This window comes from Bradyrhizobium sp. (assembly GCF_016213215.1).
Classification (GTDB): domain Bacteria; phylum Pseudomonadota; class Alphaproteobacteria; order Rhizobiales; family Xanthobacteraceae; genus Bradyrhizobium.
In genome coordinates this window covers 1-51,349 of record NZ_JACRAW010000121.1, presented here as the reverse complement: position 1 = coordinate 51,349, position 51,349 = coordinate 1, and the positions used below count along the sequence as shown (strand labels likewise).

At 63.5% G+C, this 51,349-nt stretch carries 45 protein-coding genes and 2 pseudogenes; 27 read left to right on the top strand and 20 right to left on the bottom strand.

Features of this window, described 5'->3' with window-relative positions; translation table 11 throughout:
- The 6 genes from HY852_RS20765 to HY852_RS20740 form a co-directional block, all read right to left on the bottom strand.
- Positions 1-582: ABC transporter ATP-binding protein (locus tag HY852_RS20765; RefSeq protein ID WP_291606714.1), on the bottom strand; the 582-nt coding region annotated here is incomplete at its 3' end.
- On the bottom strand, positions 579-1,757 hold the full coding sequence (locus HY852_RS20760) for a branched-chain amino acid ABC transporter permease (RefSeq protein ID WP_291606713.1): 1,179 nt from the start codon (positions 1,755-1,757) through the stop codon (positions 579-581). The genes HY852_RS20765 and HY852_RS20760, both read right to left, overlap by 4 nt.
- Positions 1,744-2,664, bottom strand: a complete 921-nt coding sequence (locus tag HY852_RS20755; RefSeq protein ID WP_291606712.1) for a branched-chain amino acid ABC transporter permease — start codon at positions 2,662-2,664, stop codon at positions 1,744-1,746. Before HY852_RS20755 ends, HY852_RS20760 begins: the two co-directional genes overlap by 14 nt.
- A 73-nt stretch (positions 2,665-2,737) precedes the next feature.
- Positions 2,738-3,907, bottom strand: a complete 1,170-nt coding sequence (locus HY852_RS20750; RefSeq protein WP_291606711.1) for a branched-chain amino acid ABC transporter substrate-binding protein — start codon at positions 3,905-3,907, stop codon at positions 2,738-2,740.
- A gap of 305 nt (positions 3,908-4,212) precedes the next feature.
- Positions 4,213-7,356, bottom strand: a complete 3,144-nt coding sequence (locus tag HY852_RS20745; RefSeq protein WP_291606710.1) for a multidrug efflux RND transporter permease subunit — start codon at positions 7,354-7,356, stop codon at positions 4,213-4,215.
- On the bottom strand, positions 7,353-8,522 hold the full coding sequence (locus HY852_RS20740; RefSeq protein ID WP_291606709.1) for an efflux RND transporter periplasmic adaptor subunit: 1,170 nt from the start codon (positions 8,520-8,522) through the stop codon (positions 7,353-7,355). The genes HY852_RS20745 and HY852_RS20740 overlap by 4 nt, the downstream gene beginning before the upstream one ends.
- 484 nt (positions 8,523-9,006) lie before the next feature.
- Between HY852_RS20740 and HY852_RS20735 the strand changes: the two genes are divergently transcribed.
- The 6 genes and pseudogenes from HY852_RS20735 to HY852_RS20710 all read left to right on the top strand — a co-directional run bounded on the left by HY852_RS20735 (position 9,007) and on the right by HY852_RS20710 (position 14,830).
- The gene (locus tag HY852_RS20735) at positions 9,007-9,246 is read left to right on the top strand and encodes a hypothetical protein (protein ID WP_291606708.1); all 240 of its coding nucleotides are present in this window, start codon (positions 9,007-9,009) and stop codon (positions 9,244-9,246) included.
- 244 nt (positions 9,247-9,490) lie between these two features.
- Positions 9,491-11,911, top strand: coding sequence for a TonB-dependent siderophore receptor (locus tag HY852_RS20730; RefSeq protein ID WP_291606707.1), 2,421 nt, complete (start codon positions 9,491-9,493; stop codon positions 11,909-11,911).
- Positions 11,912-11,913: 2 nt separating this feature from the next.
- A pseudogene (locus HY852_RS20725) lies at positions 11,914-12,603 on the top strand (Fe2+-dependent dioxygenase).
- The gene (exbB, locus tag HY852_RS20720; protein WP_291606706.1) at positions 12,600-13,541 is read left to right on the top strand and encodes a tonB-system energizer ExbB; all 942 of its coding nucleotides are present in this window, start codon (positions 12,600-12,602) and stop codon (positions 13,539-13,541) included. Before HY852_RS20725 ends, exbB begins: the two are co-directional and overlap by 4 nt.
- 3 nt (positions 13,542-13,544) lie before the next feature.
- Entirely contained in the window at positions 13,545-14,024 is a 480-nt protein-coding gene (exbD, locus tag HY852_RS20715) for a TonB system transport protein ExbD (protein WP_291606705.1), read from the top strand.
- Between the two features lie 17 nt (positions 14,025-14,041).
- Positions 14,042-14,830, top strand: a complete 789-nt coding sequence (locus tag HY852_RS20710) for a TonB family protein (RefSeq protein ID WP_291606704.1) — start codon at positions 14,042-14,044, stop codon at positions 14,828-14,830.
- Positions 14,831-14,854: 24 nt separating this feature from the next.
- Here HY852_RS20710 and HY852_RS20705 read toward each other — a convergent pair whose 3' ends face one another.
- The 7 genes and pseudogenes from HY852_RS20705 to HY852_RS20680 all read right to left on the bottom strand — a co-directional run bounded on the left by HY852_RS20705 (position 14,855) and on the right by HY852_RS20680 (position 21,122).
- Entirely contained in the window at positions 14,855-15,277 is a 423-nt protein-coding gene (locus tag HY852_RS20705) for a hypothetical protein (RefSeq protein WP_291606716.1), read from the bottom strand.
- Between the two features lie 56 nt (positions 15,278-15,333).
- Positions 15,334-16,014 (bottom strand): site-2 protease family protein, encoded by a 681-nt coding sequence (locus HY852_RS20700; RefSeq protein WP_291606703.1) that lies wholly within the window; start codon positions 16,012-16,014, stop codon positions 15,334-15,336.
- A 93-nt stretch (positions 16,015-16,107) separates the two neighbouring features.
- Positions 16,108-16,194: pseudogene (locus HY852_RS27975) on the bottom strand (GFA family protein); the annotation flags it as partial.
- A gap of 92 nt (positions 16,195-16,286) precedes the next feature.
- Positions 16,287-17,033: an SDR family NAD(P)-dependent oxidoreductase gene (locus HY852_RS20695; RefSeq protein WP_291606702.1), complete on the bottom strand. Its 747-nt coding sequence runs from the start codon at positions 17,031-17,033 to the stop codon at positions 16,287-16,289.
- Between the two features lie 135 nt (positions 17,034-17,168).
- Positions 17,169-17,903 (bottom strand): SDR family oxidoreductase, encoded by a 735-nt coding sequence (locus HY852_RS20690; RefSeq protein ID WP_291606701.1) that lies wholly within the window; start codon positions 17,901-17,903, stop codon positions 17,169-17,171.
- Between the two features lie 130 nt (positions 17,904-18,033).
- Positions 18,034-19,893 carry an IlvD/Edd family dehydratase gene (locus tag HY852_RS20685; RefSeq protein ID WP_291606700.1) on the bottom strand — a complete coding sequence of 620 codons (1,860 nt, stop codon included), beginning with the start codon at positions 19,891-19,893 and terminating at the stop codon, positions 18,034-18,036.
- A gap of 125 nt (positions 19,894-20,018) precedes the next feature.
- Entirely contained in the window at positions 20,019-21,122 is a 1,104-nt protein-coding gene (locus HY852_RS20680) for a LacI family DNA-binding transcriptional regulator (RefSeq protein ID WP_291606699.1), read from the bottom strand.
- A gap of 209 nt (positions 21,123-21,331) precedes the next feature.
- On the opposite strand from HY852_RS20680, the gene HY852_RS20675 reads away from it, so the two are divergent.
- The 11 genes from HY852_RS20675 (at position 21,332) to HY852_RS20625 (ending at position 32,062) form a co-directional block, all read left to right on the top strand.
- Complete coding sequence (locus HY852_RS20675; RefSeq protein WP_291606698.1) at positions 21,332-22,399, top strand: ABC transporter ATP-binding protein; 1,068 nt, start codon at positions 21,332-21,334, stop codon at positions 22,397-22,399.
- A 33-nt stretch (positions 22,400-22,432) separates the two neighbouring features.
- Positions 22,433-23,752, top strand: coding sequence for an ABC transporter substrate-binding protein (locus HY852_RS20670; protein ID WP_291606697.1), 1,320 nt, complete (start codon positions 22,433-22,435; stop codon positions 23,750-23,752).
- A gap of 67 nt (positions 23,753-23,819) precedes the next feature.
- On the top strand, positions 23,820-24,779 hold the full coding sequence (locus HY852_RS20665) for a carbohydrate ABC transporter permease (RefSeq protein WP_291606695.1): 960 nt from the start codon (positions 23,820-23,822) through the stop codon (positions 24,777-24,779).
- Positions 24,772-25,707, top strand: a complete 936-nt coding sequence (locus tag HY852_RS20660) for a carbohydrate ABC transporter permease (protein ID WP_291606693.1) — start codon at positions 24,772-24,774, stop codon at positions 25,705-25,707. Before HY852_RS20665 ends, HY852_RS20660 begins: the two co-directional genes overlap by 8 nt.
- Positions 25,708-25,766: 59 nt before the next feature.
- On the top strand, positions 25,767-26,753 hold the full coding sequence (denD, locus tag HY852_RS20655) for a D-erythronate dehydrogenase (protein WP_291606691.1): 987 nt from the start codon (positions 25,767-25,769) through the stop codon (positions 26,751-26,753).
- A gap of 26 nt (positions 26,754-26,779) precedes the next feature.
- Positions 26,780-27,724 carry a sugar kinase gene (locus HY852_RS20650; RefSeq protein ID WP_291606690.1) on the top strand — a complete coding sequence of 315 codons (945 nt, stop codon included), beginning with the start codon at positions 26,780-26,782 and terminating at the stop codon, positions 27,722-27,724.
- The gene (gene eda, locus HY852_RS20645; protein ID WP_291606688.1) at positions 27,721-28,371 is read left to right on the top strand and encodes a bifunctional 4-hydroxy-2-oxoglutarate aldolase/2-dehydro-3-deoxy-phosphogluconate aldolase; all 651 of its coding nucleotides are present in this window, start codon (positions 27,721-27,723) and stop codon (positions 28,369-28,371) included. The genes HY852_RS20650 and eda overlap by 4 nt, the downstream gene beginning before the upstream one ends.
- A 55-nt stretch (positions 28,372-28,426) precedes the next feature.
- Entirely contained in the window at positions 28,427-29,596 is a 1,170-nt protein-coding gene (locus HY852_RS20640; RefSeq protein ID WP_291606686.1) for an acetyl-CoA acetyltransferase, read from the top strand.
- Positions 29,597-29,680: 84 nt separating this feature from the next.
- On the top strand, positions 29,681-30,817 hold the full coding sequence (locus HY852_RS20635) for a thiolase family protein (protein ID WP_291606684.1): 1,137 nt from the start codon (positions 29,681-29,683) through the stop codon (positions 30,815-30,817).
- On the top strand, positions 30,814-31,185 hold the full coding sequence (locus HY852_RS20630) for an OB-fold domain-containing protein (protein ID WP_291606682.1): 372 nt from the start codon (positions 30,814-30,816) through the stop codon (positions 31,183-31,185). Before HY852_RS20635 ends, HY852_RS20630 begins: the two co-directional genes overlap by 4 nt.
- Positions 31,186-31,534: 349 nt before the next feature.
- Complete coding sequence (locus HY852_RS20625) at positions 31,535-32,062, top strand: carboxymuconolactone decarboxylase family protein (protein WP_291606680.1); 528 nt, start codon at positions 31,535-31,537, stop codon at positions 32,060-32,062.
- 6 nt (positions 32,063-32,068) lie between these two features.
- On the opposite strand, the gene HY852_RS20620 is transcribed toward HY852_RS20625, so the two are convergent.
- The 3 genes from HY852_RS20620 to HY852_RS20610 form a co-directional block, all read right to left on the bottom strand.
- Positions 32,069-34,144, bottom strand: coding sequence for a TRAP transporter permease (locus HY852_RS20620; protein WP_291606678.1), 2,076 nt, complete (start codon positions 34,142-34,144; stop codon positions 32,069-32,071).
- A 46-nt stretch (positions 34,145-34,190) separates the two neighbouring features.
- A complete protein-coding gene (locus HY852_RS20615) occupies positions 34,191-35,357 on the bottom strand; it encodes a TAXI family TRAP transporter solute-binding subunit (protein WP_291606676.1) in 1,167 nt (388 codons plus the stop codon).
- A gap of 166 nt (positions 35,358-35,523) precedes the next feature.
- A complete protein-coding gene (locus HY852_RS20610) occupies positions 35,524-35,745 on the bottom strand; it encodes an acetyl-CoA carboxylase biotin carboxyl carrier protein subunit (RefSeq protein ID WP_291606674.1) in 222 nt (73 codons plus the stop codon).
- A gap of 90 nt (positions 35,746-35,835) precedes the next feature.
- Here HY852_RS20610 and HY852_RS20605 point away from each other — a divergent pair, with 90 nt between their 5' ends.
- A complete protein-coding gene (locus tag HY852_RS20605) occupies positions 35,836-36,810 on the top strand; it encodes an IclR family transcriptional regulator (protein ID WP_291606672.1) in 975 nt (324 codons plus the stop codon).
- Entirely contained in the window at positions 36,740-38,299 is a 1,560-nt protein-coding gene (locus tag HY852_RS20600) for an acyl-CoA carboxylase subunit beta (RefSeq protein ID WP_291606670.1), read from the top strand. Before HY852_RS20605 ends, HY852_RS20600 begins: the two co-directional genes overlap by 71 nt.
- Positions 38,300-38,403: 104 nt before the next feature.
- Here the strand turns inward: HY852_RS20600 and HY852_RS20595 are convergent, their stop codons facing one another.
- The 3 genes from HY852_RS20595 to HY852_RS20585 all read right to left on the bottom strand — a co-directional run bounded on the left by HY852_RS20595 (position 38,404) and on the right by HY852_RS20585 (position 41,874).
- A complete protein-coding gene (locus HY852_RS20595; protein ID WP_291606669.1) occupies positions 38,404-39,687 on the bottom strand; it encodes an MFS transporter in 1,284 nt (427 codons plus the stop codon).
- Between the two features lie 36 nt (positions 39,688-39,723).
- Positions 39,724-40,920, bottom strand: a complete 1,197-nt coding sequence (locus HY852_RS20590) for an acetyl-CoA C-acyltransferase (protein ID WP_291606668.1) — start codon at positions 40,918-40,920, stop codon at positions 39,724-39,726.
- Positions 40,921-41,103: 183 nt separating this feature from the next.
- A complete protein-coding gene (locus HY852_RS20585; protein ID WP_291606666.1) occupies positions 41,104-41,874 on the bottom strand; it encodes an enoyl-CoA hydratase in 771 nt (256 codons plus the stop codon).
- A 165-nt stretch (positions 41,875-42,039) separates the two neighbouring features.
- On the opposite strand from HY852_RS20585, the gene HY852_RS20580 reads away from it, so the two are divergent.
- Positions 42,040-42,555, top strand: a complete 516-nt coding sequence (locus tag HY852_RS20580) for a PaaI family thioesterase (protein ID WP_291606715.1) — start codon at positions 42,040-42,042, stop codon at positions 42,553-42,555.
- 62 nt (positions 42,556-42,617) lie between these two features.
- Positions 42,618-43,247, top strand: a complete 630-nt coding sequence (locus tag HY852_RS20575) for a TetR/AcrR family transcriptional regulator (protein WP_291606664.1) — start codon at positions 42,618-42,620, stop codon at positions 43,245-43,247.
- Here the strand turns inward: HY852_RS20575 and HY852_RS20570 are convergent.
- Positions 43,244-44,173, bottom strand: a complete 930-nt coding sequence (locus tag HY852_RS20570) for a LysR family transcriptional regulator (protein ID WP_291606662.1) — start codon at positions 44,171-44,173, stop codon at positions 43,244-43,246. The genes HY852_RS20575 and HY852_RS20570 overlap by 4 nt on opposite strands.
- Positions 44,174-44,272: 99 nt before the next feature.
- Between HY852_RS20570 and HY852_RS20565 the strand changes: the two genes are divergently transcribed.
- The 6 genes from HY852_RS20565 to HY852_RS20540 all read left to right on the top strand — a co-directional run bounded on the left by HY852_RS20565 (position 44,273) and on the right by HY852_RS20540 (position 51,245).
- Positions 44,273-45,769 (top strand): CoA-acylating methylmalonate-semialdehyde dehydrogenase, encoded by a 1,497-nt coding sequence (locus HY852_RS20565; RefSeq protein WP_291606659.1) that lies wholly within the window; start codon positions 44,273-44,275, stop codon positions 45,767-45,769.
- 83 nt (positions 45,770-45,852) lie between these two features.
- A complete protein-coding gene (locus HY852_RS20560) occupies positions 45,853-46,998 on the top strand; it encodes an isobutyryl-CoA dehydrogenase (protein WP_291606658.1) in 1,146 nt (381 codons plus the stop codon).
- On the top strand, positions 46,995-48,080 hold the full coding sequence (locus HY852_RS20555; RefSeq protein WP_291606656.1) for an enoyl-CoA hydratase/isomerase family protein: 1,086 nt from the start codon (positions 46,995-46,997) through the stop codon (positions 48,078-48,080). The genes HY852_RS20560 and HY852_RS20555 overlap by 4 nt, the downstream gene beginning before the upstream one ends.
- A gap of 21 nt (positions 48,081-48,101) precedes the next feature.
- Complete coding sequence (gene mmsB / locus HY852_RS20550; protein ID WP_291606654.1) at positions 48,102-48,989, top strand: 3-hydroxyisobutyrate dehydrogenase; 888 nt, start codon at positions 48,102-48,104, stop codon at positions 48,987-48,989.
- A 51-nt stretch (positions 48,990-49,040) separates the two neighbouring features.
- Entirely contained in the window at positions 49,041-50,765 is a 1,725-nt protein-coding gene (locus HY852_RS20545) for an AMP-binding protein (RefSeq protein WP_291606652.1), read from the top strand.
- Positions 50,766-50,768: 3 nt separating this feature from the next.
- On the top strand, positions 50,769-51,245 hold the full coding sequence (locus HY852_RS20540) for a MaoC family dehydratase (RefSeq protein WP_291606650.1): 477 nt from the start codon (positions 50,769-50,771) through the stop codon (positions 51,243-51,245).
- The last annotated feature ends 104 nt before the right edge of the window (positions 51,246-51,349 follow it).

Below are 51,349 nucleotides of genomic sequence, written 5' to 3'. Positions count from 1 at the left end.
CATCAGCTGCGCCGTCTCCTCGTGGGTCATGGGCGGGGAGGGCTCGTCGAGGAGGAGGAGCTTTGGCGTGCTGATCAGCGCGCGGCAAATCTCGATGCGCCGACGGTCGATCATCGGCAGGCCCGCGACGGGCTCGAACATGCGGTCGGCGAGTTCCGGCTCGAACACCTCCACCAGCGCACGGGCCGCGGCATAGTTTTGCTCGAACTCCCTCTTGAAGGCGCTGCGCCGTATCAGGTTGAACCAAAGGCCCTGGTTCAGGCGCATATGGTTGCCGATCATGATGTTGTCGAAGATCGACAACGGCAGCGACAAGCGGGAGCGTTGGAACGTGCGCGAAATGCCGGCGCGGTATACCGCGCGCGACGCCGCGTTGGTGATGTCGACACCATCGAAGGCAATGGCGCCCGCGTCGGCGCCATAGATGCCCGTGACAACGTTGAAGAACGTTGTCTTGCCCGAGCCGTTGGGGCCGATAAGGCCGAGGATCTCGTTGGGTTCGACGCTGAGGTCGAGGCCGGCGAGCGCCACGACGCCGCCGAAGCGCCGGACCAGGCCGCGGGCTTGCAGCAGCGCCGTCATGGCCGCCATCCCGGGAAATAGCGCCGCACCGGCCGCGGCAGCAGGCCTTCGGGGCGGAACAGCAGCACGCAGATAACCATCACCGCATAGAGCAGGAAGCGGTACTCCTGAATGGTCTGCAGCTTTTCCGGCACCACGATGACGATGAACGTCGCCACGATGAGGCCCCAGGGGTTTCCGATTCCACCGAGCAACAGGATCGAGACGAGAATGAGCGAGTCGGCGAACGTGTAATTGTTGGGGCCGACGAAGCCGCCGACCGTGCCGAATAGTGCCCCGGCAATGCCGATGAGGATATTGCCGATCAGGAAGGCGGTGATCTTCCAGCGCGTGATGTCGAGACCGAAGCAGGCGGCCGCGGTCTCGTCCAGCCGCAACGCATCGAGATTGAGGCCGATCCACGATCGCTCCAGCCGGCGCACCAGCACGAAAGCGACGGCCAACAGCGCCAGGCTGAGCACGAAATAGCTCATGTAGAAGGACAGCGTGATCCCGCCGATCTCGACATTGTCGTTCAATGACCAGCCGAACAAGGTCATGCCCTTGACCGGCATACCCTGCGGCCCGCCGAGAACGTCGTTGACCTCGAGGAAAGTCTTGAAAAGCAGCGCAAACGCGATGGTGATGAGCGCGGCATAGTGGCCGCGCGTGCGCAGGACCGGCAACAGGAGAACCGAGCCGATCAGCGCCGCCAGCGCGCCGCCGATGAGCGGCACCAGCAGATGTGGCACCGCCGTCGTGTTCAGCACCGCCGAGGTGTAGGCGCCGATGCCGAAGAACGAAGCGCCGGCGAAATTGAGCACGCCGGCATAGCCAAACTGGATGTTCAGGCCGAGCGTCGCCACCGTCGTGAGGAGCACGGTGACGACCAGCAAGAGAACAAAATGGTCTTCGTGGAACCACGCGGCCATTGCCAGGAGGGCGACGATCGCGAGCAGGCCCATCCGGTCCTCGTGCTCGGAGAATGCCCGGCTGACGCCGCCGAAGATTCCGAACCATCCGCCTGCCAAAACGGCCGCGATGCCGGCGACAAGCAGGGATATGATGACCGACTGCTTCTCGGCCCCCAGCAGGGCGATCAGGTAGACGGTTGCAACGCCGATGCTCGCGATCGCCGGCCATGAGCTCGGTCGCGCGGTGCCGTCCCGCTTTGCCGGGGTCTCAGACCCGCTCACTGATCTTCTCCCGGATCAGGCCGGTCGGCCGCCACGCCATGATGGCAATGACGACGGCGAAGGCGAACACGTCCTTGTAGGCACTCGCGAAAGGCATCAGCACCGTGCCGACGGTTTGCAGGCCGGCGAATAGGAAACCGCCAAGAACGGCGCCATAGACGCTGCCCAGCCCGCCAATGATGGCGGCGGCAAAACCGACCACGCCAAGATAGAGGCCGATGCCGAAATTGATCTCGTTGTAATAGAGACCGTTCATCACGCCGGCGAATGCGGCAAGACCCGAGCCGATCGCGAAGGTGATCAGCACTATTGCCGTGAAATTGATGCCCATCGTGCGCGCGGTTTCCTCGTCCTGCGCGACGGCGCGGATGGCAAGGCCTAGCCGGGTGCGGTTAAGCAGAAACTGCAGACCGACGATCGTCAACACGCCCGCCGAAAGCATCAGGACGTTGTCGAGCCGCAGGTTGAACGCGCCGAGATCGATCGAGCTGCGCGGCAGCAGGGCGGGGAAGGGCTTCGGGTTGGCGCCCTGGGGATAGAACAGGCGGACGCATTCGCGCAGCACGGTACCAAGCATCAAGGTGATGAGCAGCGTATTGAGCGCCGGTGCCGAGCGCAGCGGCATCACCAGGTAGCGCGCGATCAACATGCCGAGAGCGGCCATGGCCATGACAGCGACCGCCAGAATAATGACGAGCGCTAGCCAGTTCGAATTCAGGCCAGCCGAAGTGAGCCCGACATAGGTGGCCAGGGCGGTAAAGGCGCCCACCGTGAGCACGTCGCCATGCGAGAACTTGATAACGTCGAGCACGCCGAAAAACAGCGTGAAACCGACGGCCACCAGGGCATACATCATGCCGAGCATCAGCCCGTTCATGACGTATTGCGCGAACAGACCCGCGTTCATGTCCTCACGTCTTGATCTTCATTGAGATGAAGCAAAGGAGGCCGCCCGTGTTGCGGGCGGCCCCGACGCGGCGCTACTTCTGTCCGGGCAGCTTGCGCTTGCCGGCGGCATACTCACTTTCGTCCCACTCGACGAACTTTCCGTCCTGAATCACGAATTTCGTGATCACCGGGACCATGTTCTGGCCGTGGTCGTCGAACGTGATCTTGCCGACGATGGAGTCGCGATCTTTAACGTTGGCAAGTTCGGCGATGACCTTCTTGCGGTCGGGGCCGACCTTCTCGATCGTGTCGATCAGCATGTCCATCGCGGCATAGGCGAAAGCACCGTAAGCTTCCGGCGGATTGTCGTATTTCTGGGCATTGTAGTTCTCCATGAAGAACTTGCCGCCCGGCAGCTTGTTGGTGGGCGCGCCTTCGCGGAAGGCAAGCGTACCTTCGGCGAGCGGCCCCAGGCCCTGGATGAAGGCGTCGGATACGATGCCGGAAGTGCCGTCGAACACGGCATTGAGACCGAGCTTGTCCATCTGCGAGCGAATGCGCACGCCGATCGGCGTCAGGCCACCGAAGTAGATCACCTCAGGATTGAGCGCCTTGATCTGAGTGAGTTCCGCGGTGAAGTCCTGTTGATCGGCAGTGACGCCAAACGTGCCTACGATCTTGGCCTTGCCGCCCCTCTCGATCGCTTTCGCGAAATATTCGTTGTGCCCCTTGCCATAGTCGGTGGTGTCGTGGATCACCGCGATGGTCTTGAAGCCGAGCTTGTGGATCAGCTCGGCATTGGCATCGTTCTGGTTGATCATCGTGCCGTTGACGCGATGAATTTCGGCATACTTGTTGCGGTAGGTGATGTCGGGGAGCACCGCGCCCCACACGATCACCGGAAAGCCGAACTTGTGGTAGGTGTCGACCGCAGCTATCGCCGCGGCCGAGCAATAGTGCGTCGCGCCCGCGATGATCTCCTTGTCGGCAGCCATCTTGGTCGCGACCTGCACCGCCACGTTGGGCTTGCACTCGTCGTCGAGCACGATCATTTCGTAGTCGTATTTCGTCTTGGCGTCGGCATTGCGGAGCTTCACGGCCAACTCGGCCGAGTTGCGGCCGCCGATGCCGTTGACGGATACGCCGCCGGTCAGTGGTCCGATGTAACCGACCTTGACCTTGTCCTTGGCCTCGGCGACCGCCGCGGCCAGCGTGATAACCAGCGTCGCGATAACCGCGCCGGCCAACTTGCCCGATTTCATCATCTTGGCTCCTTCAGGTGCTCTCGGCCGCCTTTATGCTCACCGTTGGGCCCGCAGCCAAGGCCTATTTGGTCTTGGCTGCGGAGATCCACCCGCCCGCAAGCTGCGAGGCAGGTCAGCCAAATCGGTGCGGTGCGACGGAGTGGAAAAGTTCATAGACATTTCAATCGCTTATGAGTGAGGTTGCCAGTGGGCCGCCATTCGTCCTCATCCCTGTAGAACCGAGGGCGCCTCTTTCCGACGCGCGGCCGCCGCACCCCACATGTCGAGCATTGTCGCGTCAGCCGGCGCGCTGCGTGCGAAGCCTATTCGGCGGCTTCCTGGACCCGGTGCTCCGCGGCCTCATGTTCCTCCGCGGTGGCGGAGCGGCCCCAGCCCGACAGCCAGTTCGAGAGCCTGTCGAGATAGAGGTAGACCACGGGCGTCGTGAACAGGGTCAGCGCCTGGCTGACGATGAGCCCGCCGACCATGGCGTAGCCGAGCGGCTGGCGGATTTCCGAACCGGTGCCGGTGCCGAGCATCAGCGGCACGCCGCCGAGCAGCGCCGCCATCGTGGTCATCATGATGGGTCGGAAGCGCAGGACGGCGGCCTGGCGGATCGATTCCTCCGGCGACTTGTGCTCGTCGCGTTCGGCCACGATGGCGAAGTCGACCATCATGATGCCGTTCTTCTTCACGATGCCGATCAGAAGGATGATGCCGATCAGCGCGATCAGGCTGAAGTCGTAGCCGAACGCCATCAGGATCGCGAGCGCGCCGACGCCGGCCGACGGCAGGGTCGAAAGGATCGTGATCGGGTGGATGTAGCTCTCGTAGAGAATGCCGAGGATCAGGTACACCACGACCAGCGCGGCAAGGATCAGGAGCGGCACGGTGCCGAGCGACTGCTGGAAGGCCTGCGCCGTGCCTTGGAAGCTTGAGTTGAGCGTCGCCGGGGCGCCGAGCTCGGCCATCGCTTTCTGCACGGCGTCGGTAGCCTGCCCGAGCGCCACGCCCTGGGCGAGATTGAAGCTGATCGTGATCGCCGGGAATTGGCCCTGGTGGCTGATCGAGAGGGGACGAACCGGGTCGGTGGTCCAGCTCGCAAAGGTCGACAGCGGCACCTGCTCGCCCGTTGTCGGGGACCTCAGGTAGATCTTGTTCAGAGTGTCGAGATTGCCCTGAAGCTCGGGCAGGATCTCCAGGATCACGCGATAGGTGTTGAGTTGCGTGAAAAACTGGGTGACCTGGCGCTGGCCGAAGGCGTCATAGAGCGTGTCGTCGATCAGTTGCGGCTGAATGCCGTAGCGCGCAGCGGTGTCGCGGTTGATCGTGACCTGCAGCGTCGTGCCTTGCGTCTGCTGGTCGGTGGCGACGTCGCGCAGTTGGGGCAAGGTCCGCATCTTGGCCAGGATCTTCGGAGCCCATTCGTTGAGCTCGGCGAGATTGGCGTCCTGCAGCGTGAACTCGAACTGGGTGCGCGTCGGGCGACCGCCCAGCCTGACGTCCTGGGCCGCCTGCATGTAGAGGCGGGCGCCTTCCACCTTCTCGAGCTTGGGACGGAGGCGGGCGATGATCTCCTGTGCGGAAGCCGAGCGTTCGTGGCGGGGTTTGAGCGTGATGAACAAGCTGCCGTTATTGCCGGCCCTGCCGCTGCCGCCGATCGCCATGGCGACAGTGGCGACGTCGGGGTCGGCCTGCACGATCTTCCCGAGTTCCTGCTGCCGCTGGACCATCTCGGCAAAGGAGATGTCCTGGGAGGCTTCCGACGTGGCCGTGATCAGGCCATTGTCCTGCTGCGGGAAGAAGCCCTTGGGAATGAGGACGAACAGGTAGACCGACAGGCCGAGAGTCGCGAAAAAGATCATCAGCGTCGTCAGGCGCCAGCGCAAGGCGAGATCCAGTGCACGTTCGTAGCCCTGCAGCAGCCGTTCGAAACCGCGTTCGCTCCACTGGTAGAGCTTGCCGTGCTTGACCTCGCCGTGGCCACGCAGGAACCGTGACGCCATCATCGGCGTCAGGGTGAGCGACACGACCATCGACACAAAGATGGTCATGGCCAGCGTGACCGCGAATTCGCGGAACAAGCGGCCGATGATGCCCCCCATCAGCAATAGCGGGATCAGCACCGCCACCAGCGAAATGCTGATCGACACGATTGTGAAGCCGATCTCCTTGGCGCCCTTGTAGGCGGCGGCGAGCGGCGATTCGCCTTTCTCGACGTAGCGGGTGATGTTTTCCAACATGACGATGGCGTCGTCGACCACGAACCCGACCGCGATCGTCAGTGCCATCAGGGACAGGTTGTCGAGCGTATAGCCGAACACCCACATCAGGGCGCAGGCGCCGAGCAGCGCCAGGGGCACGGTGACGGTCGGAATGACCGTCGCCCAGAAGCTGCGCAGGAAGATGAAGATCACCATGACCACCAGGAAGATGGTCAGGAGCAGCGTGAACTGCACGTCTTCGACCGCTGAGCGGATGGTCTGGGTCCGGTCGCTCATCAGCTCGATCTTGATCGCCTGCGGAATCGCGGCCACAAGGCGCGGCAACAGAGACTTGATCCTGTCGACGGTCTCAATGACGTTTGCGCCGGGCTGCTTGAACACGACCAGAAACACGCCGCGCTTGCCATTGGCCCACGCGGCCTGCTTGGCGTCTTCGGGTCCGGTGACCGCCCGGCCGATGTCGCGGATCCTCAAGGGGCCGCCGTTGCGGTAGGCGATGATGACGTCGTTCCAGTCCTTCGACTGCGTGAGCTGGTCGTTGGCGTAGATCGTATAGGCGCGTCGCTCGCCGTCGATGCTGCCCTTGGGGCTGTCGACGGTGGTGATCGCAATCTGGCTGCGCACGTCCTCCAGTGACAGGCCTTTTGCGACGAGCTTCGCAGGGTCGATCTGGATGCGGATCGATGGCTTCTGCTGGCCGCCGATAAAGACCTGGGCGACGCCGGAGATCTGGCTGATCTGCTGGGCGAGCTGCGTGTCGGCGGTGTCGCTGACGGTGGTCAGCGGCAGGGTATCTGAGGTTGCGGACAGGATGAGGATAGGCGAGTCCGCCGGGTTTACCTTCCGATAGGTCGGCGGGGAGGGAAGGTTCTTCGGCAGCTGGCCACTGGCGGCGTTGATGGCCGCCTGGACGTCGTTCGCCGCGCCATCGATGCTGCGTTTGAGATCGAACTGGATCGTCACGGACGCGGTGCCCAGATAGCTCGTCGACGTCATCTGGGCGATGCCGGGAATTTGCGCGAACTGCCTTTCCAGCGGCTGCGCCACCGAGGAGGCCATCGTCTCAGGGCTTGCGCCCGGCAGGTTCGCGGTGATCTGAATGGTCGGGAAGTCTACCTGCGGCAGAGGCGCGACGGGCAGCAGGGGGTAGGCCACAAGACCGACAAAGAGGATTCCGGCCATCAGCAGTGATGTGCCGATGGGATAGCGGATGAAGGGTGCCGAAATCCCGCCGCCGTTCATTCCTGCCGGACCTTGCTCTGTCCCGGATCGGAACTAGCCACGGCTGTGGTGACAAGGCTGCCGGGCTGCACCTTGAACTGTCCGCCCGTGATTACCTGCTGTCCTGGCGTCAGGCCCTCATCGACCACAGAACGTCCGTCGATGGAATAGCCGACCTTGACCCAGCGCAGCTCGGCTTTGTTGTCCTGGTTTACGGTATAGGCGTAGAGGCCGTTAGTGGAGTGTTGGATTGCGTCGTCCGGAACCACCGTGGCGTCCTTGAGCGTTCTGACCCGAAGACGCGTCGAGACCGACTGCCCGGGCCAGAGCGCGTGGTTCTTGTTCTCGAACACCGCCTTCAGCCGGATTGTCCCGCTGGTCGAGTCGACCTGGTTGTTGATCACCGCCAGCTTGCCCTCCGCGAGCGTCTTCTTGCCGTCAGTGGTCATGGCAAGGACGGTCAGGGGCCCGGCCTTCTGTCCCTGGTTGATGTAGGGCAGCTGTTCTTCGGGGGCGGTGAAAATCACCGCAATCGGCTCGATCTGGGCGATAGTGACGATCGGAGTCTGGCTGGAAGCGTTGACGATGTTGCCGATGTCGACCTGACGCAGACCGGCTACTCCCGTAATCGGCGCCTTGACCTGCGTGTAGTCGAGCTGCGTCTGGGCGTTCGCAATCGCGGCCTCGTCGGCCGCGATCTGCGCGGTCAGCTGCGCGACGGTTGATCGCTGGGTATCGGTCCGCTGCCGGGTCGCGAATTCGCCGAGCCTGGTGTAGCGCTGCAAATCCAGATCGGCGTTGGCGAGATTGGCTTCGTCCTGGGCCCTCTTGGCCTTGGCCTGGTCAAGCACCGCCTGATAGGGGCGGGGATCGATTTGGGCCAAAAGGTCGCCCTGCTTGACGATCTGCCCCTCGGTGAAGGCGATCTTCTCAATCTGTCCGTCGACGCGGGTTCGTACCTGGACGGTGTTGAAGCCCTGAACGGTGCCAAGGCCGGTCAGGTAGACGTCGAAATCCTGCTTCTGGACCGGGGCCACGCTGACGGGAATAGCGGCGCGCGCCGGCGCTTTCTGCGCTATCTGGCTTTTTGTGCCCTCAGATCCGCGGAATCGCTGCCAGCCGAAATAGCCCGCCAGCGCCACGGCCGCGATTAGGAAAACCCACAGGATCGGCCGTGACTTCTTCATGTCGGCTCGTACGTTTCGGCTATCTGCCCGGAAAATCCATAATTCCGCAGACCGAAATCGAGGGTCTTTGGAGAAGTTCCACCGCGAGAATAATACGCGTGCACCTAATGTGCAAACACACCATACGTTGACTTTCCTAAACAATTGGAAAGCTTTACGCCAAGCTTAGGCGGTTGCTCCTCGGGATGGAAACGGCAGTCGTACAGCTCGGAAAGCGCGCGCCAGATCCCGCGGCACTGTTTCGGTCGTGGTGGCAGGAAAGGCTATCAAAGGTTGAGGCGCGGGTGTACCCGAGCTGCAACCGATCTCTCCGGTCCGGCTCCTCAATCGTCTCGTCGAGCATGGCTTGCTCATGCAGAAGGAGCGCGCCGCCCACCAGCTCAACGCAGCTTGCGAACGTTTCTAAAGTCTCGGCGCACCGCTGCGGTTGTCAGGGCGCTCGGACGTCGTCCATATCACCGCGAGTATGAGGCTGGAGCGGATGATGGACGAACTCAACGGCAGGATGATCGCGTGCCAGATCCTGATCACGGGCCTGATCGCTCGCGTCGCCAACGAGGGGCGCGATCCCTTGCGCTTTCTCACCGACTTCCGCGACGAGATCAGGGCGGTGGTGAAGGGCATCAACATCGCCGGACTTGAGAACACCGATCGCGTGCGCCTCATCGCCCAGCAAACCATTGACGAGCTGTTCTCCTTGATGAAGCCGCCAAGCAGCGATTGATCGCATCGACGACGGCGATGAGAAGAGCCTTGTTGGCAGGCGTTTCCCGCATCCGTTTAGAATACTTACAAGGTGAAGGCTTAGAACGATTTCAACGACCGAGTTAGAATCGTTTTGATCTGGATGTATTCAAGGGAGTCTGTCGGCCTCTTCGCGTTGACCCGGATTTTTGCCCCCGATACCAACGCCTCATTGTCATTGCGACTGACGCGGATGAGCGATCTGGAAATTGAGGCGTGTGGAAATGGGGCAGGCAATAACACCGCGGTCGCTGCGTTCGATCGCCGTTCTCGATTTACGTGAGGAAAAGCTCGATGGCAATTCCGGCAAGGCGGTCTCGGCGGTTGCCAGCCTGATTGCGGTGGCATCGTTCTCGGGAGGTGCAGAAGCACAGCAGTCGAATCTGCCGCCCGTGATGGTCGACGCGCCGGTCGAGCGTCCGCGCCCGACGGCATCGAAGCCCTCGCCGGAGCAGATCCGCGCCCGCGATGCCCTGCGGCGCGCGGCACAGCGCCAGGTGATGCAGGCTGCGCCTATACCCTTTCCCGATGCTGGCGGCTTGCCTGCCGATCGCAATCCGTACGCGGATCCCGCCGCACCCTACAAGGTCGATCGTCTGCAGGCGTCGGGGAAGTTTCCCGAACTGCTCGCCAATACGCCGAAGACCATCACCGTGCTGAGCAAGGAGGCGCTCGAGGACAAGAACGCCACCTCGCTGCGCGAGGTCGGGCGCTCCACTGCCGGCGTGACGCTGGGGTCTGGCGAGGGCGGCAACGCGTTCGGCGACCGCTTCTTCATCCGCGGCTTTGATGCGCGCAATGACGTCTTCATCGACGGCATCCGCGATCCGGCGGTGAGCATCCGCGAGAACTTCTTCACCGAGCAGATCGAGATCCTGCGCGGTCCGGCCTCATCCTATGCCGGCCGCGGCACTGCTGGCGGTGCGATCAACATCGTCACCAAGCAGGCCGGCGAGCGCAATTTCTATAACGCCGAGACCACGTTCGGCACTGACCGCACCAAGCGCGTTACACTCGACGTCAATCAGGTGATCAGTCCGACCTTCTCCATGCGAGCGGGCGGCGTGTTCCAGGACGCCGGCGTTGCCGGCCGCGATATCACGACCGACGACCGATGGGGCGGCTTCCTCTCGACCAGGTGGACGCCGACCAGCGACTTCAAGCTCACCACCAATTACGTCCATACCGATCTTAGTTCTCTGCCGGATTTCGGTGTGCCTTACTACAAGCAGGGCAACGTTCCCGCGACCGAAGCGGGCGTGCCGCGCGAGACCTGGTACGGCTTCCGCTACCGCGACTTCCAGAAAGCCGGGCAGGACTTCGGCACTGTCACCGGCGAGTACAGGGTGAACGACAATATCACGCTGATCAGCAAAGCCCGCGCCGAGCGATCGCTGCTCAGCTATATCGGCACGCTTCCGAACACCAGCGCGGCGCAGACCTCATCCCCCAATCCGCTGCTGTGGACGTTTACCGCGAGCCCGCAGAGTCGTTACCAGCTCACCGATGTTCTGGCGAACCAGAACGACGCAACCTTCAAGTTCGGCACCGGTCCGATCGTGCACACCACCGTCGTAGGGACCGAATTTTCCAACGAGAAGGTCTCGATCGACCGCTTTACGAATCTTGCGTCGGAAGCCGCAGGCTCGGGGGCTTTCTCCGGGAGCGGCGCCCTGGCGGGCCAGTCGATCTTCCATCCCGGCTATACGGACGCGCCGTTCAACACCCCTCCGCTGCTCATTGGAAATCCCACGCGCTACAGCGTCGATACGAAAAGCGTCTATCTGGTCGATACCGCCAACTGGAGGGACATCATCATCCTGAACGGGGGCATCCGTTATGACGGCTACGTGCTGACCTCGTCCAACAACACCGCTTCCAATTCGGTCGCCGCCGATCTCGTCAACTACAATGTCGGGATCGTCTACAAGCCGGTGCCGATCGGTAGCATCTATGCCGCCTATGCGACTTCATCCAACCCGTTCGGCTCCGAGATCGATGGCACCGGCACCGATTATGGCGGCGATCCGCCGACCGGCACGACCATTCTAGGCCCGGAGCGCAACTGGGCGGCGGAGGTCGGTACCAAATGGGAGCTGTTCGGGCGACATCTGCTGCTCAGCGGTGCTCTGTTCCAGACCGACAAGGTCAACGCGCGGGAGACGGTCAGAAACATCCTGCAATCAGGAGCGGCTTACCGGATTCAAGGTGTCGACCTGGAGGTGGGCGGCAACATCACCGAGCGCTGGAGCATTTTTGGCGGTCTGGTCCTGATGAGGTCGAACGTCACTCAGAGCGCGCTCGCGTCCAACATCGGCCTGCAGCTTGCCAACGTCGCCCACGAGTCCTTCAGCCTGCTGACCAAGTACAGGCTGGATGGTGGGTGGGAGGTCGGCGGCCAGGCGATCTATCGTTCGAAGATTTATGGCGGCACGTTCGGCGCCAACACCGGGACGGAGATCCCGAGCTACTGGCGCTTCGATGCTTTCGTGGAGAAGAAGATCAACCAGAACCTCAGCATGAAGCTCTACGCCCAGAATCTGACCAACCAGCTCTATTACGACTCCCTGTACCGTAGTGCCGTACCCTTCGTGGCGGTCGCTCCGGGGCGGGCCGTTTACTTCATAACTTCAGCGAAGTTCTGAACATGCTGGTCTGCATACCGCGCGTGTTGAACAAGGCGGAAGTGGCCGACTTCCGCCGGATCTTGGATGCGAGCGAATGGGAGGACGGCCGCTCGACTGCCGGCGCACAGTCGGCGCTTGTCAAACGCAACGAGCAATTGCCGCCCGACAGCGAGGTGGCGCGCAAGCTCGGCAACCGCGTCATCTCCGCACTGACCTGCAATCCGCGCTTCCTTTCGGCGGCGGTCCCGCTGCAGATATTCCCGCCGCTGTTCAACCGCTATGCAGCCTCGGGCGGGCATCATTTCGGCCTTCACGTCGACAATGCGATCCGCGGCGATCATCTTACCGGCCTTCGTATCCGCACCGACCTGTCGGTCACGCTGTTTCTGGCGGAGCCGGAGGAGTACGAGGGTGGCGAGCTCGTGATCGAGGACACCTATGGTTCCCATGAAGTTAAATTGCCGGCGGGCGACCTGGTGCTCTATCCCTCGACAAGCCTGCATCTCGTCACCCCGGTAACCCGCGGCGCCCGGGTTGCGTCTTTTTTCTGGCTGCAGAGCATGATACGGGATGACTAGGCCCGCAGCCTGATCTTTGATCTGGATACGGCCATTCAGGCGCTGGCCGAGCGGCTAGGACGCGATGACCCTGAAACGGTCAAATTGACCGGCATCTATCACAACCTTATTCGCCACTGGGCCGAAGTATGAAAAGACATATCTTGCCATCCAGCCTTGTCGCAGCCCTGGTGCTGACCGCGGCTGTCATGACGTACCCGGCTTTGGCACAGCAGCAACCGCTTGCGCCCGCCGCGCAGCAGCAGCCGGCCGCTTCACAACCGAGCGCCCCGGCCGCGGCGACGCCCTCAGGGCCAGCAGCAGCCGCGTCGTCTCCGGTAGCCGCCGAGCCGGCTGCGGGGGAGACCGGCGCCCGATCGCTCAAGTCGCTGGCTCCTGCCATGCGCGAGCTTTCACCCTGGTCGATGTTCCTGTCCGCCGACATCCTGGTCAAGGTGGTCATGATCGGGCTGGCGCTCGCATCTCTTGCTACCTGGACCATCTTCATCGCCAAGACGATCGAGCTCTCGAACGCGCGGCGGAAGCTGCGCGCGTCCCTGAAGAAGATCGCCGAGGCACGTTCTCTGGCCGAGGCGCAGTTTGCGCTCGGCGCAAACGAGGGCGTGCTGCCGTCGCTGCTGGCCGCGGCCATGCGCGAGGCGCGGCTGTCGGCGGGAATTTCAAGCGACAGCGGCATCAAGGAGCGTGCCGCCTCGAGCTTCGCTGAGATCGTGCGCGCCGAAGCGCGCCGCATCCGCGTCGGCATGGGAACGCTCGCGAGCATTGGTGCGACTGCGCCCTTCATCGGCCTGTTCGGCACGGTGTGGGGCATCATGAACAGCTTCATCGGCATCTCGAAGTCGCAGACCACGAACCTTGCCGTGGTCGCGCCCGGCATCGCCGAGGCCCTTCTCGCAACCGCAATCGGCCTCGTTGCCGCGATTCCCGCCGTGATCATCTACAACCACTTCGCGCGGCTGACGAAAAGCTATTTGGAACTGGTCAACCGGTCCTCCGGCGCCGCCGCGCGGCTGTTGTCGCGCGACCTCGATCGCACCCATGGCACCGTGCACCCCCGCGCCGCGGAGTAGGAGATGGCCGTTTCGATTTCAGATACAGATGTCGATGACGACGCCGATTTCGACGAGACGCACGAAATCAACGTCACGCCTTTCATCGACGTCATCCTCGTTCTCCTGATCATCTTCATGGTCGCGGCGCCGCTGTCGACAGTCGATCTGCCGGTCGATCTGCCGACGTCCACCGCGACGCCGCAGAAGAAGCCGGACAAGCCGACCTATGTCAGCATCAAGCCGGACCTTGCAGTTGCGATCGGCGAGACGCAGGTGAAGCGGGTCGATCTGGTTCGTTCGCTGGACGCAATGCCAGACGCCAGCAAGGATCGTTTTATCTTTCTGCGCGCGGACCGTGCTGTGCCCTATGGGGAACTGATGTACGTGCTGGAATTGCTGCGGGCGGGGGGCTATTCGAAGATCAAGCTGGTGGCGCTCGAAGGCGTGCCCGACGCGGCGACACAGGGCGGCGCGCCCGCGGGAAGCGCGGCAAGACCGTAGGCAGTGCGACAATTGGGATGAGCTATCTCGATACCGAGCCAAGAGCTTCGCGGCGGCTGTGGATCTCCGCAGCCGCGGTCGCGATTGCGCTCCATCTCGGCGGGGCGGCACTGGCGGTCGCGCATCTGCAGACCGACGACTTGGACGAAGATCTGGGGGCGCCGGCTATCGAGATCGGCCTGGAGATAATGTCGTTGCGGGCAGAACCATCGGATCTGCCACCGGGGCCCGATTCCGAGGCGTCGGTGGCGTCTCCGGCTTTGGCCGAGCAGAAGGCGGAGATCAAGGAAACCGACCTGCCCAAGGATACGCCGAACGAAGCCGAGAATGCGGACCGGGTGGTGACGCAGAACGAGGTCAAGAAGCCGGTCGAGGAAGAGGTCAAGATGGCTGCGGTGCAGACCTCGGCCTCCCAGGAATCGGTCGCCGCCGAGGCGACCGCCACGCCGAGTTCGGATGCCATCCAGAAGGGCCCGCGTTCGGTGGCCCAGGGCACCGGCGCGACGGCCCGTCGGGCGCGCGCCACCTGGCAGAAGGAACTGATCGCTCATCTCGATCGGCACAAGCGGTATCCGACCGACCGCGCCCACAAGACGGCCGAGCTTCTGGTCGGCTTTGCGTTGGACCGGGTGGGTCGCGTGCTTTCGGTGAGCATCGTCAAGGGATCGGGCGACCCGGCCTTCGACGAGGCGGCGCTGGCGATGGTGCGGCGCTCCGACCCGGTGCCGCAGCCGCCGCCCGTGGTTGCCGACGAAGGATTAAACTTCACGCTGCCGGTGATCTTCCGGGTCAAAGGCAAGGGCTGAGGTCGTCACGGAGCCAAGGTCGGCTCACCCCCAGAAATACCGGATGGCGACATAGACCACGCACAGGCAGGCGAAGATCAACGCCACCGGCAGGCGCGGCTTTTCGGAGCTGCCGGCGGCGGCTGCATCCGAGGGGGCGGACTTCTTCGGCTTGGCTGTTGGCCGGCGGAAGGCGGTTACGTTGCCCGCGACTGGCTCGTTCTGGCGCGAGGGAACTTCCGGGGGCGTCCCGGCGCCGCCCATCTCTTCATAATAGGATTTATAGACGAGGTTGATGGTGGTTTCGGTCGCCTCGGCGTCGCCCATTTGCTCGAGTAGCTTCTTGTAGGTGGCGAGGAAATTCTGGGCTTCCGAGGGCAGGGCGGACAAACCGTTCAGCTTGGCCATCATTTTCCAGGTTGCGAAATCGGCGCGGGCCCGGGTGTCGGCGCGTCGCGCGATCAGCATGTCGGCAGCTTTGACCAACTTGTCCTCGGACCCGTTCGGCGGTTGTTCGACTTCAACTACACATTCCCGGTCACAGCGAGAACGAACGCAATCACATAACCGGTCAACATTCGCAGTATCCTTGAAATAACATCAAGATTGAGACCGAACTGCGAACCCGCAAGGGGGAGCAGGATCAGAATCCCGATCAGGATCAGCATTCCGACCGGCTCGAGCCGCGCGAGGGGGATCGCCAGCGCCCGCGGCAACAGCCCGACTGCGACCCGTCCGCCATCGAGCGGAGGGATCGGCATCATGTTGAACACCGCCAGCACCGCGTTGACCAGGACGGTGTTCTTGAGGTTGTCGGCGATCCAGGGTCCCGCATTTGGCGGCACGAACGGCAGGGCGTGGGCGCAAGCTGCCGCAACGAGTGCCAGCAGGATATTGGTCGCGGGGCCAGCCAGCGCCACCCAGACCATGTCGAGGCGGGGATTGCGCAGGTTGCGGAAATTCACCGGCACCGGCTTGGCGTAGCCGAACAGGAACGGCGAATGTGACAACAGCAGGAACGCCGGCAGGATCACGGTGCCGAATAGGTCGATGTGCCGGAGCGGATTGAAGCTGACACGCCCGAGCTGCCAGGCCGTGTTGTCTCCGAGCCGATGCGCGACAAAACCATGTGCCGCCTCATGCAGGGTGATGGCGAGCACCAGTGGAAGCACCCACGCCGAGACGTCGTAAAGGGAAAGATTCACGCGTGTCAGGTTCCGATTCGCCGGCACATTAGCATGAGGCAAACATGAAGGAATGCCCTCGGCATGTTGCGCCAAGCCATCCTTGAGCCTCGCTCAGCCGATCTTCTCCGAGACCCAATGTTCGGTCGGCGCAAAGACGTTGCGATCGTCGAAAGTGGCGAGCGCGACGCCAGCGGCCGTTTCCGTTCCGGCGCGCGCACATTGAGCGGTTCGCCCTCGCAGGAAAACCGTCCGCGCCACAGAGACAGCCGCCGGTCTGGGCCATGGCTCGATCAGTAGGTCGCCCGGCCGCCGGAAATATCGAACACGGCCCCGGTGGAAAAGGCGCAGTCTTCCGATGCCAGCCATGCCACCATGGCCGCGACTTCCTCGACCAGGACGAACCGCGCCTTCGGGATCTTCGACAGCATGAAGTCGATGTGCTGCTGGGTCATCTGATCGAAGATCGCGGTCCGCGCCGCGGCCGGGGTCACCGCATTGACCAGAATGTCATGCTGCGCGAGTTCCTTGCCGAGCGACTTCGTCAACGCAATCAGGCCGGCCTTCGAGGCCGAGTAATGCGCCGCGTTGGGATTGCCTTCCTTGCCGGCGATCGAGGCGATGTTCACGATGCGCCCGTATTTCTGGTTGAGCATGGTCGGCACGATCGCCTTGCAGCAGAGGAAAGGGCCGTCGAGATTGATGCGCAGCACCTTGCGCCATTCCTCGAAATCGGTCTCCCAGACCGTCTTGTTGACGCCGGCGATGCCCGCATTGTTGACGAGAATGTCGACCTTGCCGAACGCTGCGACTGTCGCATCGCGCGCCGTCTCGACCGCGGCAGGATCGGTGACGTCAACGTTGAAGGCGCTTACGGCGCTACCGATTTCACTGGCCGTCTTGTTCGCGAGCGGCGCGTCGTGATCCCAGATCGCGACCTTGGCGCCGGACGCGACGAACCGTTCGGTAATCGCACGGCCAAAGCCCTGCGCGCCGCCGGTGACGACCGCACAGCGCCCGTTCAGATCGATCTTGTTCATGGGAAGTCCTCTCCTCTGTTTTCCCTCATGGTGAGGAGCCGCGCGAGCGGCGTCTCGAACCATGAGGCCCCGCTGCTCCGATCCGGGCCTCATCCTTCGGGACGCCGCTTCGCGGCTCCTCAGGATGAGGGGCTCTTACAGTGTCCAGCCGCCGTCGATGACGTGTGCAACGCCGGTCGTAAAGGAGCTCTCGTCGCTGGCAAGATAGACGGCGAGCAATGCGATTTCCTCCGGTGTGCCGAGCCGGCCCATCGGTTGTCTCGCCACGAACATCTCGCGCCCGTCGGGCCCGATAGCGGCAGCTCGCTCCAGCATCGAGGGCGTCTCGATCGTGCCGGGACAGATGCAGTTGCAGCGGATGCCCTTGGTGATGAAGTCCACGGCCACCGCCCGCGTCAGCGCCGCCACGGCGGCCTTGGTCGCGCCGTAGACATAACGGTTGGGCGCCGCCTTGAACACGCCGGCGGCGGAGGAGATGTTGACGATCGATCCGCGACCCTCCTGCAACATCCCGGGAAGGAACGAGCGGATCGTACGGTGCATCGACTTGACGTTGAGGTCGAAGGAGAAGTCCCAGTCTTCATCGGAGCAGTCCAGCACCGTGCCGTGGTGCACGAAACCCGCGGCGTTGAGCAGGATATCGACCGTGCCGACGCGCTTGGCAGCGGCCGCTACGGCGGAACTGTCGCGCGCGTCGAGCCGCGCCACCTCGGCAACGCCCTCGTTCTTCAGCGCGGCCAGGCCCTTCTCGTCGACATCGGTCGCAAAGACGGTGGCGCCTTCGCGCGCAAATGCGACGGCGCAAGCGCGGCCGATGCCGGCTGCAGCCGCCGTCACGAAAGCGCGCTTTCCCTTGAGGCGGTCTGACATGTTGTTCTCGTTCTCCCAAGATTTCGCGGAAAGTCTGGCGTCATTGCGGGCGCAGCGAAGCAATCCGGAAATGCCGCCGCGGAAAACGGGCTAGACTTCCTCGCTTCGCTCCTTGCAACGACGCTGACAATCAATGATTGTCGCGCGCCACGCGGAACGTGCCGGCGACGTTCTGGTAACGCGTGGCTAGCTCCATGCACGCACCGGTCGCCTGTTGCCCGACCGTTGCGCGATAGAGCTCCTGCCACGGCGTCTGGTTGGGCGGGTGCGGGAAGCCGCCCTTGGCCTTCAGGTCGGCGCGGCGTCGCTCGAGCTCCTCGTCCGAGATCAGGATATTGGCCGTACCCCTGTTGAGGTCGATGCGCACCCGGTCTCCTGACGTGAGGATGGCAAGGCCGCCGTCGGCGGCCGCTTCCGGCGAGGCGTTGAGGATCGAGGGAGAGCCCGAGGTGCCCGATTGCCTTCCGTCGCCGATGCAGGGCAGGGACAGGATGCCGCGCTTAATGAGGGCGGCAGGCGGCTGCATGTTGACGACCTCGGCGCCGCCGGGATAGCCAATCGGGCCGGTGCCGCGGATGAACAGGATGCAGCGCTCGTCGATGTCGAGCGCGGAATCGTCGATCCGCGCGTGATAGTCCTCGGGTCCTTCGAACACGATGGCCCGTCCTTCGAACGCGTTGGGATCCTTCGGATTGCTCAGGTAGCGATCGCGGAATTCCTTCGAGATCACGCTGGTCTTCATGATCGCGGAATCGAAAAGGTTGCCGCTCAGCACCAGGAACCCGGCGTCCTTGATCAGCGGCTTGTCATAGCTCCAGATGACGTCGCCATCGGGTTCTTGCGCATTGCGGCAGTTCTCGCCCATGGCGCGGCCGCTTACCGTCATCGCATCCTCGTGGATGCGCTTGTGCTTCATCAACTCGCGCACCACCGCGGGCACGCCGCCGGCGCGATGATATTCCTCGCCGAGGTAGTAGCCGGCCGGCTGCATGTTGACGAGCAGCGGAATGTGGTGGCCGATCTTCTGCCAGTCCTCGATCGAGAGCTCGACGCCGATGTGGCGGGCAAGCGCATTGATGTGGATCGGCGCATTGGTCGATCCGCCGATGGCGGAGTTGACCGCGATGCAGTTCTCGAACGCTTTCCGGGTCAGGATGTCGGACGGCTTGAGATCTTCCCAGACCATTTCGACGATGCGCCGGCCGGTCTCGTAGGCGATCTGGCCGCGTTCCCGATACGGCGCCGGAATAGCCGCGCAGCCGGGCAGGGACATGCCGAGCGCCTCGGCCAGCGAATTCATGGTCGAGGCGGTGCCCATGGTGTTGCAGTGCCCGATCGAGGGCGCGGAGGAGGCCACGATGTCCATGAACTCCTCATAATCGATCTCGCCCGCCACCAGCCGCTCGCGTGACTTCCAGACCACCGTGCCCGAGCCGGAGCGTTCGCCGTCGTGCCAGCCGTTCAGCATCGGTCCGCCCGACAATACGATCGCGGGCAGGTTCACGGTTGCAGCCGCCATCAGGCAGGCCGGGGTGGTCTTGTCGCAGCCGGTGGTCAGCACGACTCCATCAAGGGGATAGCCGAACAGGACTTCGACGAGACCGAGGTAGGCAAGGTTGCGGTCGAGCGCCGCAGTGGGACGCTTGCCAGTCTCCTGGATCGGGTGGGTCGGGAACTCCATGGCGATGCCGCCGGCTGCGCGAATTCCTTCGCGCACCCGGTGCGCCAGTTCGAGATGGTGACGGTTGCAGGGAGACAGATCGTTGCCGGTTTGGGCGATGCCGATGATCGGCTTGCCGGACTGCAGTTCCTCCCGTGTAAGCCCGTAATTAAGGTAGCGCTCGAGATAGAGCGCGGTCATACCCGGGTTATGCGGATTATCGAACCATTCCCTGGAGCGAAGTTTGCGCTGCTTGCCGTTGCCATCGGAGCCTTGCCCTTTGGAGCCCTGTCCTTTGAAGCCTTGGCCGTTGGTCGCGTTCTTTGTCATTGGTTCTTCTCCCGCAATGCAGGCGCGTTGGCATCAGTCGAGAGCCACGGCTTGCAGCATGCCCAGCCGCGCCCACGCCTCGTGCGCGGACAGGCTGATAGCAGGTCGTTTCCTCGCGCGAGATGTTAGTTGGTAGGACTTGGTAACGCTACCATTTTGTTCGTCCGCCGGCCAATCTTGCCCGGACGGCGTGTCCGCGCGTGGCGCGGCCCCAGCGAGCTTTGGCGTTCCATCACGGCAAATCCCAGATCGACCACCGCTTCGTTCGGGCGGCGGCCTTCGATCGCCTCGATCAACATCGTTGCCGCGTTGCGGCCCATCTCGTAGCGGTTGGTACGCACGCTGGTGAGGGCAGGGACAGCGCAGGCCATGAATTCGAGATCGTTGAAGCCGACGATCGCCATGCGCTCGGGAACGGCGATGTGACGACGTTGGCACTCGAAGAGGACGCCAAGCGCAAGGTCATCGTTGACGCAGAACACCGCTTCGATGTCCGGCGCCTGGGTGAGGAGGTCGGCAAAGAGAGTGCCGCCCAGCGTTGCTGACGTCGCAACCGGAGTGGTGACGATCAGGCGGGGGTCGAACAGATCGGCTTCCTTCATGGCGGCCTGATAGCCTTCGAAGCGACGCTGCACCCGCGGGTCCATCCGCGCGCCCAAAAATCCGATCCTGCGAAAGCCCTGCGTCAGCAGGTGAGCGATTGCCGCCCGGCCGGCTTCATAATGAGAGAAGCCGATCATCATGTCGACGGGATTGGAGCCGAGTTCCATGATCTGGACGATCGGACACTCTGCTGCTTCCAGCATCGAACGCGACTCCGCCGTTTGATCGATCCCGGTGACGATGAGACCGGCCGGCTTCTGCGCGAGGAACAACCGAAGGAGCTTCTCCTCCTGCAGGATGCTGTAGCGGGTGTTGGCAAGCTGAATGCTGTAACGGCCGCCTTCGGAAGCGTCGTAGATCCCGCGCAAGACGTCGGAGAACACATTGTTGGTCAGCGACGGTATCACCACGCCGATGACTTCGGTCCGCTGCGAGGCGAGCGCACGCGCGGCGAGGTTCGGCACGTAACCGAGTTCTCTTGCCGCACTCTCCACCCGTGTCCGTTTGCCAACTGAAAGTGCTTCCGGATTTCGGAAGAAGCGCGATGCGGTGATCGGACTGACTCCCGCCAGCTCCGCCACTTCTGCCAGTCGGATCTTGCCGGACTTGGTGCGCTTTCGTCCCATTTGGGTGCTCTTATCACAGCCGTTCCCGGGAACAAAGGAAGATTGACAGCGCTACCAAAGGCGACTACGAAATATATTGGAAAAACCGCGCAAACTGCCCCAATGTCGCGCAGTTGCGCAGCAAGATCAGGCTTCGAGCCAGCAAAGCTTAAACAAAAAAATGCTTGCGGCGCTCGCGTTCATCGCGGGGGAATGCAGGGAGGAAGTGGATGTCGTCTGTGCATATCCGCGACGTGCGGAAATCATTCGGCAACTTTGAAGTTCTGCACGGCGTGACGATTCCAATCGAGGATGGCGCCTTCGTCGTTCTGGTGGGACCTTCCGGCTGCGGCAAGTCGACCTTGCTGCGGATGCTCGCGGGCCTCGAAAACATCACCTCCGGGACGATCTCGATCGGCGATCGCGTCGTCAATAATGTCCAGCCCAAAGAGCGCGACATTGCCATGGTGTTCCAGAACTACGCGCTCTATCCGCATATGACGGTCGCCGACAACATGGGCTTCTCGCTCAAGCTCCGCGGCGCCAGCGCCAATGAAATCTCCGCCGGTGTCAAGCGTGCCGCGGAAATCCTGGCGCTCACCCCGCTGCTCGACCGTTATCCCCGGCAATTGTCCGGCGGTCAGCGCCAGCGCGTCGCGATGGGGCGCGCCATTGTGCGCGATCCGCAAGTGTTTCTGTTCGACGAACCGCTGTCGAACCTCGACGCTAAGCTGCGGGTAGCGATGCGCACCGAAATCAAGGAACTGCACCAGCGTCTGAAGACCACGACGGTCTACGTCACCCACGATCAGATCGAAGCGATGACCATGGCCGACAAGATCGTGGTGATGCATGACGGCATCGTCGAGCAGATGGGCACGCCACTGGAACTGTATGACCGGCCGGCCAACCAGTTCGTCGCGGGCTTCATCGGTTCGCCGGCAATGAATTTCCTCAAAGGTCAGTTGAAGTCGAACGGCAGCGCCGGTTTCGAAGGTCCGAACGGCGTCAAACTTCCGCTGGCATCGGCGCCCGCCAATTCCGAAGGTCAGCCGGCCGTTTATGGCGTGCGGCCCGAGCACTTCACCATCGCCGATGACGGCGCCGAGGCCGAGATCATTGTGGTCGAGCCGACCGGCTCGGAAACCCAGGTCTTCGCGACGCTCGGCGGCGAGCAGGTCGTCGCCGTATTCCGCGAACGTCACCAGTTCAATCCGGGCGACAAGATCCGGTTGAAGCCAGATCCGTCGCTCGTTCATCTTTTTGACGACACGACGGGCAAACGGCTCAACGCGTAAACTTCTTCAAAAGAGTGTCACAGGGAGGAAAACATGAATGGATTTACCCGCCGCGCGCTGCTTCAGGGGGGGACTGCCCTGGCTGCGACGGGCGCACTGACTGGACCGGCCTTGTTCGATTTCGCCAAGGCGTGGGCGCAAGCCGCGCCGTGGAAGGCGGAGCCGGGTGCCAAGCTCACCGTCATGCGCTGGAAACGCTTCGTGCCTGCGGAAGATGATGCGTTCAACGCAATGGTTGCGGCATTCAAGGCCGCCACCGGCACCGAAATGAACGTGTTCTCGGAGTCCTTCGAGGACGTGCAGCCGAAGGCCTCCGTGGCCGCCAACACTGGCTCGGGCCTCGATCTCGCCTGGGGTCTGCACACGCTGCCGCAGCTATTCCCGGCGCAGGTGCTGCAGCTGAACGACGTCGCTGACTATCTCGGCAAGAAATATGGCGGATGGACCGATGCCGCGGCGGTTACCTGCAAGCAGGGCAACAACTGGCTCGGCATTCCCGTCGCGACCGTCGGCGGCTACATGACCTACCGCAAATCGTCGATGGAAAAGGCTGGTTTCAAGGAATTCCCGAAGGACTTCCCGGGCTTCCTCGAGATGTGCAAGGCACTCAAGAAGAACAACACGCCGGCTGGTTTCCCGCTCGGTCACGCCTCGGGCGACGCCAATGCGTGGCTGCACTGGATCCTCTGGGGTCACGGCGCCTACACCGTCGACAAGGACAACAAGGTCATCATCAACTCACCCGAGACGGTGAAGGCACTCGAATACTGCAAGGCCTTGTCCGAGACATTCATTCCCGGTGTCGCGTCCTGGAACGATTCGTCGAACAACAAGGCGTTCCTGGCGGGCGAGCTGCACTGCACCGCCAACGGCATCTCGATTTATGTCGCGGCCAAGGACGATCCGACCAAGAAGGAGCTCGCGGAAGACACTTATCACGCGCTGTGGCCCGTCGGCCCCATCGGGAAGCCGACTGAACTGCAGCTTTGTGTTCCGATCCTGGCGTTCAAGTTCACCAAGTATCCGAACGCCGCGAAGGCCTTCATTGCCTTCATGCTGGAGAAGGAGAACTACGACAAGTGGCTGTCGGGTGCGCGCGGCTATCTCACCCACACGCTCAACGCTTATGATAACTCGCCCGTCTGGACGGCAGACCCGAAGAATCAGGTGTTCAGCCAGGCCAGCAAGCGCGCGCTTCCCGCTTCCGGCATCGGCACGCCCGGCGAGAAGGCGGCCACGGCGATCGCCGACTTCCTGGTGGTCGACATGTTCGCGAACTACGCCACCGGCGCCAAGGATGCCAAGACGGCGATCGCGGAAACCGAGCGGCAATTGAAGCGCATCTATCGCTGACAGCATACTGGAGCGGACGGCGGGTACCGCCGTCCGCTCCATCATTTCCCTAATCGGGACATCACGCATGGCTGAGATCGCACTAACGCCAAGGCCTCCCAAGACGGAGATCCGCGAGGCCAGCGCGTGGGACCAACTCAAGCACAACCGCAACTGGCTGGGCTTCTGGTTCATGGTGCCGGCGCTGGTGTTCCTGGTCTTCTTTCTGGCCTATCCGCTCGGCCTCGGCATCTGGCTTTCATTTACGGACACCCGTATCGGCCGAGTCGGGCAGTATGTCGGGACCGAGAACTACGAGTGGCTGTGGGATGACGCGATCTTCTGGCTCTCGGTGTTCAACACGCTTCTGTACACCTTCGTCGCGAGCGCGATCAAATTCGGCATAGGGCTCTATCTGGCGCTGCTCTTGAATGAGAACATGCCGTTCAAGGCGATGCTGCGTGCGTTGGTGCTGATCCCCTTTATCGTGCCGACCGTGCTGTCGGCGCTGGCGTTCTGGTGGATCTTCGATTCGCAATTCTCGATCATCTCGTGGTCGCTGAAGCAGATGGGTCTAATCACACAGAACATCAACTTCCTCGGCGATACGACCTGGGCCCGGATCTGCGTGATCTTCGCCAATATCTGGCGCGGTGTTCCGTTCGTCGCGATCACGCTGCTTGCCGGCCTGCAGACCGTGCAGCCGTCGCTATATGAGGCCGCGACGCTGGATGGCGCGACGCGCTGGCAGATGTTCCGCCACATCACCTATCCGTTGCTGACGCCGATCATCGCGGTCGTGATGACGTTCTCGGTGCTGTTCACCTTCACCGACTTCCAACTGATCTGGGCGATGACGCGGGGTGGTCCGGTCAACTCCACCCATCTGATGGCGACCTTGTCGTACCAACGTGCGATCATCGGGGGCCAGTTGGGCGAGGGCGCGGCGATATCGAGCGCGATGATCCCGTTCCTGCTTGCCGCGATCATGGTGTCCTGGTTCGGGTTGCAGCGTCGCAAGTGGCAGCAGGGAGAAAACAATGACTGACCTGCCCACCAGATCCCTCGATCTCAAAGCTGTACTGTCGGGCTCGTCGCCGACAGCTGCGAAGGACGATCACAGCGAGGGTATGAGCTATCTGCAGTCGGTACCGCGCCGGCTGGTGACGCTCTATCTGCCGTTGTCGATCATCGTCATCATCCTGCTATTTCCGTTCTACTGGATGGGGCTGACGGCGATCAAGCCGGACGAGCAACTGCTCGACCTCGACAAGTACAATCCGTTCTGGACGTGGAATCCGACTTTCAAGCACATCTACAAGCTGTTGTTTGAAAGCTATTATCCGTACTGGCTCTGGAACACGATGTATGTCGCGGTTTGCGCCACCATCCTGTCGATCATCGCGAGCGTGCTTGCCGCCTACGCGATCGTCCGGCTCCGTTACAAGGGTGCCAACCTGGTCGGGGGCCTGATTTTCCTCGCCTATCTGGTGCCGCCGTCGATCCTGTTCATTCCGCTTGCCACCGTCGTGTTCCAGTACGGCCTGTTCGACTCGCCGATGGCACTGATCCTGACCTATCCGACGATCTTGATTCCGTTCTCGACCTGGCTCTTGATGGGTTACTTCAAGACCATCCCGTTCGAACTGGAAGAATGTGCCCTTATCGATGGCGCGAGCCGCTGGCAGATTCTGATCAAGATCGTGCTGCCCCTGGCGATCCCGGGTCTGATCTCCGCGTTCATCTTCTGCTTCACGCTGTGCTGGAACGAGTTCATCTACGCGCTGACGTTCCTGCAATCGACCCACAACAAGACGGTGCCAGTCGCGATCGTCAACGAGTTCGTCGACGGCGATATCTATCGCTGGGGCTCGCTGATGGCCGGTGCGCTGGCTGGCTCGCTGCCGCTGGTCATCCTTTACGCCTTCTTCGTCGAGCATTATGTGTCGGCGATGACCGGCGCCGTGAAGGAATGACGTTCCGGCTCTGCGCCTAAGGACGCCGGCTCGTCGGGAAAACAACAAGGAGCTGCCTCTTGCACATTCTGGTTCTGGGGGCGGCCGGCATGGTCGGCCGCAAGCTGAGCGAACGGCTGTTGCGCGACGGGCGGCTGGGCAAGACCGAGATCTCCCGATTGACGCTGCATGACGTGTTCGAGCCGGAAAAGCCCGAGAAGGCGGGGTTTCCGGTGGAAACGGTTGCCGGCGATTTCGCCGTGCCCGGTGCCGCGGAGAATCTCATCGCCGGCCGGCCCGACGTGATCTTTCATCTGGCGGCGATCGTCTCCGGCGAGGCCGAACTCGATTTCGACAAGGGCTACCGCATCAATCTGGACGGCACGCGGATGCTCTTGGACGCGATCCGGCTGGCGGGCGGCGGCTACAAGCCGCGCGTCGTGTTCACCTCGTCGATCGCCGTGTACGGCGCGCCGTTCCCGGAGGCGATCGGCGATGAGTTCTTCCACACGCCGCTTCTGAGCTATGGAACGCAGAAGGCGATCGGCGAATTGCTGCTGGCTGACTATTCGCGCCGCGGTTTTCTCTATGGTATCGGCATCCGTCTTCCGACCATCTGCATTCGCCCGGGTCTGCCGAACAAGGCGGCCTCCGGCTTCTTTTCCAACATCCTGCGCGAGCCGCTTGCGGGCAAGGAAGCCGTCTTGCCGGTCTCCGAGGATGTCCGGCACTGGCACGCGACGCCGCGCTCGGCCGTAGGCTTCCTGCTTCATGCCGGGACGATGGATCTGGCCGCGGTCGGTCCGCGGCGCAACCTGACAATGCCGGGTCTGTCGGCAACCGTGGGCGAGCAGATTGCGGCGTTGAAGCGGGTCGCGGGCGAGAAGGTCGCTGCCCGTATCAGGCGCGAGCCGGATCCCTTCATCGTCGGCATCGTCGCCGGCTGGCCCCGCAGGTTCGAAGCCAGGCGGGCACGCGAACTCGGCTTCACCACCGAAGAGAAGACCTTCGACGACATCATCCGTATTCACATCGAGGACGAACTCGGCGGCAAGTTCGTGGCTTGAGGTCCTGATCCACGCGGGTAGCGCTCATGCCCAGGGTAGCCTCTATCGGCGAATGCATGATCGAGCTGAGGCAGGGGCCCGGCGCCCTGTACACGCGATCGTTCGGCGGCGATACGCTCAATACCGCGGTTTATCTCGCCCGCCTGGACGTCAAGGTCGATTATCTCACCGTGCTTGGCGACGATACCCTGAGCGATGAGATGATCGCTGCCTGGACGGAAGAGGGCGTCGGCACCAGGCCGGTGGTGCGTCTTCCGGGCATGTTGCCCGGGCTCTACATGATCCACACCGATGCCAACGGCGAGCGTCAGTTCTTTCATTGGCGGGAGAATTCGGCCGCGCGGCAATTGATGGATCTGCCGGAGACGGATGATCTTCTCAATTCCTTGCTGAGCTACGATGTCGTCTATCTCTCGGCCATCACCTTGTCGCTCTATGGCGAGAGCGGGCGAGCGCGCCTTGTATCGGCGCTTTCCCGCGCCCGGCTGCTTGGCACCCGCTTTGTGTTCGATACCAACTTTCGCGCCCGCGGCTGGCCTGATCTCAACATTGCGCGGAGCGTGTTCGGGGCGGCGCTCGAGATCGCCGACATCGTGCTGGCCTCGACCGAGGATCTGCTCGCGCTCTATCCCGGCGAGAGCGCGGCCGAGCTGATGGCCCGTATTCCCTCTCCAGAGGTGGTGTTGCGGCTCGCCGAGCCGGCGAGCCTGCTGCGTTTTCCGGGCGGCTCGGCCGAGGTGAGGGCCGAGCCGGTGACTAAACGGGTCATCGATACCACCGCGGCGGGGGACAGCTTTGCCGCGGCCTATATCGCGGCCCGGCTTGCTGGTTCCGACCCGATCGAAGCCGCGCGTGCCGGACATCGTCTGGCGGGTGTCGTGGTGTGCTATCCCGGCGCCATCATCCCCGCCTATGCCATGCCGCTCCGGAAGAGATCCCGCTCCACGGCCCCACGCAAGGCATCGCAATGACGGTTGCTGCAAGACAGAAGGAACTCGCCACGCTGTTCAGGCGGGCCAGGGTCATTCCCGTCCTCACCATCGAGCGGCTCGAAGATGCCGTTCGGTTGGCGGAGGCGCTGGTCGCCGGCGGATTCGGAACCCTCGAAGTCACCTTGCGCACACCGGTTGCGATCGAGGCGGCGAAAGCCATCATCGGCGAGGTGCCGGATGCCGTCGTCGGTATTGGCACCATCCTCAGTCCGAATGATCTGGCACGCGCCGAGGAGCTTGGCGCACGGTTCGGTGTCAGCCCGGGAGCCACGCCCGAATTGCTCAAGGCGGCCGCCGCGAGCACAGTGCCGTTCGTGCCGGGGATTGCCACCGCCTCCGAACTGATGCAGGCGCTCGCGCACGGCTTTGAGCTCGCCAAGTTCTTCCCGGCCGAGCAGGCCGGCGGCATCAAGGGTCTGCGCGCCCTGGCCGGCCCGTTTCCGAACGCGCGCTTCTGCCCGACCGGCGGTATCGGGGAGGCGAACGCGGTCTCCTGGCTGGTCGAGCCCAATGTGGTGGCGGTGGGCGGCTCCTGGCTATGTCCGCCGGCCGAAATCAGGGCGGGAAACTGGACCAGCATAACCGCCATGTGCCAGCGCACCGTCAAATCGCTGAAACCTACGTGAACTCTCCGTTCCGATAGGCTACAAAGCCGGCCATCTCAGACTAGGGAGAATGACCATGACCGCCAGCATCGTCGGATGGGCGCATACGCCGTTTGGCAAGTTCGATACCGAAACCGTGGAAAGCCTTGTCGTTCGGGTGGCGAACGAAGCCCTTAGCGACGCCGGCATCTCTGCATCCGACGTCGACGAAATCGTGCTGGGGCACTTCAACGCCGGTTTCTCGCCGCAGGATTTCACCGCTTCGCTGGTGCTGCAGGCCGACCCGCACCTGCGTTTCAAGCCCGCAACGCGAGTTGAAAACGCCTGCGCAACCGGCTCGGCCGCCGTTCACCAGGGCATCCGTGCGATCGCAGCGGGGGCCGCCAAGATCGTCCTGGTTGTCGGGGTCGAGCAGATGACACGGACGCCGAGCGCCGAGATCGGCAAGAACCTGCTGAAGGCCTCGTATCTGCCCGAGGACGGCGATACGGTCGGCGGCTTCGCCGGCGTGTTCGGCAAGATCGCGCAGGCCTATTTCCAGAAGTACGGTGACCAGTCCGATGCGCTCGCCCTGATCGCCGCCAAGAACCACAAGAATGGCGTCGCCAATCCCTATGCGCAGATGCGCAAGGATTTCGGCTACGAGTTCTGCCGGTCCGAGAGCGAGAAGAACCCATATGTCGCCGGCCCCTTGAAACGCACCGACTGCTCGCTGGTTTCCGACGGCGCCGCGGCCCTCGTGCTCGCCGATGCCGAGACCGCGAAGGCCATGAAGAAGGCGGTCACCTTCCGCGCCACCGCCCATGCCCAGGACTTCCTGCCGATGTCCAAGCGCGACATCCTGCAGTTCGAGGGCTGCACGGTCGCCTGGCAGCGCGCACTGGAAAAGGCCGGCATCGACCTGTCGGATCTCTCTTTCGTCGAGACCCATGACTGCTTCACGGTGGCCGAGCTGATCGAGTACGAGGCGATGGGCCTGACGCCGAAGGGGCAGGGCTTCCGCGCCGTCAAGGAAGGCTGGACGCTGAAGGACGGCAAGCTGCCGGTCAATCCGTCGGGCGGCCTGAAAGCCAAGGGTCATCCGATCGGCGCGACCGGCGTATCCATGCACGTCATGACCGCGATGCAGCTGTTGGGCCAGGCACCCGAGGGCATGCAGCTCAAGGATGCCAAGCTTGGCGGCATCTTCAACATGGGCGGCGCCGCGGTCGCCAACTACGTCTCCGTGCTGGAGCCGGTGAAGTAAGAAGGCGTCGCGCCATGCTCCGCGCCGACGCGGGGCATGGCCGGCACTTATTATCCTTGTTGCCCGGCCTAGAGCTGTATCAGCATGAGCTTCATCACTGGCGTTGGGCTTACCTCTTACGGCAAGCACGAGGGCTCGTCGTCGCTCGATCTGATGAGCGAGGCGGCCGCGCTTGCGATCGCCGATGCCGGCTTGAGGCGATCCGACATCGACGGCATTTTGTGCGGCTACAGCACCGTGTCGCCGCACATCATGCTGGCAACCGTGTTCGCCGAGCATTTCGGCATTCGCCCCTCCTATGCCCATGCGGTGCAGGTCGGCGGCGCTACCGGCCTCGCCATGGCGATGTTGGCGCATCATCTGGTGGATGCGAACGTCGCGCGGCATGTGCTGGTGGTCGCGGGCGAAAATCGCCTGACCGGCCAAAGCCGCGATGCGTCGATCCAGGCGCTCGCCCAGGTCGGGCATGCCGACTACGAAGTATCGCTCGGGCCGACCATTCCCGCCTATTACGGCCTTGTTGCCTCGCGCTACATGCACGAATACGGCGTCACGCAGGAAGACCTCGCCGAATTTGCCGTACTGATGCGCCGCCACGCGCTGGATCATCCCGGCGCGCAGTTTCACGACCCGATCACAGTCGCCGATGTCATGGCATCGAAGCCGGTCGCGCTGCCGCTGAAGCTTCTCGACTGCTGTCCTGTTTCGGACGGCGGCGCGGCCTTCGTCGTCAGCCGCGAACGGACCGGTGAAACTGGAGTGCGCGTGCGCGGCTGCGCCCAGGCGCACACCCATCAGCATGTCACCGCCGCGCCGCGCCTCAGCGAGCTCGGGGCGGAGATTGCGATTGGGCGGGCGAAGGAAGCCTCAAGCATCGCGATCTCCGATGTGCGCTATGCGGCGGTCTATGACAGCTTCACCATCACGCTACTGATGCTGCTCGAGGACCTCGGCCTTGCCGGCCGCGGCGAGGCGGCGGCGCGGGTGCGTGCCGGCCATTTCAGTCGCGACGGCGCCATGCCGCTCAATACCCATGGCGGCCTGCTCAGCTACGGACACTGCGGCGTCGGCGGAGCGATGGCCCATCTCGTCGAAACCCACCTGCAAATGACCGGACGCGCCGGTCCCCGGCAGGTGGCCGACGCGTCGGTCGCGCTTCTGCACGGCGATGGCGGCGTGCTGTCGTCCCATGTCAGCATGTTCCTGGAGCAGGTCAGATGAGCGGCAGCCAAGGCATGGCGGACTGGACCACCGGCGAAGGCGCGATCGTCTACCAGTCGTGCGCATCATGCGGCGCGGTGCAGTATTTCCGGCGTGCTTTCTGCGCAGTCTGCGGCGTGCCGAATCCGCAAACGCGGCGCTCAACCGGCAGGGGCAGGATATATGCGACGTCGCTGGTGTGTCGTGCCGCGACACCCGAGGCCCGCGCCCACGTGCCGTACAACATCGTGCTGGTCGATTGCGACGAAGGGTTTCGGATGATGGCGCATGGCGAGAAGGATCTCGCCATCGGCGATGAGGTCGTCGCGCGTTTCGAGCTGTTCGCCGGACGCCTGGTGCCGCATTTTACGAGGGATCACCGCGAATAGAACAATATGCTGACGATGACGAGCATCGCCGTCACCGCCAGCATATGTGCGAGCGCCTCCGAGGCCGCCCTCTTGGTGGCTCCCTTCATGCCTGCTTCTCCCTAGACTCGGGCATGACTCGTCGCTGCGCCAAGAAGCGCCGACGACGGTCAGTGATTATTACTCGGAACACCCCGCGTCGAGTACTTACCGAGACCACTCCCCACTCGGTAAGTATCGACGGTGCAACCGTCGTTCAGTAATGCGGCGGTAATTTGACTCGTTCGTGTTGCTCTTGAGTCGGTCGGCGGATAGGGTTCGCGAAACCGATACCGACAAGAACAACACGTATCGAACCCCAAGGTGAATGATGGCCCGCATCGACTACATCGATCCAGCAAAGGCTGCCGATCGTACGCGTGAAATCCTAGGCAAGAACCGCAACGCCAACATCTTTCGCATGATGGCGCACTCGCCGCGCTATCTCGAACAGTATTGCCGGCTCGGTCGGGCCATCCGTTCCGAGGGCGAACTCGACCCCGTCGTGCGCGAGCTCGCGATCACGCGTACCGGAATCCTGTGTGAAGCGCCGTATGAAGTCGCCGCGCATAAGCGCATCGGCAAGAGCGTCGGCGTCACCGACGAGCAGAACGAGGCGCTGGAGAACTGGCAGTCGGCCACCTGCTTCAACGAGGTGCAGCGAGCCGCGCTCGCGTTCACCGACGAGGTCGTCAAGCTGCGCCGGCCGACGGATGTGACCTTCAACGCGATCGCTTCAAGGCTCACGCCGGGCGCACTGGTCGAGCTGCAGCTCTCGATCGGCTTCTACATCATGACGTCGAAGTTCCTGGAGACCTTCGGCGTCGATCTGCAGCCGGTTACCGAAGTCGTCGGCTAGTACCGCTCAGGGTGCGCGGAGTCTGTTGGGCAGGAGCGCCTGGCGGCGCACCAGCAGCAGCGCAACCAGCAGCGCGGGCATCAGAATGGCGATGCCCAGCAGGGACACCTGCATCTGCGACAGCGGCAGGATACCCCCGCCGGGCGTTGCGATGACGAAGCCGCCGAGGACGAGCAGCACTCTGATCGGCCATTCCAGCGTGCCGGCAGCGCGGAGATCGCCGACAAACGGTTGGTAGCCCTGGATGCCGCCGCAGATGAAAAGCGTGCCGAACGCCGCCATCGCCATCAGGCCCAACCCGGCGAGATAGGGGCTGGGGCCCTGCAGCACCAGTGCCGGGTTCAGGACGAAGAAGAACGGGATGAAGTAGATGATGCTGCCGACCCACATCGATTCCCATCCCGTTTTCATCGCCGGCGAACCGGCGATGCCGGCGGCGGCGAAGGAAGCGATCGCCACGGGCGGTGTGATCGACGACAGCATGCCCCAATAGAAAATGAACATGTGCACGGCCATCCGATTCAGGCCGAGCTTTTCCAATGCCGGGGCGACCAGGATCGCGAGAAAGATGTAGCAGGCGGTGGTCGTCAGGCCGAGGCCGAGGACGAGGCTGGTGAAGGCGCACATCGCGAGCAGCAGGAGGGCATTGTCGCCGGCAAGATGCAGTAGATCGTTGGCAAGGCTCGAAACCACGCCTGTCATGGAGAACGCGCCGATCAGAAGACCGCAGCCGGCCAGAATGCCGACCAGTTCCACGAAGGTGCGCCCGTTCACTTCAAGAAATTTGCTGATCGTGCCCGCGGTCCAGCGCGTCTGCCTGGAGAAGATCTGGTTGAGAACCAGGAGCAGGGCGGTCGCGTAGAACGGAGCGTGGCTTTCGCGCTTGAAGTAGAGCAGCATGACGATGAGAAGCGCGATCACGAAGACGTAGTACCAGCCTTCCTTGATCGTATCGATCACCCTCGGCAACTCGGCGCGCGGGATACCCTGCAGGCCGTGTCGTGCCGCATAAGAATCGACCTGCATGAACAGGCCGATATAATAAAGCGTTGCCGGAATAATTGCGGCGACCGCGACCTCTGCGTAGCTGACGTTCAGGAATTGGGCGATGACGAAGGCGGTTGCGCCCATTACCGGAGGTGCCAGGACGGCGCCGGTCGAGGCGCAGGCCTCGATCGCGGCGGCATAGGAGGCGCGGAAGCCGCTCTTCTTCATGACCGGAATTGTCATGGTGCCGGCGGTCAGCACGTTGGAGATGATCGAGCCAGACATCATGCCGAGCATGCCGCTCGCGAAAATGCAGACTTTGGCGGCGCCGCCGCGGAACGTACCGCACAATGCAAAGGAGAGATTGATGAAGAACTTGCCGGCGCCGGTCATCATCAGCGCGGTGCCGAACACGAGAAAGCCGATCACCGTGTCGGCAAAGGCCTGGATCGGGATGCCGAGCAGGCTTTCGCCCGACAGCACATGGTAGGCGGTCGCCTGCTCCAGCGTGGATTGGGTGCCGCGGAACGGCCCGAGCCATTTGGCGTCGGCAAACAGCGGGTACACGGTAAACGGCAATACGCTGAGCAGCAGGCTCCAGCCGCCGGTCCGGCGCAGCGCCTCCATCAGGATCACCCACATCATGACGCCGGCGACGATGACGGTCGATGGCGCGCCGCCGAATTCCCACCCGGCCTCGGCGGCCTTGCGCACGTTGGACATCAGCACGAGTGCGGAGCCGAATGTCACAAGAAAGAGCAGGACGTCATACCAGGGGATGCGCTCGATGGACGCGCGCTCCGAGCCCGGGAAAATCAGGAACGTGAAGGGCAGCATCAGCGCGATCAGGAGATAGAAGTACTCCGTGTTCAGCTGCGTGTAGCCCACCAGGAAGCGCAGTGCGAACTGCTGGTTGATGCAAAGCAGGATGGTCGCCGCTGTAGCGGCGACCAGAGCCAATCGCCAGAAGCCACGCAGGGTTCGGACCCTGGTGACCTCGGCCTCCTGCAGACTGCCGGCCGCGCCGTGGGGATCGTCAAATACAATCTTCTTCGTCTGTTCGTTCGGGGCGTTGGTCGGAGAAGCAGACGACATATTGATCCCGTAACTGAAGCGGCGGCTGTGCGAACGAACGCCTGGTCTACCCCTCAAATCCGTTCGGCATGGCGGCTTTCTCCAGCGCGGCTGCGCGTGCTTTCATCCATCCTTCCAGGAAGGCTTTTTCGTCCGAGGGCGGATTCGACTTACCGTACGCGGCCCAGGCCGCGGCCAATACCTCCTGCCTCTTGAAGAGCTTGTTGTTGTGCGCCTCCTGGTCGGCGCTCCACTGGCCGGCTTCCTTGAGCGCCTTCACCGCGCCCGGATGCACCGGCACCACCCAGTTCTTCGTCTGCTTGTCGGCAGCGAGCCCGCTCGCGCCCGGCGCGGCATCCTTGTAGGCATCATAGCCGGCGATCATGGCCTTGGTGACGGAGTAGACCTGGTCGGCAGGCTGAGAACCATAGACGACAAAGATCGGATAGGGATAGGTGCCCAGTTCGATCGGCTTGTCCTTGGAGATGCCGGCACCGCAGGTGGCCAGATGCGGGAAGAAGAAGGATCCAACTTTCTTCACGCGCTCCCAGCCCTCCTTGTCCTTGTGGGGCAGTGGGGGCCAGATCAGGCCGCGCGGCGAGGCCTCGACCTCCTTGGCAGGGCCGGTGATGGTGGTGGCGAACGCTGCGTCGACATCGCCGTTCGTCATGCCCTTCCACATAGCGCCGTAGCTGGCAAACTCGACGGCCTGGACATCCGCCTTCTTGAGCCCGGCAAAGGCCAGGATCGCGAGTGCGTTCTGGTTGAGCGCCGGCGAGCCGACCACGAAGCCGACACGCTTGCCTTTGAGATCCTTGATCTGGGTCACCCCGGTGTCGCGCGCCACGCCGAGCGAGGCGCCGTTGCAATCGACCGTCGACAGCACGACTTGCAGCGCTTGCGGCCCCCACTCCTTGGCGCCGAATTCGAACACGCCCTCCTGGGCGAAATAGCTGCCGGAGCCCATGGCCGAAACGGTCGCCCGGTTGGCTCGAAGCGGCGCCAGGCGCGCAACGTCGTTGCCGGCGGGCAGCACCCGCACGTCGGTTCCGTACTTGTCCTTCATCATCTTGCCGACGGCGACGGCCATGTTGAAACCGGCGGTGCCGGTATCGTAGGCCGTAAACGCCATGGTCGGCGGCAGCTTGACCTCGTCGGCATATGCCGGCGCCGATGCCGCGAGAGAAAGGCTCGCCAGCAAAGCGGGCGCGAGCGAAAGCGTTCGACGGATCATGTGTCCCTCCCAGTATCTTCGCGTCCTTGCGAAGACTTGTTAATTTTGGCCGGATGGCGTGATTGCGTGCCAGCATAGCAACGGCGTACCGTTGCTTGCGCCGGCAAAATGTTGCGCGATATCGGACAGATTGTCGCGGAACCCCACCGTAGCGCGGTGAAGCGCTTCAGCTTTCGATGATCGCGATAGCCTGACCTTCGGCCACCACTTCGTCGACGACGACGAGGAGTGATTTCACCGTGCCGGCCTTGGGCGAGGGTACGGGAATCTCCATCTTCATGGCTTCGACGAACGCGATCTCCTCGCCGTCTGCGACGCTTCCTCCGACTTCGACGGGCAGCGCGCAGACGCGACCCGCGACTTCCGTGACGATCTTGATATCTGGCATGCCAACCGCCTTTTTGTTGTGACTGCAAATTGCCTGATGTAGCTTGTTCTGCAAGTGGAATTTAATTCCGCAGAACGGAATGAGAAAAAAATGGGAAGACGCTCGGAGAGGTTGAGTAAGCAAGGCATGCTCGCCGGTGAGGCTGGCGAGGGTGATGTAATCCAGGTGGTATCGCGTGCATTCGATGTGTTGCGATGCTTCGAAGGCCATGAGTCCAGACTGGGAAATCTGGAAATTTCCAACCGCTGCGGATTGCCGCGATCCACGGTGTCGCGGCTCACGCACACGCTGACGCGCATGGGACAGCTCGTCTATCTGCCGCGCGATCAGAAATATCGCATCGGGCCCAGTGCGGTCGCGATGAGCACCTCGATGATGAAGGGGCTGCAGCTTCGCAACCTGATCAGGCAACGGCTGCAGGACGTCGCCGATCAACTGCCCGGCACCGTGGGTTTCGTGATCCCCGATCGTTTCCATCTCGTCTATTTCGAGTACGCACGATCGGCGAGTGCGCTCGGCCTCTATGAGGTCACGGGCAGCCGCATCGCGATGGCGAGCACGGCGGCCGGCCACGCCTACACCGCGGCGCTCGATCCTGTGGTCGGCGACGCGCTGGTCGCCGAGATCGAGCGCGAGATGCCGGATGCTGCGAAGCTGCTGAAGCCGCGCATCGAGGGCAATCGCCAGTTCCTGCGCGAGCACGGCTATGTGGTGGCCTGTGGATTGTGGAGCCCGCACATCAACGGACTGGCGGTGCCGATGTGGTCGCCGCAGTACCAGACCGTCGTGGCGGTCACGATTGGACTCCTGTCCGCGATGTATGACGAGAAGCGGCTGCACGAGGAGGTCGCACCCGCGATGATCGAGTTGGGAAGGGCGATCGGCAGCCTGCTCGAGAGCGCCGAGGGCGATCTCTTCAACAATCGCCTGGAGCGCAAGGCAATTCCGGTGACAGCTCAGAACAACAATAAGGTTATGAATTCGGGGGGAATGAATGAACTGGAAGCCGGAACTAGACGAGCTCGCTCGGCGCGAAGCGTTCGCGCGCGAGATGGGCGGCGCTGACAAGGTCAAGCGCCAGCACGATCAGGGCCGGCTCACCGTCCGCGAACGCATCGACAAATTGATCGATGCGAACACCTTCCACGAGATCGGTGCCGTGTCCGGCATCGGCGAATACGACGAACACGGCGAGCTCAAGCACGTGACGCCGGCGAACTGCGTGTTCGGCCGTGCGAGGATCGACGGTCGCACGGTGGTCGTGGTCGGCGATGACTTCACCGTGCGCGGCGGCTCCGCGGATGCCTCAATCTCGGCCAAGCCCATCATGGCCGAGGAAATGGCGCATGATTTCCGCTTGCCGATCGTCCGGATCATCGAAGGGTCCGGCGGCGGCGGCTCGGTGAAGACAATTGAGACCAAGGGCGCGGCCAATCTCCCCGGCGGCATCGGGGGCAATCGCTGGTATCGCTACACGACCGAGAACATGTCGCTCGTGCCCGTGGTGGCACTCGGGCTCGGTTCGGTTGCGGGCCTTGGCGCGGCGCGTCTGGCGGCGAGCCACTATTCGATCATGACCAACAACTCCGCGATGTTCGTCGCGGGTCCGCCGGTGGTGAAGCGGCTGGGGCAGGACCTCGGCAAGCAGGAACTGGGCGGTGCCGACATCCAGACCCGCGCCGGTGCGATCGATCACGCGACGGAGACCGAGGAGGAGGCGTTCGCCTGCGCGCGGCGCTTTTTGTCCTATCTGCCCTCGTCGGTCTACGAACTGCCGCCGACGCTGCCGTGCAGTGATGACCCCGAACGAGCGGAGGAATCCTTGATCAAGGCGGTGCCGCGCAATCGGCGCCAGGTCTACAAGATGCGGCCGCTTATCGAGGCGGTGGTCGACAAGGGCTCCTTCTTCGAAGTGACCGGCAATTTCGGCCGCCCCGTCATCGTCGGCCTGGCACGGCTGGAGGGCCGCGTGGTGCTGGTGCTCGCAAGCGACCCGTACCACTATGGCGGCTCGTGGACGGCCGACGCCTGCCAGAAAGTCATCCGCTGGGTCGATTTCGCCGAGACCTTCCATCTTCCGATCGTCTACCTCATGGATTGCCCGGGCTTCATGATCGGCCTGGAAGCCGAGAAGACAGCGACCATTCGGCTCGGCGTTCGCGCCATGGCCGCCGTCAACCAGAGCACGGTGCCCTGGTGCACGGTGATCGTGCGCAACTCCTTCGGCGTCGCCGGCGTGGTGCATCAGCCCGCGGACCGCTTCTCGGTCCGCTATGCCTGGCCGTCGGCCTACTGGGGTTCGCTGCCGCTGGAGGGCGGCATCGAGGCGGCCTACCGCGCCGATATCGCTGCCGCGGAAGACCCGGAGGCTAAGCTGAAGGAAATCGAGGATCGCCTCAACAAGCTGCGCTCGCCTTTCCGCTCGGCGGAGAAGTTCTGGGTCGAGGAGATCATCGATCCGCGCAAGACGCGCTCGCTCCTGTGCGAGTTCGCGCGCCTCGCCGAGCCGCTGCGCACGCCGGGACCGGCCACGAACATGAGAATCAGGCCGTAAGTTTAATCGGGTCATTGCGAGCGAAGCAATCCAGAATGCTTCGCTAGACTGGATTGCTTTGTCGCTTCGCTCCTCGCAATGACGGACACGGGCGCGACTCTCGCCTACGCCGCCGCCGGTTTCGCCTGCTTCGAGATCGTGAGAGCAATCATAGCGGCGACTACACACAGCGCACCGGCAGCGAAGAAGGCGGGCAGGTAGCTCGCGAACACGGTGCGCGACAGGCCGGCGCCGAAAGCCGCTGCTCCGGCGCCGAGTTGATGGCCGGCAAATACCCAGCCGAACACCAGATTGGCGCGCTCCGTGCCGAACTGTTGCGCGGTGAGCCGGACCGTCGGCGGAACGGTTGCGATCCAGTCCAGGCCATAGAAGATAGCGAACAGCGACAGGCCGTAGAACGAGAAGTCGGTGAAGGGGAGGAAGACGAGCGACAGCCCGCGCAGTCCGTAATACCAGAACAGGAGCCAGCGGTTGTCGTAGCGGTCCGACAGCCAGCCCGAGAGAATGGTGCCGACGAAATCGAAAATGCCCATGGCGGCAAGAAGGCCCGCGGCCTGCACCTGCGAAATGCCGAAATCGAGGCACATCGGGATCAGGTGAACCTGCACCAGGCCGTTGGTGCTGGCGCCGCAGATGAAGAACGTCGCGAACAGCATCCAGAACACGCCGCTGCGCGAGGCATCGCGCAGGGTTCCCAGTGCCGCGGCCATGATCGGTGCCTTGGTGACCGGCGGCGCGGGCAGGGGCTCCGTACCCTCGTCGCCGAACGGTCGCAGGCCTACATCGCTCGGGCGGTCGCGCATGACCAGCAGGACGGCGAGTGCGGACACGCCAAGCATGACGCAGACCAGCGCCAGCGCGACGCGCCAGCCATGGCGTTCGGTCAAGCTCGCGAGCAGCGGGAGAAACACGAGCTGTCCCGTGGCAACGCTCGCGGTCATGATGCCGACGACGAGGCCGCGCCGCGCGGAGAACCAGCGCGTCGCGATCGTTGCCCCGAGGACCAACGCGGTCATGCCGGTGCCGATGCCGATCACCACGCCCCACAGCAGCATCAACTGCCAGATCTGCGTCATTGCCAACGAGGCCACCAGCGCGGAGACGACGATCAGCTGCGCGACGAGGGTCACGCTGCGCAGGCCGTAGCGGTTGAGCAGGGCGGCGGCGAACGGCGCTATCAGGCCGAACAGGATGAAACGGATCGACAGAGCCGAGGAGATCTCCGCCGTGCTCCAGCCGAATTCCTTCTGCAGCGGAACGATGAAGACGCCGGGCGCGCCGACCGTGCCGGCGCTGATCAGGGCGGCCAGGAAAGTGACGCCGACCATCACCCAGCCGTAGTGGATATTGCGGCGGTCGAGGCGAGCGGCTAGCCAGTTCGAGATCATCCCATCTCCTGGTTTAAGGGTGTCGTTGAAAGGCTTTCAGTGAACGATGCGCTCGACCGCAATGGCGGTGGCCTCGCCACCGCCGATGCACAGCGCGGCCACGCCTCGCTTCAGGTTCTGCGCTTCGAGTGCGTGCAGCAACGTGACGATCAGGCGCGCGCCGGTGGCGCCGATGGGATGGCCGAGCGCGCAGGCGCCGCCATTGACGTTGAGCTTCTCGCGCGGAATCCCGAGGTCGCGCTGCGCCGCCATCGCCACCACCGCAAAGGCCTCGTTGATCTCGAACAGGTCGACGTCGGACACGCTCCAGCCGACCTTGTCGAGCAGCTTGCGGATCGCCGGGATCGGTGCGGTGGTGAACCACTGCGGTTCCTGGCTGTGGGTGGCGTGTCCCTTGATTTCGGCAAGCAACCGCAGTCCGTTGCGCTCGGCGAGCGAGCGCCTGGCCAGAATCAGCGCGGCGGCGCCGTCGGCATTGGCGGAGGAGGCGGCCGGGGTGATGGTGCCGCTCTGGCGGAATGCCGGCTTCAGGCCGGGGATCTTAACCGGATCGACCTTCAGCGGATGCTCGTCATTGGCGATGGTCCTTGGTCCGCTCTTCTCAGTCAGCGTGATCGGGGCGATCTCCGCCTTGAAGGCGCCGCTCTCGACCGCCTTGCGGGCGCGGCTCAAGGTTTCGATCGCGTATGCGTCCTGGTCCTTGCGGGTGAACTGATAGGCTTCCGCGGTGGCTTCGCCGAAATCGCCCATGGACCGGCCGGTCTCGTAGGCATCTTCGAGTCCATCCATCATCATGTGGTCGATGATGCGGTCATGGCCGGCGCGATAGCCGGCGCGCGCCTTGGCAAGCAGATAGGGTGCGTTGCTCATGCTCTCCATGCCGCCGGACACGACGATGGCCGCCGAGCCGGCGTTGATGATGTCGTGCGCCAGCATCGTAGCCTTCATGCCGGAACCACACACCTTGTTGATCGTGGTGGCGCCGGTCGCATCCGGCAACCCCGCGCCGCGCGCGGCCTGGCGCGCCGGAGCCTGGCCTTGGCCTGCCGGCAGCACGCAGCCCATGAGCACCTCGTCTACCTTCTCCGGAGCCAGCCCGGCGCGCTCGATCGCGGCGGAGATCACATGGGAGCCGAGCTTGTGGGCGCTGAAGGGTGAGAGCTCCCCCATGAAGCGGCCGAGAGGGGTCCGGGCCGCGGAGAGGACGACGACGGGATCGGAAGCTGCGGCCATGGCGAATCTCCTCGTGCAATAGTGGGATGACGATCATCATATGATGCGCTGCGGGAAAGGCAATGGCGCTCGCCATGACAAATTGTCGTGCTCGCATGAGCGGTATGCCCCCCGAGGCAAGGCATCCGGTACCAATTGTGTTTACTGGATCGTCCAGCCTTCGCCGACGATGACGGGCTGGAGCTATCGCTTCCGGTCGATGAAGCCCTGCATCAGCCGCTTGGGCTCGTCGGTCAGGAAGGACTTTCCGAATACGGCGACACTCAAATTGACCGACTCGGTCAGGGGCAATTCCTCCCACTGCCGCAGCAGGGCCTTCTGCGCGCGCAACGCCTCGGGACCGCATTCCAGCAGGCTCTTGATCGTGTGCTCGACCGCCTCGTCCAGCCCGCCCGGCGGTGCGACGACGTCCACCAGTCCCCAGGCAAGCGCGGTCGGAGCATCGATGTTCTCGGCCGTCATGACCAGCCAGCGCGCTCGCCCCCAGCCGATCAGGCGCGGCAGCAGGGCGGCATGGATCACGGAGGGGATGCCAACGCGCACTTCCGGCATGCCAAACGTGGCGTCATGCGCGGCGATGCGGAAATCGCAGGCCGCCGCGACTTCGAGGCCGCCGCCGAGGCACCAGCCCGGCATTCGTGCGATCACGGGCGACGGGAAGGCGCGCACCGCCTCGCACAGATCGCGCAGGCGGCTGATGAACGCCTCGGCCGATTTCTGCTCGAGCTTGGCCATCTCCTTGATATCGGCGCCGCCGATCATGCTCTTTTCGCCCTGGCCCTGAAGGATCAGCGCGCGGATCCCCCGGTCGGAGGCCAGCCGCGTGAGCCCCTCTCGCACGCCGTCGGTGACGGGCGAACTCAGGATGTTGAGCGAGCCCGCATTGCAGATGGTGAGGCGGACGACGCCGCGCTCGTCGCGATCGATGCCGCAATGGTGGTTGAGCATTTCCATGGACGTTTCCCCGGTTGGCGGCTGCGCCGTTGCCTGGGAGCGCAGTTCCCGGCGAAAACGCCGTCTTGTCAAGCGGCAGCGTTCGCGCGGGTTGCCGGGGCAACGTCCGCCACATAGTATGATAAGAGTCATACAAAGGAGGGTTTTCCTGTGGCGATTTCCGAAATGGCCGACCTGTTTTCGCCCGCGCTGCGCCGGGAGCGGGTCGTGGACTGGCAGGCGCCGGGGCCGGTTGCGAAGGCGGCGGCGAGCATGTCGGGGCTGGAGGCCATGCGTGCGATCCGGGATGGGCTCCTGCCGGAGCCGCCGATGGCGCGCCTCATCGACTTTCGCCTGCGCGTCGCCGAGCCGGGGCGGGTCGTGATGGAGCTTCAGCCGCATGAGGCGCTGGAAAATACCGTCGGGCTCCTGCACGGCGCCACCGCGGCCGCCTTGCTCGACACCGCCATGGGCTGCGCGATCTCGACCATGCTGCCGGCGGGTCGGGGCTCGGTTACCTCGGACCTCAAGCTCACCTATCTGCGTCCGCTATCGGTGCGTTCGGGCACGATTTCGGCCGAAGGCAAGCTGATCAAGCTCGGACGGCAATCGAGCTATGCCGAGGGGTTCTTGCGCGATGGGGCCGGCAACCTTGCAGTGCACGCGACAGCAACTTTTTCGATGGTCGGAAATTCTCAGTAGTAGTGCCGCCTTTCATCTCTCCGAGTGCTATTGTATGACTGCAATCATCAAAAGAGACTCCGATGCGCTATTCCAAGGAACACAAGCAGGAAACCCACGCCCGAATCGTCCGGAAGGCGTCGGTGCGGCTGCGCGAGAAGGGCGCGCACGGCGTCGGTGTCGCCGATCTCATGAAGGAGGCGGGCCTGACCCATGGCGGGTTCTATGCGCATTTTCCTTCCCGGGATGCGCTGCTCGCCGAGGCGTTCGCCTATGCGATGGACCGCTCCACGGAGCACTGGCGCAAGCTCACCGAGCAGACTGCGCCGGAGAAGCGGCTGGCGCTGATCGCGGAGTCGTACCTGTCGATGCCGCATCGCGACGATCCCGGCCATGGCTGCGCGATCGTCGCCCTGGGGGCCGAAATCGCGCGGGAGAGCCCGAAGACACGCCGCGCCTTCAGCGGCAAGATCGATCAGATGATCGAACTGATGGCCGATCAGATTACCGCTGTGCCGCGAAAGGCGGCGCGCAAGCAGGCGATCGCGACGCTGATAACCATGGCCGGCACACTGCTGCTGGCGCGAGTTGCCGGGGCCGGTGAACTCTCCGAGGAAGTATTGAAGGCCGGCCGTGAAGCAGCCATCGAGCGCGCCCGGGGCGGTAAGGCCAAGCCGTCGGCAGCGAAAAAACCGCGGGCGCGGCCGCTCTAGGCCGATGCTGCCGCTGCTGTCGGCCGGCTGAACAGCGCGCGCTCACGTTCGACGATCTCGGAAATATAGTCGGCAACGGCGCGGATCCGCGCGAGGTCCTTGCTGTCGGCATGCATCAGCATCCAGAAGGTGCGGGTGATCGATACCTCGTCCGGCAGGACGGGCCGCAGTTCCGGATGGGCGCTCGCCATGAAGTGCGGCAGCACTGCGATACCAAAGCCGGCGATGGTGGCATTGAGCTGCGCGATCAGGTTGGCGCTGCGGAACCGAGCGGAGATCTTCGGCGAGACCTGCGGCAGATAATCGAGCTCGGGCGTGAACAGGAGCTCCTCGATATAGCCGACGAAACGATGGCCCTGCAGATCCTGCCGCGCCGCGATCCTCGGAACGCGATCGAGGTAGGCGGCGGCGGCGTAAAGCCCGAGATCGTAGTCGAGCAGCTTGCGGCCGACGATCCGGCCTTCCTTCGGCATCGACAGGCTGATTGCGATGTCGGCCTCGCGTTTTGACAGGCTGAACAAGCGTGCGGTGGCGACCAGTTGCAGATCGAGATCGGGGTACCGGTCGGCGAACTGCACCAGCCGTCGCGCCAGGAAATGGCTGCCAAAGCCGTCGGGCGCGCCGATCCGCACCGTGCCGGTGAGGCGGGCGAGCGAACCGCCGACCAGTTCCTGGTTGGCGACGATGGTCGACTCCATCGCTTCGGCGCTGTCGGCGACCCGCTGCCCTGCTTCGGTCAAAAGGTATCCGGTCTTGCGCCGGTCAAACAGTTTTGCGGAAAGGTGGCGTTCCAGCCGGTCGACCCGCCGGATCACCGTGGCATGATCGACGCCGAGCTGCTTTGCCGCGGCCGAAACCGATCCGCCCCGCACAATAGCCAGCACGAAACGGAAGTCGTCCCAATCGATCGTGCCTTGATCCAGCATTTCCGCACATCTATGGTGCAATATCTCAGACTTGAATCCTATAAAATGCAGGTCAATAGGGTTTGTAAAGCAAGTTGACCCGCGTGTAGGGAGGTATTCATGCGCTCAATCGGACATTTCATCGGCGGCAAGGAGATCAAGGGTACGTCGGGCCGAACGGCCGATGTCTTCGAGCCGATGACGGGTGACGTCCAGGCCAAGGTGGCGCTGGCGTCGAAAGCCGAGGTCCGCGCGGCGGTCGAAAACGCCAAGGCAGCGCAGCGGGAATGGGCCGCGACCAACCCGCAGCGCCGCGCCCGCGTGATGATGAAGTTCCTCGAACTGGTTCAGCGCGACTACGACCAGCTCGCCGAACTGCTCGCGCGCGAGCACGGCAAGACCGTTCCCGACGCCAAGGGCGACATCCAGCGCGGGCTCGAGGTCGTCGAATTTGCCTGCGGCATCCCGCACCTGTTGAAGGGCGAGTACACCGAAGGCGCAGGCCCCGGCATCGACATCTATTCGATGCGCCAGCCGCTCGGAGTAGTTGCTGGAATTACGCCATTCAATTTTCCGGCGATGATCCCGATGTGGAAGTTCGCGCCGGCGATCGCCTGCGGCAACGCCTTCATTCTCAAGCCGTCCGAGCGTGATCCCGGCGTGCCGATGCGGTTCGCCGAACTGATGATGGAAGCCGGATTGCCGGCGGGCATCCTCAATGTCGTCAACGGCGACAAGGAAGCGGTCGACGCGATCCTCGACGATCCCGACATCAAGGCGATCGGCTTTGTCGGCTCCACGGCCATTGCGGAATACATCTACTCGCGCGCGGCGCAGACCGGCAAACGCTGCCAGTGCTTCGGCGGCGCCAAGAACCACGCCATCGTCATGCCCGATGCCGACATGGACCAGGCGGTCGACGCGCTCATCGGCGCCGGCTACGGCTCGGCCGGCGAACGCTGCATGGCGGTGTCGGTCGCCGTGCCCGTCGGCAAGGCCACCGCCGACCGGTTGATGGAAAAGCTGATCCCGCGCGTCGAATCCCTGAAGATCGGCACCTCGATCGATCCTTCCGCCGATTTCGGTCCGCTGGTGACCCGCGAAGCCGTCGAGCGCGTGAAGAGCTATATCGACCTCGGCATCAAGGAGGGCGCGACGCTCGCCGTCGACGGCCGCGGCTTCAAGATGCAGGGTTACGAGAAAGGCTTCTACCTGGGCGGCTCGCTGTTCGACAACGTCACCAAGAACATGCGGATCTACAAGGAAGAGATCTTCGGCCCCGTGCTCTCGGTGGTGCGCGCGCACGACTACAACGAAGCTCTGGCGCTGCCGACCGAGCACGACTACGGCAACGGCGTTGCCATCTTTACCCGCGACGGCGATGCCGCGCGCGATTTCGCCGCCAAGGTCAATGTCGGCATGGTCGGCATCAACGTGCCGATCCCGGTGCCGATCGCCTACTACACCTTCGGCGGCTGGAAGAAGTCGGGTTTCGGCGACCTCAACCAGCACGGTCCGGACTCGATCCGCTTCTACACCAAGACCAAGACGGTCACCTCGCGCTGGCCGTCAGGCGTCAAGGAAGGCGCGGAGTTCTCGATCCCGACCATGAAGTAGCGGCGCATGATCCGGAAAAGTGGGCACCGGTTTTCCGGATAGGATCATGCGCGAATCTTAAAGGGATGGAGCGAGGCGAGGAGATGCAGTTCGCTCTGAACGAGGACCAGATTGCGGTTCGCGATATGGCGCGGGATTTTGCCGCGGAAAAGATCGCGCCACACGCGCTGCGCTGGGACGAGGAGAAGCACTTTCCCGTCGACGTGATGCGCGAGGCGGCGACCCTCGGCATGGGCGGGATCTACATCCGTGACGACGTCGGCGGCTCGGCGATGACGCGCTTCGATGCGGCGCTGATCTTCGAGGCGCTGGCGACGGGATGCCCGACGGTGTCGGCGTTCATCTCGATCCATAACATGGCGTCCTGGATGATCGACGCCTACGGCAACGAGGCGCAGCGCCGCAAATGGCTGCCCAGGCTCTGCACCATGGAACTGGTCGCCTCTTACTGCCTGACCGAGCCTGGCGCGGGCTCGGACGCCGCAGCGTTGCGCACGCGCGCGGTGCGCGACGGCGATACCTATGTGCTGAACGGCCAGAAGCAGTTCATTTCGGGCGCCGGCAGCACCGATCTCCTGGTGGCGATGGTGCGGACCGGCGGCGACGGCCCTGGCGGTGTATCGACGCTCGTGGTCGAGGCTGATACGCCCGGCGTATCGTTCGGCGCCAATGAACGCAAGATGGGCTGGAACGCGCAGCCGACGCGGGCAGTCATGTTCGAGAACGCGCGGGTGCCGGTTGCCAACCGCCTGGGCGAGGAGGGCATCGGCTTCAAGGTCGCGATGGCAGGGCTCGATGGTGGGCGGCTCAACATTACCGCATGCTCGCTGGGCGGCGCGCAAGCAGCGCTGGAGAAGGCGCGCGCCTACATGAAGGAGCGCAAAGCCTTCGGCAAGCGGCTCGACGAATTCCAGGCCCTGCAGTTCCGCCTTGCCGACATGGCGATCGAGCTCGAGGCCGCGCGAACCTTCCTGTGGCGCGCCGCGGCCGCGCTCGACCGCAAGGATCCCGACGCGACCATGCTCTGTGCCATGGCAAAACGCTTCGGCACCGATGTCGGCTTCGAGGTCGCCAATCAGGCGCTGCAGCTTCACGGCGGCTACGGCTATTTGAGCGAATACGGGATCGAGAAGATCGTGCGCGATTTGCGCGTGCACCAGATCCTCGAAGGCACCAACGAGATCATGCGGCTGATCGTGGCGCGCAAGCTGATCGAGGGTGCGCGATGACGACAGCTCCCGCCGATCCTGAAGCTGATCTGGTCGTTCGCCGCGAGGGGGCGGCCGGGATCATCCGCCTGAACCGCCCCAAGGCGATCAACGCGATGACGCTGGAAATGTCGCTCGGCATCGACGCGGCGCTCGACCGGTTCGAGTCCGATCCGGACGTGGTGTTGGTGCTGCTGGAGGGGGCGGGCGAGCGCGGCCTGTGCGCCGGCGGCGATATCCGCGGGCTTTACGAGAGCTCTTGTGCCGGAGGCGATCTCGGCAAGGTGTTCTGGCGCCAGGAATACATCATGAATGCCCGGATCGCGAAGTATCCGAAGCCATACGTCGCGTTCATGGATGGCCTCGTGATGGGCGGCGGCGTCGGCCTGTCGGCGCATGCCAGCCACCGCGTCGTCACCGAGCGGACGAAACTGGCGATGCCCGAGGTTGGTCTCGGCTTTTTTCCGGACGTCGGCGGCACCTGGCTGCTATCGCACGCGCCCGGCGAGATCGGCACCTATTTCGGCCTGACCGGCCAGACCATGAACGGCCCCGATGCCATCTACGCAAAATTTGCCGATGCCGTGGTGCCGTCGGCAAAATGGCCGGAGCTCCGCGATGCGCTCACGAAAGTCCGGGCGGGTGCAGGCCCAGGTGACGTGAAAAAGGTGATCGACGGCTTTGCCACCGGAGAGAATGCTGGCCCAGTAGCCTCGCTGCAGAAGCAGATCGATGGCTGGTTCGGCCACGACAGCATGCACGACATCATCGAAGCCTTGAAACGCGACGGCACCGATCTGGCACAGTCCACGCTGAATACCTTGGGCGAGAAATCGCCGCGTGGCATGGTGGTGGCGCTGAAGCTCTTGCGCCTCGCGCGGGGCGCATCCTCGCTCGAAGAGTGCCTGGTGCGGGAATATCGCGCGTCGCTCGAAGTGTTCCGCAGCGACGATTTCCGCGAGGGCGTGCGCGCGGCGGTCATTGACAAGGACCGCAATCCGAAATGGTCGCCGGCCACCATCGATGAAGTCACGCCGGAAATGGTCGCGCCTTACTTTGCGCCGATCGGCGCCGACGAGCTCGTGTTCGACCAACAAAGATAGAGAGAAGCGGAGGGGGATCCCATGGCAATCATCGCATTCATTGGTCTCGGCAATATGGGCGGCCCGATGGCGGCCAATCTGGTCAAGGCCGGGCACCAGGTCGTGGCCTACGATCTGGCCGAGGCGTCGCGCCATCAGGCGAAAGCGGATGGTGCCACCATCGCCGAAAGCGCCGTCGCCGCTGTCAAGGGGGCCGAAGTCGTGGTCACCATGCTGCCGGCCGGCAAGCACGTGCTCTCGGTGTGGAACGAGGTCGTCCCCGCCATGACCGGCGGCGCGCTGATCATCGACAGCTCGACCATCGATGTCGACAGCGCCAGGCAGGCGCATGCGCTCGCCGGCCAGTACGGCGTCCTCTCGATCGATGCGCCGGTGTCCGGCGGCACCGGCGGCGCCAAGGCCGCGACCCTGACCTTCATGTGCGGCGGTGACGAGCGGGCCTTTTCGGTGGCTCGGCCCGTCCTTGAGAAGATGGGAAAGAAGATCGTGCATTGCGGCGGCGCCGGAGCGGGGCAGGCGGCCAAGATCTGCAACAACATGATCCTCGGTATCTCGATGATCGCGGTCGGCGAAGCCTTTGTGCTGGCCGAGAAGCTCGGCCTGTCGCATCAGGCGCTGTTTGACGTTGCCTCGACCTCTTCGGGCCAGTGCTGGTCGCTGACGACCTATTGTCCGGTCCCGGGTCCGGTGCCGACATCGCCCGCCAACAACGACTACAAGCCCGGCTTTGCCACGGCCCTGATGCTGAAGGACCTGACCCTGGCGCAGGACGCCGCCACGGCCTCCGGCGCGGCGACCCCGCTCGGCCAGCATGCCCAGCAGATCTACCAGGCGTTCGAGACCGCCGGTAACGGCGGGGTGGATTTTTCCGGAATTATCAAGCACGTTAGGGGGCTTACCGGGAAATAGCGGGCGTCATGATCTGGGTGATCAGAACCGCCGCAGAGAGGACGACCTGAGATGACGACCTTTCAGGAAGCGCGCGCCTTTCTGCTCGAACATCGAACGGATTACGAGACCGCGGTAAGAGGATTTCGCTGGCCGGATCCTGTGCCGTTCAACTGGGCGCTCGACTGGTTCGATGCCGAGCTCGCCCGCGACCCCAAAAGCAGGGACCGGGCGGCCCTGTGGATCGTCGATGCCGGCAGGGACGAGCAGACGAAGCTCTCCTTCGCGGCGCTGTCGCGCCGCTCCAATCAGGTTGCGAACTTCCTGCGCGCGCAGGGCTTGAAGCGCGGCGATCATCTGTTGCTGTTGCTCGGAAACGTCGTCCCGCTGTGGGAGACCATGCTGGGGGCGATGAAGCTCGGCGTGGTCGTCATCCCCGCCACCACGCTTCTTACCGCGGACGAGTTGCGCGACCGGCTCGACCGCGGCAGGGCGAGGGCTGTGGTTGCCGCGCAGGACCAGGTGGCGAAATTCGCCGGGCTCGGCACCGATGATCTCGTGCGCATCGTGGTAGGCGCGCGCCCGCCGCCACCCGGCTGGCTCGCCTATGAACAGGCCGCTGAGGAGCCGGAGACGTTCACGCCCGACGGCCCGACCAAGGCCGAGGATCCGATGCTCCTGTACTTTACCTCGGGTACGACCGCGAAGCCGAAGCTGGTACGGCACAGCCAGCGCAGCTATCCCGTCGGCCACCTGTCGACGATGTACTGGATCGGACTGCAGCCGGGCGACATCCACCTCAACATTTCCTCGCCGGGCTGGGCGAAGCACGCCTGGAGCTGTTTTTTCGCGCCGTGGAACGCCGGCGCCACCATCTTCGTGGTCAACCAGCCGCGCTTCGACGCCAAGGGCCTGCTCTCCACGATCGAGCGCTGCCGCGTCACTACGCTGTGCGCCCCGCCGACGGTGTGGCGGATGTTCATTCAGGAGGACCTCGCCTCGTTCAAGGTCGCCCTTCGCGAGGCCTGCGGCGCGGGCGAACCGCTCAATCCCGAAGTCATCGACCAGGTGCGCGTCGCCTGGGGCCTGACCATCCGCGACGGCTACGGCCAGACCGAGACGACGGCGCTGGCCGGCAATCCGCCGGGCCAGAAGGTCAAGATCGGATCGATGGGCCGGCCGCTGCCCGGCTACAAAATCCAGATCAGCGATGCTGACGGACATCCCGCCAGGGAAGGCGAGGTGACGCTCATGCTTGGCGCCGACCGGCCCGCCGGCCTGATGCAGGGTTACCAGGGCGACGACGGCAAACTGTCCGGCGTCGACGGCGAGCTCTATCGCAGCGGCGATGTGGTGTTCGCGGACGAGGACGGCTATCTGACCTTCGTCGGCCGGTCCGACGACGTGTTCAAATCCTCCGACTACCGCATCAGCCCGTTCGAGCTTGAAAGCGTGTTGCTCGAGCATGAACTGGTGGCGGAAGCCGCGGTGGTGCCGAGCCCCGATCCCATTCGCCTCGCCATTCCCAAGGCGTTCGTGCTGCTGGTATCGGGCGCCGCGCCTTCACCGCAAACGGCGCTGTCGATCTTCCGGCATCTGAACGCACGCCTGTCGCCGTTCAAGCGCGTCCGGCGGATCGAGCTGGTGGCCGAACTGCCCAAGACCATCTCGGGCAAGATCCGCCGCGTCCATTTGCGCCGCCTGGAGCGCGACAATGATCGCGACGATCCGTTGCGGGGACGAGAATACCGGGAAGAGGATTTCCCGGAGCTGCAGAAACTTCGCACAGAAAGTTAGGGAATGAACAAGATCTGGAAGAAGCCGCCGATCTCGCTGCAAGCCTACCAGGACATGGTCGGCAAGGAAATCGGCCTATCGTCATGGCATCTGCTCGATCAGAACCGCATCAACGCCTTTGCCGATGTAATTGAGGATCACCAGTTCATCCACGTCGATCCTGAAGGCGCCAAACAGACACCGTTCGGGACCACCATTGCCCACGGCTTCCTGACGATGTCGCTTCTCAGCATCATGTCCTATGAGGTGATGCCGGCGATCGAAGGCACGACGATGGGCGTCAATTACGGCTTCGACAAGCTGCGCTTCATCTCGCCGGTCCGCTCCGGCTCCCGCGTGCGCGGCCGTTTCACGCTGACCGAAGCCAAGCTGCGCAAGCCCAACGAGCTGCAATCGCGCACCAACGTCACGGTCGAGATCGAGGGCGAGGACAAGCCGGCGCTGGTCGCCGATTGGCTCGGCCTGATCTATTTTGCCTAGGCCGGAAGCGTCGTTGCCGGGCTTGACCCGGCAACCCATCGCTGATCAATAGCGGTCAATCTCTTCCCGAGCGCTCCTACCTTCTCCCCTTGTGGGAGAGGGTG

Excerpts from the sequence above, each read along its gene's own strand:
- HY852_RS20675 (WP_291606698.1), top strand. The coding sequence starts at position 21,332 with ATGTCGTCTGTGCATATCCGCGACGTGCGGAAATCATTCGGCAACTTT.
- HY852_RS20750 (WP_291606711.1), bottom strand. The coding sequence starts at position 3,907 with ATGAAATCGGGCAAGTTGGCCGGCGCGGTTATCGCGACGCTGGTTATC.
- HY852_RS20580 (WP_291606715.1), top strand. The coding sequence starts at position 42,040 with ATGGCCGACCTGTTTTCGCCCGCGCTGCGCCGGGAGCGGGTCGTGGAC.
- HY852_RS20585 (WP_291606666.1), bottom strand. The coding sequence starts at position 41,874 with ATGGAAATGCTCAACCACCATTGCGGCATCGATCGCGACGAGCGCGGC.
- HY852_RS20560 (WP_291606658.1), top strand. The coding sequence starts at position 45,853 with ATGCAGTTCGCTCTGAACGAGGACCAGATTGCGGTTCGCGATATGGCG.
- HY852_RS20595 (WP_291606669.1), bottom strand. The coding sequence starts at position 39,687 with ATGATCTCGAACTGGCTAGCCGCTCGCCTCGACCGCCGCAATATCCAC.
- HY852_RS20545 (WP_291606652.1), top strand. The coding sequence starts at position 49,041 with ATGACGACCTTTCAGGAAGCGCGCGCCTTTCTGCTCGAACATCGAACG.
- HY852_RS20670 (WP_291606697.1), top strand. The coding sequence starts at position 22,433 with ATGAATGGATTTACCCGCCGCGCGCTGCTTCAGGGGGGGACTGCCCTG.
- HY852_RS20710 (WP_291606704.1), top strand. The coding sequence starts at position 14,042 with ATGAGCTATCTCGATACCGAGCCAAGAGCTTCGCGGCGGCTGTGGATC.
- HY852_RS20590 (WP_291606668.1), bottom strand. The coding sequence starts at position 40,920 with ATGGCCGCAGCTTCCGATCCCGTCGTCGTCCTCTCCGCGGCCCGGACC.
- HY852_RS20565 (WP_291606659.1), top strand. The coding sequence starts at position 44,273 with ATGCGCTCAATCGGACATTTCATCGGCGGCAAGGAGATCAAGGGTACG.
- eda (WP_291606688.1), top strand. The coding sequence starts at position 27,721 with ATGACGGTTGCTGCAAGACAGAAGGAACTCGCCACGCTGTTCAGGCGG.
- HY852_RS20620 (WP_291606678.1), bottom strand. The coding sequence starts at position 34,144 with ATGTCGTCTGCTTCTCCGACCAACGCCCCGAACGAACAGACGAAGAAG.
- HY852_RS20695 (WP_291606702.1), bottom strand. The coding sequence starts at position 17,033 with ATGAACAAGATCGATCTGAACGGGCGCTGTGCGGTCGTCACCGGCGGC.
- exbD (WP_291606705.1), top strand. The coding sequence starts at position 13,545 with ATGGCCGTTTCGATTTCAGATACAGATGTCGATGACGACGCCGATTTC.
- HY852_RS20635 (WP_291606684.1), top strand. The coding sequence starts at position 29,681 with ATGAGCTTCATCACTGGCGTTGGGCTTACCTCTTACGGCAAGCACGAG.
- HY852_RS20630 (WP_291606682.1), top strand. The coding sequence starts at position 30,814 with ATGAGCGGCAGCCAAGGCATGGCGGACTGGACCACCGGCGAAGGCGCG.
- HY852_RS20540 (WP_291606650.1), top strand. The coding sequence starts at position 50,769 with ATGAACAAGATCTGGAAGAAGCCGCCGATCTCGCTGCAAGCCTACCAG.
- HY852_RS20640 (WP_291606686.1), top strand. The coding sequence starts at position 28,427 with ATGACCGCCAGCATCGTCGGATGGGCGCATACGCCGTTTGGCAAGTTC.
- HY852_RS20625 (WP_291606680.1), top strand. The coding sequence starts at position 31,535 with ATGGCCCGCATCGACTACATCGATCCAGCAAAGGCTGCCGATCGTACG.
- HY852_RS20610 (WP_291606674.1), bottom strand. The coding sequence starts at position 35,745 with ATGCCAGATATCAAGATCGTCACGGAAGTCGCGGGTCGCGTCTGCGCG.
- HY852_RS20680 (WP_291606699.1), bottom strand. The coding sequence starts at position 21,122 with ATGGGACGAAAGCGCACCAAGTCCGGCAAGATCCGACTGGCAGAAGTG.
- HY852_RS20755 (WP_291606712.1), bottom strand. The coding sequence starts at position 2,664 with ATGAACGCGGGTCTGTTCGCGCAATACGTCATGAACGGGCTGATGCTC.
- HY852_RS20745 (WP_291606710.1), bottom strand. The coding sequence starts at position 7,356 with ATGAACGGCGGCGGGATTTCGGCACCCTTCATCCGCTATCCCATCGGC.
- HY852_RS20615 (WP_291606676.1), bottom strand. The coding sequence starts at position 35,357 with ATGATCCGTCGAACGCTTTCGCTCGCGCCCGCTTTGCTGGCGAGCCTT.
- HY852_RS20600 (WP_291606670.1), top strand. The coding sequence starts at position 36,740 with ATGAACTGGAAGCCGGAACTAGACGAGCTCGCTCGGCGCGAAGCGTTC.
- HY852_RS20555 (WP_291606656.1), top strand. The coding sequence starts at position 46,995 with ATGACGACAGCTCCCGCCGATCCTGAAGCTGATCTGGTCGTTCGCCGC.
- exbB (WP_291606706.1), top strand. The coding sequence starts at position 12,600 with ATGAAAAGACATATCTTGCCATCCAGCCTTGTCGCAGCCCTGGTGCTG.
- HY852_RS20685 (WP_291606700.1), bottom strand. The coding sequence starts at position 19,893 with ATGACAAAGAACGCGACCAACGGCCAAGGCTTCAAAGGACAGGGCTCC.
- HY852_RS20570 (WP_291606662.1), bottom strand. The coding sequence starts at position 44,173 with ATGCTGGATCAAGGCACGATCGATTGGGACGACTTCCGTTTCGTGCTG.
- HY852_RS20660 (WP_291606693.1), top strand. The coding sequence starts at position 24,772 with ATGACTGACCTGCCCACCAGATCCCTCGATCTCAAAGCTGTACTGTCG.
- HY852_RS20575 (WP_291606664.1), top strand. The coding sequence starts at position 42,618 with ATGCGCTATTCCAAGGAACACAAGCAGGAAACCCACGCCCGAATCGTC.
- mmsB (WP_291606654.1), top strand. The coding sequence starts at position 48,102 with ATGGCAATCATCGCATTCATTGGTCTCGGCAATATGGGCGGCCCGATG.
- HY852_RS20735 (WP_291606708.1), top strand. The coding sequence starts at position 9,007 with ATGGACGAACTCAACGGCAGGATGATCGCGTGCCAGATCCTGATCACG.
- HY852_RS20650 (WP_291606690.1), top strand. The coding sequence starts at position 26,780 with ATGCCCAGGGTAGCCTCTATCGGCGAATGCATGATCGAGCTGAGGCAG.
- HY852_RS20730 (WP_291606707.1), top strand. The coding sequence starts at position 9,491 with ATGGGGCAGGCAATAACACCGCGGTCGCTGCGTTCGATCGCCGTTCTC.
- HY852_RS20665 (WP_291606695.1), top strand. The coding sequence starts at position 23,820 with ATGGCTGAGATCGCACTAACGCCAAGGCCTCCCAAGACGGAGATCCGC.
- HY852_RS20705 (WP_291606716.1), bottom strand. The coding sequence starts at position 15,277 with ATGCTGATCGCGCGACGCGCCGACACCCGGGCCCGCGCCGATTTCGCA.
- HY852_RS20690 (WP_291606701.1), bottom strand. The coding sequence starts at position 17,903 with ATGTCAGACCGCCTCAAGGGAAAGCGCGCTTTCGTGACGGCGGCTGCA.
- HY852_RS20740 (WP_291606709.1), bottom strand. The coding sequence starts at position 8,522 with ATGAAGAAGTCACGGCCGATCCTGTGGGTTTTCCTAATCGCGGCCGTG.
- HY852_RS20605 (WP_291606672.1), top strand. The coding sequence starts at position 35,836 with ATGGGAAGACGCTCGGAGAGGTTGAGTAAGCAAGGCATGCTCGCCGGT.